We start from the raw sequence: 53,628 nt of genomic DNA on the forward strand, positions 1-53,628 counted from the left end.
AATCCGTTGTTCCTTCGCCGGATGCGGCGTTCTATTTCTGCGGACCGGTGCCTTTCATGAAGACGGTCAACCGGATGCTGCAAGCATGGGGCGTGCGCAAGGAGGATGCGCGTTACGAATTTTTCGGACCGTCAGGTTCACTGGAGGAAGCAGGAGAACCGGCGGCTCCGGCACAACGCTAGAATGCGGTTCGGGTAAACGGAACTATATGCTTAGTGGTCAGCGGTTGCTGGCTTGAGCGCGAAGCAGACGATTGACCGTCTCGCGGCGCAGCCCGATAAACTGGCCGATCTCTTCCTGTGTCAGCAGATCCGTCAAGCGGGCCGGGGCAACGTACGCTTCGAACCAAGCCTGAAGCTTCGTGAGCTTTTCTAACGGCGCAATCTGTGTCAGCTGGTCGATTCGCTGCTGCATCATTCGCAGCTTGCTCTCCAGCAGCATGGCGATCTCAAGACACGTTTGCGGTTCCCGTTGAAGCTTGGCATACCATTCTTGAGCGGGAAGCGTTTCGATCTCGCAGGTCATGAGCGCAATCGCCGTCCCGTAATATTCTTTCGGACTGATTAAGGAATGATGAGGGATCGTCTCTCCCGGAACGATAATATTGACCAGAACGGGATTTCCGTCCTCGTGAATGCGGACAATCTTAAGCAGGCCGCTCTTGATGCGGTACAGCGGTCCGGCTTCTCCTTGGCGAAACAACGTTTCGCCTTTGTGCAGCAGCATGCGTCTTCACCTTAGCTTCCATTTTTAGCGTTCCGTCTCTGCCGAGGCGGTACGCTTTTCTTTTTCCGATTATAGCACGATCCGGGGATATGCTCATAGTGAACTGAAGTAGACACTTTATATAAGCGGAAGAAAGCGAGTTCTTTAGCCTCCTCAGGGGAAATTTCGATCAATGACAACGACCGCTTACGCACCGTTCTTGAGATTGCAAGCGATGAAGGGATTTTTAGACTGAAGGCGCATTCTCCGCCGATTGTGTCTGGGATGGCGCCAATGGCTCGTCTTCCACAAAGCGGGGGAGTACGGCAAAATAGTACAAAGCGGCTAGCACGAAACACCCGCCGATGATCAGAAACAAAGCCTCAATCGAGACGACCGCAGGAAAGCTGATTCCAATCAGCCCGAGAGTAAGCGAGTGGGACAACATCATCAGCGGGCCGATCCATCCCTGTACGCGGCCCATCATTTGCGGAGCGACGATGCGCGGAAGCCATCCCCCTAAGCCGATGTTCACCGCAGGCAAAGCTAAGGCCGTCATAAAGGCGAGAACAAAGAACAGGTACAGATTTGTCATCAGCCCTGCCGTCGCAAGAAAAACTCCGCTTATCAGCAGGCCGGTTGCAATGAGCTGGTACAGCTTCATTTTGGAAGAGAGCACGGAAGCGACGAGACTGCCGGCCAAGAGGGCCACACCGACGATAATGCCAATCCATACGGAATATTGTTCGTAGTCGGTCGGCGCCAGTTTATATTTGAGGATAAAAATCGGAATGACGCTCAGCCCGCCGTTGACTATGCCGAAAATAAAAAATCCCATGACGAGCAAAAGCAGCAGCTTGTTTCTTAGAATGTAGGCGAATCCGTCTTTAAAATCGGTTGCAATCAACTTGAGCTTGAGGTCTTTCCAAGTATGCGGACCATTCGGCAGCAGCGTCTGTTGCTGGATGGAGCAGGCTTGAATCAGAAGGGCGGAGGCAACGAAGGAAAGCGCGTCAATCAGAATGGCTCCCATTATCCCGAAGCTCCAATAAGCCATGGCACCAAGCGCACCGCCGAATAGGAGGAACAAGCTGCCCATAATTTGATTAAGTCCTGCGGCAACGGTATACGTCTCTTTGTCTAAGATCCCTTGAATCAAAGAGCTTTCGGCAGGCAGAAAAAATTTGGAAATCGCGCTCCGTACAAAAAGAAAAACGAAAATAAGCGGAATCCAGTCGATCCAGACAGCGAGCAGCAGTCCGATCGAGAGGAGGGCGCTGATCCAATCGCAGTTGGCCGCAATTTTCTGCCGATTCATCCGGTCAACAACAACACCGACAATAAAAAAAACGACCAGCGTCGGCAGAGAGTACATTAATTCGGCAAGCGTTGCATACGACGGTTGACTGGAGAAACGGTGGAGCAAATAAAACATAAATGCGGTCATGCCGATAACGTTTCCCATTTGGGAAGTGAAGGTGGCAAGGAAAAGCTTAACATAATTGGGGTTTTGAAATACGACCTTCAGTTGCTTCATGATACATCTCCTTATGATCAGGCCAAAGTTCGACTGATGTAATAATATCCTCACACCTGTTCTATATGGTAATATATGAGATAAAATAAGTCTAATCTTAAATTATGAAATTAGATTAAAAATTTATAAATTATCCCAAAAATAGTTCAATAAAACAGCGGCAGTCCAGGACTTATTTTTCACGTCCATCGTTGCCGCTGTTTCGTCAACATCAATAAGATTCATTTGCCGTATGGCTCAATGAGTTGTGCAACGTCTTTTAGATACTTGGTCAAACGCACACTGATCTCTGATCGAACTACATCACGAACGATACCGAATCGTTCTTCGTAACCTCGGCATATGATTTTGTAATAAATAACGAGGTCGATCTGCTCGTCGCTAATCACTTTGATGTTTCGTTTACTTAATTCCCGACGCAGCGAATGCATGTCTTTATGAATTTGATTCATCACGGTTTGCGCGGCGATCACATATAGCCGCTTTAAGATATTGGTTGAGGCTCTTATTTCCTCAATACTCCGCTCAACCATGGTTAGCATATGAGGCAGCAGAATGTAATCCCGAGCCATCGTGTATTCCTCGGGTGTCGGTCGTGAAGCTTTGGATTCATTACGCGCCTCGTATTGCTCCGTGTGTTCCGTGAGTGTCATTTTCGACTGCCAGCGGCCATTCCCGTCTAGTTTACTCATGCCCAATGACCCCCTATTTGAGCCGCTCTTTCAAATGCCTGAGCCGTTTTTAACAAGGACGATGCCCGGATAATAGCCGTTGGTCCAAACCTCTCTTTCAGCGTATCGACTGTTTTTTCACGGTGAATCAATCGCTCTCGATTTTCAAATAAGTCCAGTTGATACACATCATCTCCCGAAAGGTCCGTGAGCGTAATATGCAAATGACTAAGGGGCAAGCCCTTCCAGTGCTCCAAAAAGAGTGAGCGTATAACCGGGCCGATTTCATGCTCCAAATGGGTAGGACGCAGCAATGTTCTTTGCCTTCCGAAGCCTGAAGACCGATGTCCGTCGGTTTCTGCAGCTCCCACTGCAACGACTCTGCCCATATAGCCGTACCGCCTGGCACGGCGGCAAACCTCCACGATAAGTTCGAGCATAAGCGGTTCAATGTCTTCGATCGTTCGATAGGCCTGCCATTTTAATGCCCTGCCGTGGTTGATCACTTTAATTTGACTTCGCATTCCGGTGACAACGGGACTCGGGTCGATCCCATTCGCCGTTTGCCAGTAATATTCCGCTTGAATGTCACTTTGCCGGCCCATCCGGCAGCGCATTCGCCTTTTGAATTCACCGAGATCGAGACGCGCTATATCGCCGATGGTGTGTAAGCCCATTCGAGCAAAATGGGAAGCCATGCGCCCGGCTACCATAAACATTTGACGGACAGGCAGGGGCCAAAGTTCTTTTTCGATATTGTCATGGGTAAGTTCAAATATACCTGCGGGTTTCTTTTTTGCGAAATTATCCGTAGCCATTTTGGCAAGGATTTTGTTGGGGCCGATACCGACACGGGACCATACTCCGGTTGAAAGCTTTACTCGGGTTTGTATTAAACGGGCAATCTCTTCAGCAGAACCGAACAAGGCCAAAGATCCTGTCACATCGAGAAACTGTTCGTCGATGGAGAACGGTTCAACTTGATCTGTAATGGATTCGAAAATTTCCGTAATGAGCAGGGATACCGAGATATATGTTTGCATTCGTGGCCGTATGACGACCAGATCCGGGCATTTGGCCAGCGCTTCACCGACTCTTTCGGCTGAAGTTACACCGCGTGATTTTGCAATCGGACAGGCAGCTAAAATAATTCCATTTCTTCGTGCCGGGTCCCCGACCGCAACGGGCTTATCCCGATATTCCGGGTGCGCTGCTTTTTCGATACTTGCGTAAAAACTTTGCCCATCTGCCATGAGAACAGTTCGTTGCATTTCATCACCTGCGAATATATGTTCGTATATCGTTATTATATAACGAACACACGTTCTTTATGCAAAGGTAAATAATTGAAATTGGCTCGCGCTGCATCGTCAAAAAACCTCCGGAATCAAAATCCGGAGGCTGGTATGGTTGTCAAGCAATCTTAGCTGTCTATGCTATCGGTTTCCTTCGCTTCAAGCAATTCGTCAATCACGAAGTCGTAATCGTCATAGTCGGTTTTCACGACTTTATATTTGGAAGTGAAGCTCTTGGTTTTGCGGCTGCCATCGCCATAGGAGATGTTGTATTTTTCCGATGTCGTAACGATGAAGGCGGAATCGCCCGATTTTTCTACCGACTTGGCTTCGGCAAGGGTCATGGATTCCTTGATCCCTTTGCTTTTCAGATATTGCATGTAATTGGCCTGTTCTTGGTGTTTCTTCGAACTCAAATACGGCGTCACGACATGGATGTTGTCTGAGGCAAGGGCCCACATATTTTTCGTCAGGAAAATCTCGACCATCAGCTTGGCCTTCTCCTCATCGCCGGATGGCTTTGCCGGACTGTCCGGAAGCGGCTTGGGATTGATCTCGCTTTTCGTCAAATCGGCCGATTCGGCTCCCGTCAATTCTACGTATTTGGCCAGCATGTTGGCGGCTTCAGTTGCATGACTTCTTTGCTCGGTCCCCTTTTTTTCTAAATATTTTCGATTGTACTCCGCGTTATCGGCCGCTTTGTAGGCAGCAGTAATAAATCCGTAGGAATACGTATTATTTTGCGCCAGCTGCTTGTTTTTCTTGATGTCGGCGATATTGCTTTCGTAACTGCTTTCGTTATATTTATAACTCTCTGCAGCCTCATGCGCAGCTTGCATTTCGGTCAAATATTTGCCGCGGGAGGTCAAAGCATCGACGAACTTGGATTGAATATCTTTTAATTTCGGCGATAAAACTACGCTCAGCACTTCGTCCTTAAGCTTGTTGTTTTTTTCGATGAGAGAGTCAACTGTGCCATAAATGGCATACATATTGTCGTTGGGCTTCTTTAACTGTCTGATTTCCGCATCGATGTTGTCGCTTCGCTGGATGACACTCTGAAGCTTTTCGATATCCTTCAACCGGTCTTTGTACTCCGCGATTGCAGTTTCCAAGTTAAGACTGGAGTAATCCTTCTTTTCCGCCGAAAGCGAAGCGTACTTGGGATTGCCGTTCAATTCCTTCACTTGGGCTTCAAAATTGATCGTTGATTTGGAGCTTTCATAAAAACCGACGATTTCCTTAAGCGTTTTTTTGTCGACAGGAGGCGTTTCGATCTGATTTTTGAATGTGGAGCCCGCCGCCTGAATCGCCTCAAAATCCTGATTGTACTGCCTGACCAACGAATCGTATTTCATGTTATTCGTAAGCTTGTAGGCAATTCCACCGGTCGCTGCCAATACAACGAGAAGCGAGCTCATGATGATGATCAGCTTCTTATTTGATTTTTTTGCCGCCGTTCCCGCCCCCGGGTTGTTTGTCGCATTGTCCATACTCGTCATTACTCCCATTCCATCTTCCGATTAGTTTCTGTCAGGTTCATAAGTTATGGGAATTTCATGATGTCGGAACCTTCTTTAGAAACAATTTCAATATCAAGTGCAATTTTCCTTCATCATTCGACAAAAAACTTAACGGATGGAGTATGGATAATGAATGGACAACGAATTTGCAACTCAGCCATTCTTTTGCAAAACCATTTTTAAGGCAAAATAAATAAATGCTGCTCCTACGAAACCATTCAAAACTTGAAGTACGAAAGGCGAAATGAATTCACGGGTCAAACTGCCCATGAATGCCACCAGAGTTAAAAAGAATACCGCTGCAAACCATGCTCCAAAACCGAATACATAGATATGTTCCCGCTTCATATTTTCTTCGGCTACCTTGGTTGAAAATACGCCTGCCCAAAAAACGATAGTCAGAGGATTCGATACCGTCAGAAGGATTGCGTAGACAAATGCATGGTTTGTGTCCCCAAAGTCTGCAATACTTAAGCTGGGCAGGAGACGAATGTCAAGCAAGCTCAGCACCAGGTTCAACCCAAACATGAATAAGACGGCGGCCCCGAACAGTCTCAAACCCCATCTCATATTTTGTTTCTCCATCACGGTTGCGATGCCGAGAATGGCGGTCACAATAAAGAACGCGTCAATCAAAGCAACACCGAGTACGCCGGTCTCGGCCGCGAAAAATCCGCGTAAGGAAGCGATTTGAAATATGAAAATACAAATGGGGCCTATGGCCAATTGTAGCATCATTCCCAATTTGAATCCTTTTGCAAAAATGTTCAGCACCTCTTCAAATATTTATATTTTCTTTCAAGGAAGAAAGAGAGATGATGGTATTGCTTTTAAGCACACCCTTAATGTTCTTTAACGTATTGGAAATAAAATGTTCCAACGCTTGGGTATCTTCCACAAGAACTTTTAACAAATAATCATATTCGCCGGCAACATGGTGGCATTCCAGGACAGAACTGCATTGAACAATAGACTTTCTGAACTCCTCGATATGTTCGGTTTGATCAATATTGACGAAAATAAAGGACAATAGCTTGCAGTTCGTCTTCATTCGATTCATTTTTATGGTGTAGGCTTCAATGATTTCCGCTTCCTCCATTTTTCGAATTCGTTCCGATACGGCCGGAATCGACAGATTTACTCTTTTGCTTATTTCGGAAGCGGTCATTCTGCTGTTTTCTTTTAAAGCATCAAGTATCGCCAGATCGATTGTGTCCAAAATTACCACCCTTTCATTAAATTTATAAATATAATTATAATCATAGGTTTTATTTTTTAAATATTTTCGTAAAAAACGTTCAATTTTTAATGAATTCATGATTATGACTTTAATTAATGAAATAAAGAGAGGTGAATTTAACGCATAACTTAAATAAATAAAGCCGCCGGCTCTGGGCCGAACGGCTTTGTTGATAACAAAATTTGTGTTATTGCATGGATTGCAAATGCTCGGCGAGACGATCCCAGGTTTCGGTGATCCCTTGCTCCATCCCCATATCGACAACGGTTTTGAGCGCTTCGGCAGAAGGGTATTGGGCCCGGTTAACAAGCCTCGTCTTGCCTTCGAATTCTGTGAAAGTCATCGTATTGAGAGCCGAGGGCATGCCTTCTGCTTCGTTGCCTTCGGCATCCGAGAAGTAATCCTTGTAGACGATTTTCTCCGCTTCGACGATTTCTTGATAGACGGCTTTGCCCCAAGATTCGAATCCGTAAAAATCGCCTTGGTTCTGATCGATACATTTCATACAGTAATGCCAGATACCGCCTGGACGAAAATCAACGTTGCAAACCGTAAGCGTCCAGCCGCGCGGTCCCCACCAGTGCTTGAGATGCTCGGCCTGTGAGAACGCTTTAAATACAAGCTCGCGCGGCGCATTGAACACACGCTCCAGAATAAGTTCCTGACCTTCTGCCTTGATCGTCATTGGGTTCGACATCCAAATTCCTCCTAATATTCGTTTCGGTACGCGTTAACTCGGTGTCTTATCTCGTTGGCCGGTACCGTATTCTTGTTTAAAAGATACCTCAAAAGGAATATTCCTGTCAAGGAATATTTAAAACGTAATTTTAACGTGCGGGCGAGCCGTAGCAAGATGGAAAGTTTGTCTCCGGGAGTCGGACAAGGCGGGAATATACAAGCCTTCCGAACATAAAATGAAGCATAAAGATTTATTTTATGCGGTTGCTTCCCGGAGGAGTTATGGTTAAAAAATCGGTCTCGATCTTGCAAATTGCAGCGACATACGCTGGAACAGTGGTGGGAGCCGGATTTGCTTCCGGACAGTCGATTATGCAGTTTTTTACGGTTTACGGGACATGGGGAACCGTGGGCATTTTGATCAGTACGTTTCTTTTTATGTGGATTGGAACTAAGATGATGGTTCTGGCGCACAGGATTCAGGCATTTTCTTATCAGGAGCTTAACACCTATCTTTTCGGCAGCGTGTTCGGGAAGGTCGCCAATGCTGCGACGTTCGCGATTTTATTCGGGATGACTTCGGTGATGCTGTCAGGTGCCGGCTCCATTTTTGAGGAACAGCTTGGTTTGCCATATCAGTGGGGCATTGTTATCAGTATCGTCCTTTGTTATCTGGTCATGACCAGAGACATGCAGGGAATTTTGGCGGTAAATTCGGTGGTCGTGCCTTTAATGCTTTGCTTCATGCTTCTCATTGCTTTGCATGTGTTCGGCGACAACGGGACGGCTCCAAGCATCGGTTGGCGAAACACGCCATGGTCCGACCTAACGTGGCTAATTCGTCCGTTTGCCTACGCCGCATTGAATTTTGCCTTTGTCCAAGCGGTGATGGTGCCGCTCGGCAGCGAGGTGCAGGACGAGAGCGCCTTGAAATGGGGCGGCTTCTGGGGTGGCGTAGCTCTTGGATTCATGCTGTTGATCAGCCACTGGGCCATGAATTCCAAGATGCCGGAAATTGCAGCGTTCGATATTCCGATGGCCGAAATTATTCGGGATCTGGGCGGAGCGGTTCATATTTTATTTTTGCTGGTCATCTATGGGGAAATTTTTACGACGATCATCGGCAACGTATTTGGGATCGCGCGTCAAATTCAAAGCCTGTTCGTTCTCCCGACCAAAGGGCTGGTGTTAGCGATTCTGCTTGGAAGCTTTCTAATTAGCCAGATCGGCTATACGCCGCTGCTTTCCTATCTGTATCCTCTGTTCGGCTATCTCGGCATGATCCTGCTTCTTTTCCTGGCGTTTAAAAGGATGCCCGGACCGTAGCCGCTCATTTAAAAAATTCATCGAAGCGCTGAGCCATGGATTGTTCATTGGCGCGGCGCTTTTTCATGCTTATGTAAGCTTATCGGAGCGGTAGGTGTCATGAAAGGACAGGCGTCCGGGAGCGGTAAATATAAACGATATCTATTAGTTGAAAATGCTAGAAATAGGAGAACGCTTAGTACTTGCTATGTCACCTATACATACAATGCAAATATAGAGTTGAGGCTTGTATCGGGGAGGAGAAGCGCGATGGTTCCTAGAGGGTAATGCGGAGGTGCTGGACTTCGGCGCAGCGGATTGCATCTTAGAAAAGAGGGCGAGGTTCTATGCATGATTTGATGATCGTTATTACTATTCTTTCCTTTTTATGCACGATTTTCTTTATCTTTTGGCGTCCTCATGTAAATGAGGCGATACCGGCGACCATCGGCGCCATATTCGTGCTGCTTAGCGGCAGCGTATCGATTGCCGATCTTGGCATGATCACCGAAACGATCGGGGGAGCGGCGGTCACCATTATGGCAACGATCGTTATGGCTATCGTATTGGAAAGCTTCGGCTTTTTTCATTGGGCGGCCGAGCAACTGCTCAAGAAATCGAAAGGATCGGGTATCCGGTTGTTCTGGTATACGAACTTGTTTTGTTTTTTGATGACGCTCTTCGTGAACAACGATGGGAGCATCTTGATTACGACACCGATTCTGTTAATGCTCCTCGGCAGCATGGGGTTTAAAAATCATCAAAAAATTCCGTATTTGCTGTCTGGAGCTTTGATCGCAACGGCTTCCAGTGCGCCTATCGGAGTAAGCAATATCGTAAACCTGATTGCCCTGAAAATTGTCGAGATGGACCTGTACATGCACACGGCCATGATGTTCGTACCGGCTTCGCTCGGGCTTCTTTTGCTGGTGTGCCTGCTGTTCGCCAGCTTCTACCGGGTACTGCCGCGCAAGCTGCCTGCCTCCCAACCCGGCTACTGGGGGTATTACAACGGAAGCCATCCGTTAAAGGAAGGAGCGCCGCCGATAGCGCCGGAACAGCAGACGAAATTCATGCGCAACATTCTCATCTTTGTGTTTGGCGTACGCGTCAGCTTGTTCGTCGCATCGTATATTCATTTTCCCGTATCCGCCACGGCTGTGATCGGCTCGGTTTTATTATTGGCGTGGCGCTGGTTCTATCTGAAGATTTCGCCTGCGGACATGCTGAAAAAAACGCCATGGTTCATCCTCGTATTCGCGTTCAGCATGTATGTGATCATTTACGGTTTGCATAATATCGGTTTAACCGCGATGCTGATCCAATATCTACAGCCGCTCGTCTCGGACAATCTAGTTCATGCGAGCGTGATTATGGGGCTGCTCTTGTCCGTGCTATCGAATATATTCAACAACCATCCGGCTTTGATGGTCGGCACCTTGACTTTAACGAACATGGGGCTGGACCCCTTGAGCTTAAAAATATCCTACTTGGCGAGCGTAATCGGCAGCGATGTCGGCTCTCTGCTGCTGCCGATCGGAACGCTGGCAACGTTGATGTGGATGCACATTCTTCAAAAAGGGAAGGTCAAAATCACCTGGAGCCAGTACTTGAAAGTAACCTCGTTCGTTATTCCGATTACCGTTTTGTTCACCTTAATTGTGTTGGCCTACTGGGTTTATTGGATTTTTTAAGTTCATAGATAAGAGGCATGGGCCTCTTTTTTTTGTTGCTTCGCCGGACCCAAGGTAAATTTTACCTTGACGTACCGTGTCAGAAACCTATAATCGATTTTGGATGCAGCTTCCGGGCCGGGGAGCAAACCGCAAGGGCGGAGGGCGAATCCTTTTTCGCCGTTGTGCGTATATGTTTGGTGAATCTCCGTGAGAAGGGCCCGTTTCCGAGAGAGAGAAAAGGAGTGCTGAAGCATGATGACACGATTGGAATACCGTTTGTATGCCGAGGGTAGCGAGACGTTCCCGCTACTGTATTATTATGACCGGATCGGCCGGGACGAGGTCGCTTTGCGATTTGCGTGCGACTATTTTATTAAGGACGGCAAGGTGTACGAGAAAACCTCGTGCGCTGTGGAGCCGGAATGTTATGTCGTCTATGTGCAGGAAGCGCTTGACGAGCGGACGATGCTGTGGAGCAAGCCGGAAGGTCCCCGCGGTGTTCGCCTGGAGCTGAGGGAATACCGCGAATGGACGTCGGATTACCGGCTGGTGCATACGTTTACATTTCCCGATACGCTGGAGGCGATGTTAAACCTTCAGGCGAATTATTTGTATGCGGAGGGCCGGGAATGGCAGCGCACTTCCGCCGAAATCGACGAAGACCGGGAGACGTATGTATATTACGCCGTGCCGGTGTAGCCGCAATTTCAAACCGGGAAAACAGGAGTGACGAAGAATGGAACAGCAAAAAAGCAGCAGGACACGCAAACTGGTAGCGCTGTTCGTGGCGTCGACACTGGTGCTCGGCGGTACGGCGGGCTGCTCCAATTCCCAGAACTGCACCGATCGAAACGGGGACGGTTACTGCGACAACGGCAGCAGCGGCTCGTCCGGAGGACATTATTACGGCGGCGGGGGCTCGGGCGGAAGCTCCTCTAAAGCTTCTTCTGGCAGCTCTTCCGGGATCAGCAAAGGCGGGATCGGCGGCAGCGGCAGCTCAAGCTCCTAGCGCCAGAGCTGCATGGGCGGTCCGACGACGATAAAAAGCAACGATCAGAGAGGAGGCGTGCGGGCATGAGCAAGGCAAAGACGCTTCGGCCGGACGCTTCTTACGAGGAACGCCGGGAAGCGATCTACGGGCCGCTGCGGCAAGAAGGTATTTTTACATGGGACTGCTTATACGATCAGGAATATGCGCTCGCCGGCTTGTACCGGTTGGAGCGGGCACAGCTGGCGGAAATGCGCAAAGCCGCCGAAGCGTTAGGACGCATCTATGCCAGGACTGTCCGGATCGTCCAGCAGGGCGAACCGGCGCTTTTGGCTGAACTGGGACTGCCTCCCGCGTCGTTCGGCGCCATTCGTCTCCGGTTCGATGAAGACATCCCGACGCTAATCGGGCGGTTCGATTTTGCATTGACGCCGCAGGGGCTCAAGATGCTTGAGTTTAACAGCGATACGCCGACGGGGATCGTCGAAGCTTTTCATGCGAACGGCCGGGTGTGCGCCGCCTATGGCGAAGAGGACCCGAACGAAGGCTGCAGCGGGGATTTCCGGCAGGCGTTCAAACGGATGCTTGACCTATACCGCGAAGCGGGCTATGCGTCCGAGCATGTCGTATTCAGCTCGCTCGATTGGCATGAGGAGGATGCCGGAACGACTCGCTATCTCCTGAAGCAATCCGGGATTGCCGGCGCGGAATTTGCAGCGCTGTCCGATCTCCGTGTGGAGGGAGACCGGATATGGGCGCAGCCTGATGCCGATGACGAAGAAACGGCAGCTGGATGTCCGATTGATGTGTTGTACCGGCTGCATGCGATCGAGAAGCTGGCTGAAGACCGGGATACGGACGGCTATCCGACCGGCGAGCATGTGCTGGAATTAATCGCGGCGCGCAAGCTGGCGATCATTAATCCGCCCTCGGGGTTCGCCGCTCAGACGAAGGCGCTCCAGGCGCTGATCTGGAATTTGCATCAAGCGGGGGAGTTTTACACGGAAGAGGAGCATGAGACGATCGAAGCCTACATGCTGCCGACGTTTATGGAGCCGTGCTTCCCCGAAGGCACGCCTTATGTGGCGAAGCCGATTCTGGGACGCGAAGGCAGCGGGGTCACGATCTATGCGGGAAGCGGGGATATTGCGGAGGCGAGCGGGGAAGACGAATACGGGGATCAGCCGATGGTCTACCAGCAATATGCCGAGCTGCCCCGCATCCGGGTGGAAACGTTAAACGGCCCGTACGACGGTCGGCTGCTCTGGGGCTGCTTTCTGATCGACGGCCGAAGCTCGGCCGTGGTTGCGCGCGTCGGCGGGAGCATCACGAACAATTTGTCCTATTATTTGCCTTCGTCGGTCATAGGCTAGGCCTGCAGATAAGAACAGCCTTATATTACTAACATTTATTGAGGAGTTGGAGTTCGTTGGAACAGTTCGGAAATATTCTTAACTTTTTGATGTATTTGGGCGTGACCGTCCCGCTTATGGGACTCGGCATTTTACTTTTTAACCTGACGACGCCGTACAATGAATTTGCGCTCATCCGGGAGGGCGGCGATTTGTCCGATCCCGGTAAAGCGGCGGCCGCCAAAGCTACGGCTTACGATCTCGGGGGTAAAATGATCGGCCAAGTGCTCGTTCTCGCGTCTGCGGTATATCATTCGGTCGGTCTTGTCGATTTAATTATCTGGGGGCTCATCGGGATCGCGTTCCAGATTATCGTGTTCTACTTGTTCGAACTGCTGACTCCTTTTAAAGTGCTGGCCGAAATTCCGAAGGGCAATGTGTCCGTTGGTATTTTCTCGTTTTGTTTGAGTCTGGCGTCGGGTCTTCTACTGGCTTCGTTAATCAGCTATTGATCGGACGACATCAAGTTTGGTTCCGAAGGAGGCTGTGCATAACATCATGCTAAAGCTGAACAACATTCACCATGCCGCGGTCATTTGCTCGGACTACGAGAAGTCGAAGCATTTTTACGTCGGCGTGCTCGGACTGACGGTTATCCGGGAAACGTATCGGGCGGAACGCCGGTCGTATAAGCTTGATCTGCGGGTCGGGGATAGTCATCAGATTGAACTATTCTCGTTTCCGGACGCGCCGGAGCGTCCAAGCTATCCGGAAGCAAGAGGTCTGAGGCATTTGGCCTTCGAGGTTGACGATATCGAAGCGGCCGTCAAGGCTTTGGAAGCCGAAGAAATCGCGGTGGAGCCGATTCGTGTCGATGAGACCACGGGAAAACGATTTATGTTCTTTTTCGATCCGGACCAACTGCCCTTGGAGCTGTATGAAAAATAGAGTATGCAAGGAAGCAAGACTCGTGCGCTGCGCACGGGTCTTTTTTTTGCAGAAAGGGTTTACTTGCGGATAAAAATGGGTAAAAAGTTGTAGGTTTGTTTCGATATAGTTCAAAAAGCTCATTGAAATTTAACAAGGACCTAAAAGATTCCAAACATAATTTTGCTATGCTTGCCTTATCATCACAGAAGCTCTTGGGCGCAAGGGGACAATGATGGAGGTGCGGCGTATGGAAGGAAGATTTTCGATAGGAGTCATGTTCGGGGTACTGGTGAGCGTCCCGCTGTGGCTGTCGATGATCGGTTGGTACAGACTGGTCATGGCGGGCATCGGGTTGTTTATTTAAATTCTAGCCATCGGCCGGAGGGGCCGATGGTTTTTTGTCGGTATGAAGCTTTGGTCTTGGCGAGATTCGTTATTTTTTCACTTTAAAATGAACGACGGCGCTGTACAGCATTTTCCCGGCATTCGGATCGAACACCACTTGATGGCTGATCGAGAACACGTCCAGCAGCAGCGCTTTGTTATTCTCGATTTGCGCGTCGATTTTGGCTTCGAGCGTTTTCAAATCGTAGGCTTCGAAAAATTCAATTTTGTTCTCGATTCTGTCTAAAGTAAAACTCATCGTTATTCGCTCCCGGCTGCATATTTTGGCTTAAACTAAATCTACCAAGCTCTGTCCTTGATTGCAACTGCGTAAGAGAGCTCCCTTTGCGGAAAGAAGGGCTCGATTGCGCTTTTCGTTTATTAGGCAGCAGGGCATGAGTCTTTTGTCCCTTTTTTGTTGAATTTGTGGAGAAAAGTAATTTCGTGTTAGATCATGGGCTATATTGTAATTTTTTGAGTGATATATTATTATTACTATATATTTACTATTCATATAATTCCAAGTACTATGAGTGGATTACATAGTCCTGCTATGATCCGTTGGCCATACGATCATTTTAACGCAATCGCTTACATCAAGTTCCCCGCATCGCGCCATATATAGACTCTTTACGAGTTTATATAAAACATAGAATAGAAAGGAGGATATGCAATACCTACAAGAGCTTCCACACACGGGATCACAGCTATATTCTTAGATGGAGAGGAGGTTTGATCGAGCCGGCGATAGTGAACGATTGAATGGAAAATGCCTAATCGTAGTTGTCCTTACCGACCCCAAAAATAAGGAGGTAACAATATATGATACAGCTTCGTTTACCCCAACATTCCCTATCCAAATTGCTCGTTGCCAGCGGCATGATGCTGCTGATGGCCGTTATCATGCTGCTATTCTCGGATCGGGCCTTTGCCCATGGTTATGTTGAATCGCCAGGAAGCCGCGCCTCTTTGTGCAAGCTGGGGCAAAATAAGAACTGCGGAGCGATTATTTATGAGCCGCAAAGTCTGGAAGCGCCGAAAGGGTTTCCGCAGGCCGGGCCTGCCGACGGCAAAATCGCCAGCGCAGGCGGAGCTTTTCCGGAGCTTGACCAGCAATCCGCTACACGCTGGAGCAAGGTACCGATGACGGCAGGGACGAAAACGTTTACATGGAAGCTGACTGCCGCTCATGCGACATCCACTTGGAAGTATTACATGACGAAGCAAAACTGGGACCAGAACGCCCCGCTTAGCCGGGCCTCGTTCGACCTCACGCCGTTCTGCTCCGTAAATTACGGCGGAAAGCAGCCTCCTTCCACGTATTCCGATACGTGCAACGTTCCTAGCCGGACCGGATATCAAGTCATTCTGGCTGTTTGGGAAATTGCCGACACGGCCAATGCGTTCTATAATGTCATCGACGTGAACTTCGGAGGAGATCCTTCGGATAATCAGCCTCCTACCGCACCGACTGGTTTAAGCGCTTCCAACCTTACAGCAACGAGCGTATCGCTGGCATGGAACGCATCGAGCGATAACGTCGGAGTGTCCGGCTACAAAATTTATAACGGCTCGACGCAGATTGCCGCCGTCTCCGGCTCGACTTTAAATTACAACGTCACGGGGCTGACCTCGAATACGTCGTATACGTTTACGGTTCGTGCCGAGGATGCCGCAGGCAACGTCTCCGGCGCAAGCAACGCCGTCACGGTGACGACTCCGGCCGTACCTGTAGACAATGAGGCGCCTACGGCTCCGACCGGCTTGCACGTGATGGGCACTCCGACTTCTTCCAGCGTTCACCTGATGTGGAGCGCATCGACGGATAATGTCGGGGTAACGGGCTACCGGGTATATCGTGGAACCACTTTAGTGACCACGGTTTCGGGGACGACGCTCGAATACACAGTTACGGGGCTGACGCCGGATACGTCCTATACGTTTACGGTTCGCGCAATTGACGCCGCCGGCAACGTATCGGCCGACAGCAATGCTGTAAATGCCAAGACGGCTTCCGGTCCGGCGGTTTCCGCATGGGCGCCGAACACAGCTTACACGGTAGGTACGCTTGTCACGTACAACGGCAAAACGTACGAGTGCCGTCAGGCCCACACCTCGCTGGTGGGCTGGGAGCCGTCCAACGCAGCTTCGTTGTGGTTGCTGAAATAATCGGACAAGATGTTTTACCAAGGATAGTTTGTCAGAGTCAACTTCTGACGAGCTATCCTTTTTTCAATTTGGAAGACCTTGCGCATCATTATGCTGTATTATCCAGTATAAACCAAATGGACTATTGCGTGTTCGTATTTTGTTCGTATATAATACAAACAAATGTTCTTATTTGGAGGCGAACGTAATGGAAAGATACATTGGCCATATCATTGAAGTTATTTATTTGGATATCGACAATAAGACCAAGCAGCGGAGAATTGAGGTCTTGATGGTTGAGAATGGTCTCGTCAAAGCATTTTGCCATCAACGGCAAGCGCTGCGGATGATTCGGATCGAAAATATTTTAGCGGTGAAGCAGGTTTCCGTGTCATCGAGGGTATCGTGAGCCGCTGGGAAAAAAGAAATCCGGTCCGGCAGACCGGCGAAATCGGATCATAAAAGTAGAATTAAGACGCAAATGGCAGCTAATAGAGCTCGCAGACGTGACCGAGGTGGAATTTATTGATGACAGATGTTGAAAAGAAAGTGCTTCGAATCTTATGGAATCTATACAAAACAGCTTGGGTAAGGCCTGATGTCAAAAGGATTTCGTGGCTATCCGGCGGCACGGTGGAGCAACTGCGAAAAATTGTATTTTGCCTTGTCAAGGACGGTTACGTAGAAGTTCGCAGGGACGAGCTTCGGGTTATACAAGGCTTAGAGCAAGGGGCATCGCAATAGATTGAAGATGAATTTGAAGAGGAGAGGGAAATCATGATAGGCTTACCGACGTTAAGCAAGAAACACGCTGCGCAACGTCCGACAAGAGACGAATTTGAATTGGAGGAGCTGGGAAACCAATTGTTCGAGGCTCGAGAAGAGGGAGCCGAGATTTTTTTGACCGTATGGGGAATGGACGAGCAGGTGCGGGGACGAATCAGCAACATGGACCCGCGAACCCGGCTGGTACATGTAGAGTGTGACGGCGATACGCTGAAAGTTCCTTATTTGGATATCATGAATGTGGAGAGCCCAAGGGATTGATCCTTGGGCTTTTCGTCTATAAAAAACGGTCTGCTAAGCGATCGATGACTTGCCGGCCTCACGAACCGAAGCTCGCATTTTTTTATCGGAAGGAAGAAAGATCGTCAATAATCCGATCAACGGAAGGTAGGCGCAGCAATAAATCACGAAGTCAATGCTGGTCGAATCGGCAAGATTGCCCAAGATGGCCGAACCAATCCCCCCTAAGCCAAAGGCCAGTCCGAAGAAAATCCCGGAAACCAGTCCAACTTTTCCTGGCAGCAAGTCATTCGCATACACCATGATAACGGAGAAAGAGGAAGCCAGAATCATGCCCGCCATAAAAATCCAGATCACGGAAAAAGTCAGGTTCGAATACGGAAGCAGCAGTGAGAAGGGGGCCGTTCCCAAAATGGAGAACCAAATCAAGCTGAGCTTGCTAAAACGATCGGCCAGCAAACCGCCGAGCATCAGCCCGATCACGTTCGCTGCCAGAAAAACAAACAGAATAATTTGTGCCTCAGCCATGGAAACTCCAAAACGATCGATAGCGAAAAAAGCGTAGTAGCTGCTGATGGCGGCGACATATAAATTTTTGGAAAAGACGAGAATCATAAGAATGGTAATGGCGAGGATGACGTACCCTTTTGAAACGGTTGGAGCCATCGGGCCGGCCTCCCGGGGAGCCTCCGTCTTCTTCGCAGGAGACAGCCGCCTTCCATACCAGCCGGCGACATAAAACTGCGCGATGAATCCGATGCAAACCAGAATGGCCAGCCAGACCACGCCTTGCTGCCCCGTGCGCACAAACAGGAACGCGGTGATGACAGGGGCAATAGCTTGCCCGATAAAGCCGCCGAACTGAAAAATCGACGATGCCATGCCTTTCTTCGGACCGGCGGCGATGAAGGAAACGCGCGCCGACTCTGGATGAAATACGGCCGAGCCAAGGCCGATCAGCATAACGGCCAGTATCACGACCCAGAAGTGGGCGGCATAAGCCAAAGCAACGACTCCAATCAGCGTAAAGAGCATGCCGATGGGCAGCATTTTAGGCTTGGGCCGACTGTCGGTATAGATCCCGATAGCCGGTTGCATGACCGCCGCCGTTAAATTAATCATCAGTGAAATGAGACCGATCTGCGAGAAGTTGAGCGATAGCGAATCTTTGAGAATTGGAAAAAGAGACGGAACGATGAACTGAATCGTATCGTTCAGCAAATGAACCATGCTAATAATCAACAAAATGGGATAGATGGTTTTCATCGCATCGGATGACGGATGAATCGTATTTGTTTTAGTTGCCATGTCGTTTTCTCCCCACGAGTTTCTATATTTCGGATGCATCTCAAGAGCACTTCATTTTATCGTGAAGCCCCGGCGTTCCTCCTTTCGCAAAATCATCAAACGATAATGATTATTATTATCAATACAAATTTGTTAGCCAACCCCTTTCCTGACCAAGTAGGGTAATTTAACCCTCTGGAACAATATACATATGCGATATATCACATATTAATGTCTTGTCTATCATGTGTCAACTCTTTCTTTCCAAGTATTTTTCTTGTAATGTTAGGGGGAAATTCGATTTGCATTGTTCGGGCAAATTGCGATATATTAAATATCGAAATATTGCCTGCCAAGAGGTGAGACTCCTATGCCTATTCCAAAGGACTATTTAACACCCGTCCGTTTATCCGCAAAAGATAAAACTTTGGCTCAACTCCAGAAATGGATCATCGAAGGAACCATGCAGCCGGATGAAAAATTAAACGATGCGGAAATCTCCGCAGCTCTCGGTGTAAGCAGAACGCCTGTAAGAGAGGCTTTGCAGATCCTTGAAATGCAGGGACTCGTTCAAATGTTCCCCGGCAAAGATACGAGGGTAACGACAATCGACAAAACGAATATTTTAAAATTGTACCCGACCCTTGCGGCCCTGCATGCGCTAGCTGCCGAAACCGCCGCCCGACTAATTCAGCCGGAGCAGGTTCGGCAATTGCATGAATTAAACGATTCCTTTGCCAAGCACGTTGAAGACAATGATTTGTATCAGGCGGTCGAGTACGACGAGAAGTTTCATAACATGATCGTTGATATTTCGGACAATCCGTACATCGTTTCTTTCAGTTCTTCCTTACAAATGCATATTCGGCGGTATAAGTATATTTTTCTAAAACGACCGCTTGGAGAATCACAAGCCGCTGCCCAGGAACACCGGGAAATTATCGGCGCATTGGAAGCGCATGATTCCGAAGGGGCCGCGCATTTCATGAAAAAGAATTTGTTAAGACCTCTGGAACAGATCCAGCAAATTCTTTGACAAAAGGTAAAAGAAAAAAGCTCAGGAAACTCTCGACGATACGAGGTTTCTTGAGCTTTTTGGTTGGTCAAAGCTGCGCGCTATTCGCTTATATAGATTTCGATTCGTTCTTTTCCTTTCCCGATATTATTGCGTTTTAGTTTGATTTCTCCCACTTCGCCGGTTTTTTTCAAATGAGTTCCGCCGCAAGGAACCCGTGAAAAACCTTTGACTTCCCAATACCTTCTCCCATTTTCTTCGTCGCTGAAGGCGCTAACGATGTCGAGATTGGCCTCGATGATTTTTCGGGATTCTTTCTCGATGAAAGGGAAAGATTGTGAAATGTTCTCATGCCATAGGAAATCGATTCGGGCTTTATCTTGAGCAATATGAGCGCCTATTTTTTCGATGCCCTCTAAATGCTTATAGGCCAGTTCTAATATAACCTCCGCTGCAAAATGAAGCCGCATCAGCCTGTAACGGCGATTCCAATCAATGGTCATTGCCACTTGATTGCCGACTTTCAAGCCATGCCCTTCTTCCAGGGTATAAATGATTTCTTGTCCGTCTTTCCTTGCTTGTTTTACTGAAAACCCGCCAATCATTCCACTATCGCTTTCCTGGCCGCCAGAGAAAGCATAAAAGATAGTTTGTTCCACGGTAATGTCATCGCCATTTGCGCTGGTGACGCGAGTATTCAGTTCGGTTAGGTATGGATTTGTCCAAAATACTTTTTCAACCATAGCAGCACTTCCTTATCCATCGTGATCACATATCAGTATTATGCTTCCGGATAATGCATAACCACTTGCAGGATAACATTTTCGTCCGTTTCATTCCTATATTTGTGCGAAACGTTTCCAGTAAACCGTATCGCTTCTCCTGCAAGCAGAGTATACGTGTCATCCCTAATGCTGATTTTAAATTCCCCCGAAATAACCGTAATGTACTCCTGGACACCCTCATTGTGCGGCGTAGAAACATAGCTGCCTTTAGGCTTCAATACAATCGTGAACATTTCAATTTGAGTTTGCGGATTGAATGGAAACAATAAATAGACTAGGCAATTGCCGTTATCCTCTGTTATATCGGGCGCATCCTTTCGCTTCACGATCGATATTGCAGATTCGTCTTCTTTGATGAGGGATGAAAATGAAATATTGAGTCCGGTAGCAATTTTCCAAACGGTGGTTACGGTCGGCTGTGTATCCCCGCGTTCGATCTGATGCAGCATACCTTTGCTAACCCCGGTCAAATCCGCAACTTTATCCAAACTCAACTGTCTTTGTTTTCTCACACGCTGCAAGTTGTGACCTATCCTGAGGTGAATAGCATTCATTTTTTTCACGCGCCTCTTTTTGTTTAGTATATTATACAATTATAACAATATAAAAAACAAATTCACGATGGGCCACTTTAGTTTGCCGCATCAAAATAATATAATGAATCCCTCTGGCTAGAGTGAATTTTTTCTTTTCTTGTCGAATTTGTGGAGGCATTATTATTCATGCTATCATGGGGAAAAATGGAAGGGAGATAGATTATGAAAAAGTATCTCGGACTCCTCGCCTTGGTGATCACGATCGTGAATGCAGGTTGTACGCAAGCAGAACCTCCAAAAGTAAATGCGGCTCCTGAGCAGAATACCGCGCCGGCTACAGCACCGCAAGATACACCAAAAGAAACAGCTAAACAGCAAGTAACAACGAATGCAGAGTTTGCTTTTACGAAAGCGGATCAGCATCCTGAAAAGATTCTGATCGATGTCATTAGCTCGGCGAAGGAGACGCTAGATGTTGCGATCCACAGCATCACGCATCCGGATATTGTAGCAGCTATCCGGGACGCTAAGAAACGCGGCGTAGCAGTGCGTGTGATTACGGACAAGACCCAATCCGAAGGGAAGGCGCAGGGAGAGGCATTGAAGATCCTTGGCAGCGCGGGGATTCCGATGAAGATCAACAGCCACACCGGCCTGATGCACCTGAAGGTGACGATCGCAGATAAGAAGGTCGTAACAACCGGTTCTTACAACTACTCCAAAGCAGCAAGCACAACGAACGATGAGGTTCTGGTCGTGATCCGGGAGGAAGGGGCAGCAAAAACATTTACAGATGAATTCGAGAAGATGTGGAACGATACGAAAGGTTTTAAGCCGATCGAGAAAAAGACCGCAAAGAAATAAGCGACCGAGCTAAAATAAGAGAACATCAAAAGAGTCCCGTCCAGTCGATCAACTGGTCAGGGACTCTTCCACTTTGGGGAGGTAAAAATGTTTAATCTAAATCAACTGCATCTGCTAAATTCCATTTGGGTGAATCGTTTGAAGAAGAAAGAGAAGTCTTTTGGTCATCTTTCTTAAGATCGGCCACATGAAGTTTTCCGTCTGCCCGCTGCCAAATAACCTTAGCCTCAGAGTTTTTATTGTTAATAAGAATTCCATATGCAGAATCACCAGGTTTATATGCTTTCTTAGCTTCGAACAGACTCATGTGAAAACTTTGAGCTTCAACTTTAGATAGTTGATCTGTGTAATCTTTTCCAATGTCAAAGCCTGCATATAATTTCCATTCATTCTCGTTTGCAAGAAGCTGCTTTTGTGTTAACTTTTGTTTACCTTTCTCCCATTCAGCATAAACTCGATCAAGAACTTCTTTTGCTTCTGTTTCTTTCCATGGACGGTCATCAGGTTCAAATCTCTTATTAATTGTATTTTCAGGCACATTATCTTGAGCATCAACTGCAAGCGCCGCACCGGCTAATGAAACAACCAAGGTAAGACCTATTCCTACGAGTAATTTTTTCGACATGGTAAAACTCCCCCTGTTTTATTAATTCGTATAAGTGTGTTCTTAGTTAATTGCTTCAACGTGCCGGTTAAAGGACCTTTCAAAAGCAGAAAAGATTATGTATCTCATTTTCGGTTTACAATATATGTATATTTTTGCATAGACACGAATGAATGTAAATGATAATTTGTTTAGTTATAATTGAAAAAATTAATTGGCGAGAAAGGGAAGTGGCTGCCTATCATAAAACGGACGTACCAGGAGCTGAACGTAAGGAGGGCACGGCAGCAGCAGCGAAGATGTCTTACCTGTCGGCAATTCATTATTGCATTGCTGCTGCTGCGAAGGAGGAAGCTGAGAGAAAATTTAAAAGCACGAAAATGAGCTAATTTCTCTTAAACTAATCCCAAAGATCACCCAAAATCTACCGGTCCACCTATAACCTGTAACTGAAAAGCGCCCGACAAAGGTTGGAAAAAACCAAAAGCGGTTCCCATTCGTAAGCCAAACAAAAGTGTTTCGATACAAGCAACGGGAAATGGCTCCGGGGTCAACAGCAAAAGCAGAAATGGGGGGTTCAAAAGGTGGAGGAGGGAGTGTAGGCCCTTGTTGTACAGTCGTTCCAGGCGGTGGTCCAAATGGAGGCATAAACGCCATTCGATGTCACTCCTTTTCTAAAGTGGGCTAATGCAATATATGTAGGAGAGCATTCTTCGGGTTGGACCAATGCCTATATTTATCGCGGTGGTTTCAATTCCTCTTAGATTTGATCGAAACTTGAGCATAAACCAGACGGAGGAAGCACCAGCGAACTGATCCTTTCTTGTTGATTTGAAACTATAAGCCTACTCCCAGAGGTATAACGAAGGAACACGGACAAGGCGCCGTCCATTTCCGATAACGAATGCAGCGGCTCAGGTTACTTACGCACATTGAAATGATAGCTGGCTAAACGGGTTGCCCTGTTGTCTTCGATACGAAATGTAATGAATTGCGAGTTGCGGCTCAGTTTCTTCGCACCGGGATTAGGGGAGATACAGACCCGATGAGCAATCTTATATTTTGAAATTGTCTATACTTATTAGAAGGGAGTTTTATATGAAAAAAATTATATTTTGGCCTTGCTGTCGGCATTAGTTATTAGCTCCATTGTACCAGCTGCATATGGAGAACAAGTAAAAAAACGTGAAGAATGCTTATATGTTGATACCGTAGAAGATGTGTACAAGAACGAAAACGATGTTCCGGAGGAACTTGAATTCTGGTATGGTAAGTGTGGTGGTATTTTGAAAAAATATAAACAACGTTACGAGCCACAATATGGTGGCTGGGTTGGTACGTATCGAGAGGTTGGCTTTATTACCCGGAGATATGATCAGTGAGGGTCTATATCCCGCTGATTGAGTTCCGGGAGACGAGACCCGCCAAAACCTTCTCAGATGAAAATTGCAAATAAATGACTTGGAATCCCGCCAATTAAACTGGTGGGATTTTTCATTTTGTATGATCGTAATAGATAACCGTTCCCTTTAATCTCATCTAAACCTTGTCACTATATTATATAAACGTTTAGACAAAATTCATCGTCCCACAGGATTTTCTAGGCGTTTGGGGTGTTCATGCGGTCGCATTGAATAGATTTGCTATACGATCGATGTCCGTGTCTGACGTGTATTGTGTACCATTTGACTGGTACTTGTGGTTAGACAATGAAGGATATGGGAACATAGGTACCTAAATTTATCAAAAATGTAAGGCGAGATTAGACAAATTATGGTATGATCTGACATATAGGACTATTTGCTTATAGTTTAGGAACAAAGGTGATCTTATTCTAAAAGTTATTGAAACGCTTCTGCTGATTTTTTATATTGGGACATTGTTGTTCTACTTGGATTTGTATTTCCGACTTGTCTTACAAAAACTTGTATTAAAATTAGATTCACAGGATAGATTTCTGCCTGTAGCTTTTTTTCTTAGAGGTGCTTTCCTATACATAGTCAGCCTATCTGTCCCAAAAGATTGGTCGCTTGGTTATTTTGATTCTAATTATTTATTGCTTATATCTGCGATTCTGTTGGGAATAGCTAGTTTTTATCTTTCAAGCAATATGGTATTAAACAGTGATCATAAATTTTTTTTACTCAAAATTTTAAAGGCAATGCTTGTTTTCGTTGTGGTAATGCCATTATTAATAGGAGTACCTCTCACACTGCTATGTATAGATTTGTTACTTAAAACAGGCTATAAACCTAGTCTTCTTTCGATTACATTAATTTATTTGTTTTTCATGCTTGTTCCCCAGATGGCTTTAATGATTTTAGAATTTAGAAAAAAAGACGAGAAACGGTTACGATTCATTAAGATGTCAGTAGAAGGTGTCTCAGCCTTCTTTCTAATCGCTGGCTTCTTTTTGAAATATGCGTTTAACATTGATGCAGACTTGTCAAGGATACTGTCTGAAACAGCCTTCATTAAGGAATTTATTCAGCAAAAACCGTTAGAAAAGATGAGCGACAATATTATTTTATATATGGTGACGCCTCTTTCATTTCTTGGTCTTTGCATCAAATATTTTTGCGAATATCGTTTGTTGATTTTTTCAAATCAAAAGAAATAACTATTTTATTGATATGATGGGTCAAAAATTGGCGCCAGCAGATCTTCCCACCCTAGAAGTATTGCTGGTAAATAACGAGGTGATTTAGAATAGTGCGGCAAGCATATTTGAAAGTAACTTTATTTCCCGGTTGGGAGCAAGTGAAAAATGGTGGAGGAGTTACTTTCGTACCACAGCCTAACGGCGAAGAGAGGCCCTGGAAGTTTCTTACGCTCTGTATCGTAAAGGGAAGCTACCTAGCCCCTAAAAGACTTAGTAGATTTGTGTAAAACCGCAGTTAATCGGGATGAGTTTGAATTAATAGGGGAAACCTCTGGAGAATGCAAATTTGGTTCGTTCGGTAGTGTCGTTTTTCGTTCTCAAGAACTGCCGTGTTACCAGGTATGGCATTTGTCGGATGGGAAAGATTTCATGATTGCTACATATCTATGCAAGGTTCAACCGGAACCTGAGGAAGCTCACGAGGCTCAACTGATTGTGTCGATGTTATGGCTGAACAAAAATAATCATGTTTGACAGTAGTTTTGGACAAACATGTATGCACTACTAACGGAGGTAAATTCCGTGCAAAAGTACTCTTTTCTAAAAATGGAAGAAGTATTCCCTTCCGATAACATTATTGCTAAATGGATTATTGGATTAGGTATTGTACATAATGATCTTTATTTTATTAAGAAAAGGTTAATTGCAAATTATAGAAAAAGGGATGTCAGTATCCAATTAGCCGAACTTCCCTCGCTAGTTAGATTACTTTCTGCCTCCTTAAGAGAAGCAATCTTTTATTTAGAGGAGTCAGAGAAAGAAGAAAAGATTAAAAATTATATCGCAAATTTGCCACAAGATATATTGGATATTTACCAGGAGCTGAAGCCATTATTTCGCAATGGAAACGAAGCTGGAATTTTACAGCGATTGACGAATATCCGAAACGTAACTTTTCATTATTCAAAACCGCATAGAGACGAAATTTCTAGAGCAATCGAGGGAAACAGTGGTTTTTTTATGTACGAATATGAAAGAGAACAGTTTTTGTTTGCAGAGGCCATTAGCAACACAATCATGATTCAGGCATTATTTAAAGAAGACGAGATGGAAGCTCAACAGAAAAGCAACGTTGACGCAATTATTAGACGAATTCATGAGGCTTTCTATCAATATATAAATTTTGCTAACCAAGTAGTAAGGCACTATCTCAAAAATTATTTGTAAAGAACTTATGAAAATAACCTGACAAAGTTTTATAGTAGTAGTGGCGATTGGGTTAAAATTTAGTGAAAATATCACTTCTTGTAAAAATGAAGTAAATAGGGAGAATTATATGGAAGATATCTTGGGTATTGATGTATCAACTGAACTTAATTCCGATACAAAGCTATATAGATACATAAATAGAAAATAAAAAACATACTTAACGAGAGTAATAAGCTGGGAGGATACTTGGGAATCACCATTAAGAAATATACCTGTGAATTTTGATGGAGAAGAGGATGTATACGGAGCTTATTATTCTTTCGAGTGGGTGTTTGGTCAATGCCGGAGCTTAAATGGAGAATCGGATGCTCTTTGGAGGATATATTCGCCTAATAAAGACGGAATTATGATTCAAACAACCGTAGGAAAAATTTAAAAGGAATTGAATGCGGATTTATTTCCCCCGTTTTATATTTTGATGATCTCGGAGAAGCTACCTATAAACTTAGTAACGAAACTCATGTTCAAGAATTTGTTGGTTCATTACTAAACGAAGGGCATTTGAACTTGAAAATGAAGTTAGATTAGTTGCACTTTTTGAAGAAATAAATAATCAAAATCATGTTGAAATTGATGTTAATCCGGGGATCTAATAGACTCAATTACCTTGGATCCTAGATGTGAACAATGGTACTTCGAGACTATAAAAAAAATATTGTTCAAGGTTAAATTTATGTATTCCGCAGAAGTCTACCCTCTATCAAAATAATCTTAACCAAATAAATACGAAGATAAGATTGAGTCGAATCATTGACGTAATAAATGAACCGGGGGTGCAATCTAATTCTTTTTACCAAAATAATGGTATTTCAAATACCAACGTCTGAATGAATAAGTTGAAAAACGCGGTAGTTGTAGATAGTATTATCAAAGGTTTGGAAAACGGGGATGTTAAGCGATCAAATTAACCTCTTGCATTTATTCAGCGGGTAAATGCAAATATTTGTTCGTCTTTAACGAATTAAAATTAAACAATTAATTTACCATTAAGACTTCTTTTCTAAAATTTTTACAAATATCATCAATTTAGTTCGCAACTCCCATAGTAATAATGGTATTATTATACAATAAGGGACAAAGAAATACTTTTATATATTAAATTTATTGAAGGTGATTTTATGTCAATCCAGGCTGAACAATATGAATATAAAAATCCTTTTATAATTCCTAGGGATGTACAGGATGGTTTGAGTAGCGATTCCTTAAGAAGGTTTATAATTGAAAAAAAAATTAATAAACCTTACAGGGGAGGAGACAAAAGAGACAGAGTTAGATTAATTCAAGAAGCTATTAATAACAAAATAATTTCTGAACATGACCTAGAAGTTTTTGTTTCAAAAGAACTAAAACGTGGCAAAAACAGAACCCTGTATATTTGTGAATTAAAATATGAATCCATTAGAAAACTTCAATCATTTTTATACATACAAAGTAAACTTTTTGAGAACGGTATAAAATCAATTTCTACAAGTGAAATATTAAAATCAACAAGACCTGCGAGTCCTAAATTGGCACATTTAAACATAGTAAGGGATCATGACGTTGTTCACTGTGTATCTTTTTGCTATACACATAAAGTTAATCTGAAAAAATTTAGTACAGATGCACCACCACAATTTGATACTGATTTCGTATGGATTGAAATAGATTTAATAAAAGGAATGGTGATTTTTAGACTTCGAGAAAGAAATAACTCTTTTGGTAAAAGTAATGATAAGGCCCTTTTTCTTCATTATTTAAATCAGATGAAATTGATGTTCGATATCCAAACTGAGGGGGCTATTGTTCATAGGAATACTTTGTTCAAGATTTTTAGAGAACTGACAGCAAAAGCCGAGGAACCTTTTAGGAAGAAAACTGCTGTTCTTAATAATGACATCGAAATTTTGACAAGTAACTGTATTGAAAAATTACCATTAAAAGATTACAAAATAATCGAGGATTTCAGAGAACGACTTGAAGGATTAATTCTTCGTTCAATGATCCAAGAGAATTTTCTTGAATATTCCTCATATTCTGAGGGTAAACGTGGACTTATTGATAGATACTATTACACCGATGGAACGGGTGCGTCAGTTAATGCTAAAACCGGCGATGAAAATCGTTCTATTAGTCTGTACCAGATTTATCTTGATACAAAACACTCAATTGATAAGATGCAGTTGATAGACAAATTATGGGTAACATGGTATCGTAAGAAAGATAATCTCTCGCCTTTAGAAAAAATAAGAACAAAACTTGAAGTTTTTAAAGAATGCTACACCATTCATTTTCTGTATGATCATCATAAAGAGGAGGTTGAAAATCATGTTTTTTCCGAGTTTAACGCATTTGAGGAACTACAAGATTGATACCTTCATTATTGAAAAATTAGATAATTGGCTAGCCATCCAAAATAAATTCACATACAATAATCTAAATCCATTACAGTTTGCGCTCGACATAAAAATCAACGAGTCAATTGCTGTAAGTATATTCGCTCTTTGTGTTCAAAAACCCATTAATATTATGAATGTAAAATATAAATTAATCTGTCCAAATTGTTCTGAATTGGATAGATATATATACGACGATTTAAGCGTACTAAATGACGTGACCCTTGACTGCGATAATTGTGGACTTCCATACTACCCTTTAGAATTCAATGAATTTATTGAAGTCTACTTTTCTCTAAATGTTCTCCCTGCACATGATCCGAGCAACCTCATAAAATTAAATGAGAGTACTGAAAAAATTCTGGGAAAGTCTGAAAGCCTTCGGGTGAGTGATATAGATAGATTCTCTCTTCGAGGGCTATTTGATTCTTACGGCAGTACAGCCATCTAAGGGAGAACTTATGAAAAATATTAAAAATCAAGTGATTTTTTTAGCATCATTAGTTGTTTTAATTGTCACCATTTCTATTTCTGTTGGATTAATTATAGCATATCTTCAAGCGGGGAAAGATTGGATAGGATCTTTAATTGGATCATTAGGTAATATTATCGGCGGAATAATTGGAGGCTTCGTAGCATATTTTGTTGCTGCATATCAAATTCAAAAAAATAATGATTTCGAGAAGTTAAAACAAAATGCTCGAAATAAAAATTTATTGACACTAGTAGTAGAAGAACTAACTCACATAAACAAAATTATTTCTATCATGATTAGCCAAGGAAGATTTTCACCAGAAATAGCAAAAAACCAAATTACTATCGGATCTTGGGATGTCTTTAAGGTAGAATCAGCTCTTGTTTTACCAATATATGAGTTTTCTCAGATATCAAGTACATACCGTAGAATCAATATTTTAAAACACTGTTTGGAAGATGATATTGATTTACCAAGATTACAACTAGTAAAAGAAGAAATAGACAGGTGCATTTTGACATTAGAAAGATATCTCGATTCTCTCTAAAAAGAACAAATAAAAGACACTTTGTGCTCATACCCCTTTCAAGTAGACACGAATAAAAAGACACCATTATGCTGCGACCGTACTCGGTATTCCACCGGGGAACGGTCGTTTAGTTTCTTCTGAAAGCGTTCGTGGTTGTAGAACGAGACGTATTCTCGGATAGCCTGTTCCAAGTCAGAGATTGATTGTAGATTGGTAAGATATAAATTTTCGTTTTTCAGATGTGAAAAGAACGATTCGATACAGGATTGTCAAAGCAGTTTCCACGTGGGGAGTGGCTGCCAATTACCCAAGCTTCGTGAGTTTGCGGTAAAACGGCTTTGAAGTGTACTGGAACCCCTAGTCAGAATGTAGGAGAACACTGGTAAGATTTGTTTTCTCAACGAGGATGTCCACTGTTTTCATAACAAGTGAAAGATCGTTTCGTTCGGACAGATGGCCATGCCACAACCTCGTTGTTTTACAGATCCTGGATTGCAGAGAGATATACAAAACGCTCTCCCACTCGAATGTATGTAATATCAGTGACCAATTTACGCAGCGGCGCTTCTACATAGAACTGGCGTTCAAAGCCTATTGGGATGAACAACCGATGCTTGCTTGCCGAAATAGCGTCGCTTTTATCGGATCACGGAACGGAGAGCAAGCTTCTTCATGAGCCGGTAACGCGTTTGTGGTTAACGTGCAGCCCTTCACGTTTCAAAGCCACTGTCATACGCAAGTAGTCAAAGTACGGGTGTAGTGGGTGTATCGCCATAATATGGACTTCCAGCAACTGCTCTTGCAGCACACGGGATTTAGGCTACCCTTTTAACACCATTTGTAATAGCCTGCGCGTGAGACTTCCGCCAGTTTTAGGAGCCATTCCAATGGATACCTTACCCTCATTTCCTCAATGACTTCACACCGACTCGATTTATTCGTCACTCCCCGTGTAGATTTGGATACCGCTTTTTTAAGTACTCGATCTCCCCCCCCTTAAATACGCCATTTCTTCTTCTACGCTTGCGAACTTGGTCTGTCGTCCTTTACGAAAGGCTTCTTGCTCAAATGGTGGCCTTCCCGATAACGCTTCACCCATACTTCTACTGTGTCTTATTGCGAATCCCAAGTTGTCCGGTCATCTCTCTGTACGACATATTCCCCACGGTTACCATTCTAACTGCTTGCATTTTTAACTCTTCAGGATAACTGTTATTCGTACGGCTCCGTTTTCCCATGAAAAAATCCCCTCCGGTCGATAACGTTTAAGTCCTTCTTACCAGATGTCTTTTTTACATTGTCTAGCATGAGGGGATATTACCAATAAACGTGGTGGCGCTTTTTTCATTTTAATAAAAATATTTCAGAAGGAAGATATTGTTATTGTGTGTTCGTTTTTTTGTTCGTATAAAATACAAACAAATGTTCTTTTTGGGGGATGGAAAAATGGATGAAAATAAGGATGCAGGTAAACAGGTATTTTTAAAGTTGACTGAGGAAGATCAACTCGAGCTTTTCGGGTGGCTACGAATGTCTTGCTCAAACACAATTGAGGTGACGATCACCATAGTTGGAGAGCATGAGAATCGGAAAATTGTAGGGGTAGTAACTGGATTAGATACGCGGCAGAGCCTCTTGAACAAAAGAAGGAGGGCTGGGAACTAATTGATCTTACTGTTGTACTCAGCGTAGATTTATAGTGATGAAGATGCTTTAGAATCTTTACAAAACTGTTGGGGGTCTTTCTTGACGTGGCCCCCGAGGTGCAGAGATGGGGTTCAACAAAAACTTAGCCAAATGTATATATGAAATCTATGTTTAAATGAGGGGGGAAAATGGTCTACAAATGGTCTATAGTGTTCGAAAAACGTATCTGTTATAGTGTTTTAATTTTACTGTTACATATAAAATTTCTTTTAAATAAGCCATTATTTTATACTGTAACAATAAATTCGGGGCCCGTCTCGCGACGAGCCCCTTTCATGGGAGAGGAGAAACCGGACGAAGAGCTTATGGGGAACGTAAGTCTTCTCCGCGGTTGTCTACGACATTTTCGGATGTCGATGATATAAGGATGATCCTTTTTGCAGAAAGATATACATCCGCTGGGAAAATTTTTTTGGATTTTTTGTGCAAAAGATTCCGTTTGTGATACGATATCAATATTAAGTTTGGCGGAAAGAAGGCTATACAGCATGAGAGTCATATCGGGAAGTGCCAAAGGGCGGCCGCTAAAGGCGGTACCGGGCATGGGGACCCGGCCCACGACGGACAAAGTGAAAGAAGCGGTATTCAGCATGATCGGCCCTTATTTCGAAGGCGGACAAGTACTGGATTTGTTTGCGGGCACGGGCGGCTTGAGTATCGAAGCGTTGAGCCGGGGGATGGACCGCGCCGTGCTCACGGACGTTGATAAAAAAGCCATCGACACGATACGCCACAATCTTCAGGCGACCGGGTTGACGGAGCGGGCCGAAGTGTACCGCAATGATGCGGTGCGCGCACTCAAAGCGCTTTCCAAGCGGGAAGCGCGTTTTGATCTGGTGTTTTTGGACCCGCCGTACAAGCTGAAAGTGATTGGAGAGCTGCTGGAGGAGCTGCAGCAGGGCGGATTGCTGGCCGACGGAGCGCGGATCGTGGTCGAGCATGACGCGGAGGACCGCCATGAGGGGGACTTCGGAGAGCTCGAATGGCTGCGGCGGGCCGAGTATGGGGATACTGCCATTACGATTTACCGTACCCGCGTTGAGGGTAAAGAGATTTAAACTCGATATTAGAGGGAGCTGACTGTACCAATGAATCCAATTATCGAGATTGGCGATCATCCCGGGATGCGAGTGGCTGTATATCCCGGCAGCTTTGATCCGGTGACGAATGGGCATCTGGATATTATTCATCGCGCGGCTAAGGTGTTCGATAAGCTGATCGTCGCCGTGCTCAACAATACGAGCAAAAATCCGCTGTTCTCGGTGGAGGAGCGGACGGAGCTGCTGTGGCAGGCGACCAGAGATTTGCCGAACGTCGAGATCGACAGCTTCCGGGATTTGCTCATTAATTATATGAAGCAAAAAAACGCGCACCTCATCGTCAGAGGACTGCGCGCGGTTTCCGATTTCGAATATGAGCTGCAGTTGGCTTCCACCAATCGGAAGCTGTGCGAAGACATCGAGACGTTTTTTATGACGTCGACGCCGAAATATTCGTATTTAAGCTCCAGCATTGTGAAAGAAATCGCCCGTTTTCATGGACCCGTGGCCGATCTGGTTCCTCCGGAAGTGGAGCGGGCGCTGCGCGGTAAATACGGCAGCGGAAGTTTGTAGCACGGAAGCAAGATTTACCGCTGATGGCGGCGGCGATGGAAAAGAAAAGCGGCGAATACCGAGAGCACGAGCAGGACAAGCAGCATCGTGCCGAACTGCAGCATCATCGGGCTGATCAAGGGCCACAGATTATCATGCTCGAAGGACCAGCCGCTGCGGACCGCGGCATAGTGCGCAAGCACGGGCTGCTCTCCTCCCAGCGAATCGGTGAGCGGCTTCCAAGCTAAGCAGGTGAGCGCAAAAGCAATTCCGCCATGCTCAAGCCGGGAGCGCAAAAAGCGCAGGTAGCGCAAGTCGGAAACCGCGGTTAGGCTTTTGACTTGGGCGTGAGTGGACAAGCCTCCCCACGAGAGAAGCAGACTGAGCAGCGCATACGGCAAGGCCGACGAAGCGGTTTCTGCATATTGCGATAAGGCGTACGCTCCGAGATGCGGCTCGAAGAAACCGGCGAGCAGCGCTTGGGCGAGCGTCAGAGCGTTGTCATGGTTAAGGCCAAGTGCGGAGGCGAGGGAAGCGGCAGCGGAAACAAGCCCTGAAAGCGAAACGGCGTGAAGCAGCACGGAGAACATCATCATGCACCCGCCGATCAGAAAAAGCTGCTGAACGCTTGACGTCACCGAATCTCCCAGCAGCTTCCCGAACGTCCGGCCGTCGCGCGTCCGGGCGTCTTGAAATGCTTCGAAGCTCCGGCTGATCCACCCTGAGCTTCCCTTGTCCCGCGCTTTCGTTTTCGGCAGTGGATGAGGGACAGGGGCGCTGCGGAAACGGTGGAGCAGGGCCAGGAGCAGCGTGGAGGCATAATGGATGACCGCAAGCGCAAGTCCGGCGGTCGCGCTTTGCAGGAATCCGACGCCGACCACGCTGACGAGGAAGACCGGGTTCAGCAGGTGAGAGATCGAGAGCAAGCGTTCTCCTTCATCGCGGGTCAGTGTGCCGTCTTTACGAAGCTGGCCCACGGCTGCGGCGCCGGCCGGCATGCCTGCCGTGAAGCCGAGCGCCACAATCCAGCCGGCGACTCCAGGGAGCCGGAATAAAAGGCGAAGCAGCGGCTCGAACAGCACGCCAAGTCCGTGCAGCACGCCCATCCCGCGCAGCAGCTCGGTGACGATCAGAAAGGGCAGCAGGGCCGGGAAGACCAGCTTCCACCAGAGCTGGAGCCCCTGGAGCGACGAGCGAAACGCTTCGTCGGGAAATGCGATGATGCTGACGACGAGAGCAAGCGACGCGGCGCCGAGCAGCAGCGTCGTAAAGCGCGGGGAGAAGAGAACCTGTAACCGTTGCATCCGAATCATCACTCCAGCTTGGGTTAGTGGTACATGTTTACGCTTTGTCCGCATGGAATAGACCTGACAGGCGTACGCTACCTATAGAGATACAACATTTGCGAACGGCTGGGGGGAAAGCTGCCGATGGGAGAGGCACGACACATGAAACGCGCGTCACGCGTCGTTTTTTCCGTTTTTATAGCGATAGCGCTTTTGTACGTTGTTTATTTTATGCCTTTGCCGCTCTATATTTTTAAGCCGGGGACGGCCGAGGACATTCACCCAATGGTTCACGTCAAGCAGGCTGCGGAGGAAAAAGGCAAGTTCATGCTGACTACGGTGCAGGTGGCCGATGCAACCGTATTCGGCTATTTGATGTCCTACGTTAGGCCCTACGAAGAGCTGCGTCTGAAGCGGGATCTGCTCCGCAACAACGAGACCGAGGCGGAATATTCACAGCGTCAGGAAGTGGTTATGCTCACCTCGCAGGCGGACGCGATTCAGGCGGTATATAACCGGCTGAAAATTCCTTACCATATCAGCAAGGACGGCGTCGTCATCCAGCAGGTATATCCGAATGTTCCGGCGCATGACGTGCTTCAGGCCGGCGATACCATCGTGAAAATCGACGACAAACCGATCCAAACGATGGATGAGGTGCGAGCCGGCGTCACAGGCAAAAAAGCGGGGGAAAGCGTCTCGATCAGTTACAAGCGCAAAGGCGTGATCCAGACGAAGGATATCGCTTTGGCTACGTTGCCTGCCGATCCAAGCGCACAACCGGCAGAAGCTTCACGGGTCGGGCTTGGAGTCGTATTATCGGAATTGCACAGTGTGAAGGCCGAGTCGGAAGAGCAGCAGGTAGCCATTCAGGCGGGAGACATTGGCGGGCCGTCGGCGGGGCTGATGTTTTCGCTGGAAATTTATAACCAGCTGACGCCAGGCGATATTACGAAAGGCTACAAAGTGGCGGGTACCGGAGAGATTGATCCTGAAGGGCATGTCGGCGTCATCGGGGGTATTCAGCATAAAATCGTTGCGGCCGACCGGGCGGGCGCCGAAATCTTTTTCAGTCCCGCAGACTATAAAGCTCCGACCGGGCAGACGATCCCCAATTATTCGGACGCGAAGAAGCGTGCCGACGAGCTGGGGACCAAGATGACCGTCGTTCCGGTAGCCACGATGGACGAGGCTTTGGACTATTTGGCGAAGCTGCCGGCGAAAACGGGAAGTTAGGGATCAATCCGTCACAACGACCGGCGGTTCGTAGTAATCCGCGAGCCAGTCGCGGGGAGAAGGCGTTTCATATCCGAGCGCATAGACGGATGTAGCGCGAATATCCATCGCGAGCAGCGGCGAAAGTGTGTCCGTTACTTTGGTGACAACGGGCACCTTTGCCGTTGTTTTCATTCGTCGAAGCAGCTCTCTTCCTTTCGGGCGAAAGCCCAGCACGCGCAGGTACGGCACGCCTTGACCGAGCATTTCGGCGGAGAGCTGCTCCTTAGTGTGATTCAGCAAAATACGCAGCAAGGTGCGCTGCAGCTTGGTCCGCGTATAGCGCTTCGTTTTGAGCCGGTCCAGCAGCGAAGCTACGCAGCCTTCTCCAGGGGCTGTCGTTTCGGTCAACGCCTGCCGAATGCGATGCTCCAGCCCTTCCGTTACCTCGTAGAACGTCGCGAGCTGCTCCGGGGTATGATTCATGAGCTGCAGCATCAGGGGCTTCGCAAAGCGTTCCCAATCGACCGGTGCGCGTCCGGCCTGCCATTCCCGCTCCAAAATATCCAGCGTTGCCGCAGGCGCATAAGGGCGGAGGGCGTGCAAGGAGCGCTCCTCAAAGAGCAACTTGCGGAGAGCGGTAGCGCTTGCAATGCGGCCGTCTGTAATGTCGGTTTGATTGTATTTCGCTTTCGTCCTTGTGATCGTTTGCGGCCGGATGCCGCTGCGAAGCCGCCGCAGGGCAATCAAATAATGCAGCCCGAGCGTATTGTTCGGCTTGGCGAGCTCGCTTTCGTCCGCGCCCGGCACGAGCTGTGCTACGGCGCGGCTGTAGGCGGCCGGATACGGGACGCCGGCTTTCAGCTCCTGCTGCAGCAGCTCCCGCAGCGGAGCGGGCTCGTCCTGCAAGACATCGGCCGCGGCTTCGAGCCAGCCAATGTCGCCGCTCTCGCTGCCGAAGCAGAGGCTGTCGACGAGCCCGGTAGCGTCGAGCGCGGAGACGGCGCCGAAAGCGAACCATTCGGCCGGCTGGGCGCTATAGGCGACCGGCAGCTCCAGGACGAGGTCCGCTCCCATGCGAAGCGCCATTTCGGCCCGCGCCCATTTGTTCACGACCGCCGGTTCGCCGCGCTGGAGAAAGTTCCCGCTCATGATGCAAATCGCGCTGTCCGCTCCCGTTACCTTTTTCGATTGTTGGTAATGATAGTAGTGACCGTTATGCAGCGGATTGTATTCGACGACGAGACCGACGGTTGACATGCGTAATATTCCTCCCAACCAGCGTTTCAGGCTTCTTTTGCCATGACCGATTATGTTTAATCACTATAGCATGAACATAGCATGAACTGAAAATGTTGACAAAATGGAACCGAAGTCGATATAATAATCTTTGTTTGTTTGGGGTGATACTCATGTTTATACATTTGAAAGATTTGGCATCCAAAGGCACGATCCGGATCGAAGGTACGGAAGATATGACAGGCATTCTGCCGAAGTCCGGAGGTCTGCTCGGGTATGGCCCGCTGCAGGTGCGTTTGGAAGCTCGGGACAAGGCCGGCACGGCCGAAGTCACGGGCGAACTGGACATCGACGTGGAGCAATCATGCTCGCGCTGCTTGTCCCCGGTCGGACAGCATTTGACGATTCCGTTTCATGAGACGTTTGTGAAGGGCGAAGAGCAAGAGCTGGAAGAGTCCGAGGATGAGGACCAGGACGAGGAAGACGTGCTGTATGTCTCCGAGGACCGGTTCGAGCTGAAGCCCTATTTGGCGGAAAGCGTCCTGATGGCGCTGCCGTTCATCCCGCTGTGCAGTGAAAATTGTCAAGGACTGTGTCCCGTGTGCGGAACGAACCGGAACGAGAAGGCTTGCGAATGCAAGACGGAGAAGGTGGACCCGCGTTTGGCCGGACTTGCGGATTTTTTTAAAGACCGATCGTAACCAGGAACGCAGGCTGAATTCGTTGAAGGAGGTGGGAAATATGGCAGTACCTCAAAGGAGAACATCCAAAACGCGCCGCGACAAGCGTCGTACTCATTTTAAATTGGAAGTACCGGGCATGGTAAAGTGTGACAATTGCGGTGAATTGAAATTGGCTCACCGAGTTTGCAAAGTTTGCGGTCAATACAAAAAAAGAGAGATTATTAGCCAATAATCTTCCTGCAGACAAAAGAGATAGTACTTCACCGTTAGGTGCAGTGCTATTTTTTTTGTTTGCTCGCGCTTCCCTTTTCATGAAGAATCCAGTATACTTTGCTTTGTGACTTGGTCATAAGAGATAGTGACATATCATATGCATCAGGTGGGGACCTCCCTAGTTCAAGCTAAAAAAAGGTGGTGCTCGTTATCGAACGCCTTCCGAAACGACAGCGCCAGCAGCAGTTGGCCAAAGCGATCGAAGAAAATCCGTTTATTACGGATGAAGAGCTGACGAAGCTGTTTCAAGTCAGCATCCAGACGATCCGTCTGGACCGGCTCGAACTTGGCATTCCCGAGCTGCGAGAGCGGATGAAGCTGATGGCGGAGCAATCGTACGATCAGGTGCGCTCGCTTCCGCTGCACGAAGTCATCGGGGATGTCATTGATCTACAGCTCGACAAGAGCGGTATTTCCATGTTCGAAATTCGAGAAGAGCATGTGTTCTCCCGGACGAAAATCGCACGGGGTCATCATATATTTTCTCAGGCCAATTCCTTGGCCGTCGCGCTGATTAACGATAAGGTGGCGCTGACCGCCGCTGCGGACATCCGCTTCGTACGGCCGGTTAAACTGCAGGAGAAGTGCATTGCCAAGGCTTATGTCCGTTCGATCTCCAAAGGCAAGGCGAAGGTCGAAGTTTTTACATACGTCGGAGACGAAGTGGTATTCCAGGGGAATTTCATCATTTATCATGCGAGCAAAGATCGGCATGAAGGAGGAGAGCTTCATGCGGATAGCGATTGACGCGATGGGCGGAGACCATGCACCGCAGGCAGCGGTGGATGGTGCGATCGCGGCGGCCGAAGAATGGCCGGATACGACGATTGTGCTGGTTGGAGATACAAGCGTGCTGGAGCCATTGCTTCAAGGCAAGAAGCTTGCGAATCTGGAGTTGAGGCACGCAAGCGAGATGATCGAAGCGGATGACGAGCCGGTGAAAGCGGTGCGGCGCAAAAAGGACGCTTCGATGGTCGTCGCCGGACGCATGGTGAAGGAGCAGGAAGTAGGCGCCATGATATCGGCGGGCAATACGGGAGCATTGATGACGACGGGCCTCCTGGTTGTCGGCCGAATCAAAGGAATCGAGCGCCCTGCGCTTGCACCGATGCTGCCGACGGTTGACGGCGAAGGCATTCTTGCGCTCGACCTCGGAGCGAATATGGACGCGACGGCGGAGCATCTTGTGCAGTACGCCATCATGGGCAGCTTGTATCGAAGCAAAGTGCACGGAGTGGCCGAGCCGCGCGTCGGTCTCCTTAACGTGGGCACGGAAGCGATGAAAGGCAACGAGCTGACGAAGGCGGCTTTTCCGCTGCTGGAGCAGGCGCCGATTCGCTTCATAGGCAACGTGGAGTCGCGCGACGTGCTCCGGAAGCCTTGCGACGTCATCGTATGCGACGGCTTTGCGGGGAATATTATGCTTAAATCGATGGAAGGGGCGGCTTCAGTCATCTTTTCCGTCTTAAAAGATCAATTTATGCGTACGTGGTACACGAAGCTGGCGGCGGCGGCGGTGAAGAAGGGCCTCGGCCAATTCCGCAAGAAAATGGATTACACCGAGCACGGCGCAGCGCCTTTGCTGGGCATTAACGGTCTGGTGCTCAAAAGCCACGGCTCGTCCAACGGGGTAGCTTTTAAAAATGCGGTGCGTCAGGCCAGGGTCGCTTTGAAAAACGATTTGGTCCGCAGCATTTCTGCAGAAATCAGTAACGGGAGCGAGTAGTTATGAATAGCAGCTTAAAGCCTGTAGGCATTCTCGGAACGGGCAAATATGTGCCTGAAAAGGTACTGACCAATTTCGAGCTGGAACAAATGGTGGACACAAACGACGAATGGATCGTCACCCGCACCGGCATCCGCGAACGCCGCATCGCTTCTGCGGAGCAAGCGTCGTCGGACTTGGCCTATGAAGCATCGAAAATCGCCCTGAAGAACGCGGGCATCACGTCGGAAGAGATTGATTTAATTATTGTGGCGACGGTTACCCCGGATATGGCGTTCCCGTCGACGGCATGTATTTTGCAGGACAAGCTTGGGGCCAAAAAAGCGGCCGCCTTCGACCTGTCTGCGGCTTGTTCCGGATTTATCTACAGCTTGGCCAACGCCGCCAATTTCATCGCTACCGGAACGTATAAATATGCGCTTGTGGTAGGGGCGGAATGCTTATCTAAAATTACGGATTACACCGATCGGAACACATGTATTTTGTTCGGGGACGGTGCAGGCGCGGTCGTGCTCGGCAACGTACCGGAAGGCCGCGGATTTAAATCGTTCGAGCTTGGCGCGGACGGCACGGGCGGCCCGCTACTGAATGTTGCCGCCGGCGGCTCCCGCTGTCCGGCATCGCCGCAGAGTCTGGAAGGCAAGCAGCATTTCATCTTCATGGCTGGCAGCGAGGTGTTCAAATTCGCGGTCCGCATTATGGGAAGCGCTGCGGAAGAGGCGCTGCGGAAGGCGGGAATCGACAAGTCCGAGGTCGATTTGCTCGTACCGCATCAGGCGAATATCCGCATCATTCAGTCCGCGCTGCAGAAGCTGAATTTGAGCGAGGACAAATGCATGATCAACCTCGACAAATACGGCAATGTGTCGGCAGGATCGATCCCGATCGCTCTTGCGGAGGCAGTGGAGTCCGGACGCGTCAAAGAGGGCGACTGCTTGGTGCTTGTCGGCTTTGGCGGTGGCTTGACCTGGGGCGCTTCCGTCCTGGTATGGTAAATGAATGATCCGGAATTATGGCGTTAAAACTTAATATCTTTGCGCAGGAATGGCCGTTTCGGTCCGACCGAATGGCTTGCAGTCGGTAATAAAGGAGAATTCGGATATGGGGAAAATCGCATTTGTATTCCCGGGCCAAGGGGCTCAGGCGGTAGGGATGGGGAAAGACGTTTATGAAGCGGATGCCGCCGCGCGGGGCATTTTCGAATCGGCCGACAAGGCGCTCGGCCTCCCTCTCAGCCGCATCATTTTCGACGGTCCGGAGGAAGAGCTGAAGCTTACTGTGAATACGCAGCCTGCGCTGCTTGCAACCAGCATAGCTTACCTGGAGCTGTTTCGCACGCGTCACGGCGTTCAGCCGGATTATGCCGCCGGTCACAGCCTCGGCGAGTATAGCGCGCTTGTAGCTGCAGGCGTGCTGAGCTTCGAAGACGCGGTCCGTACGGTACGTGCACGTGGCGAGTTCATGGAGCAGGCGGTGCCGAGCGGACAAGGCGCTATGGCAGCCGTGCTTGGCGCTGAGCGCGAAGCGCTGCGTCAGTTGTGCTCGGAAGTCAGCGGACAAGGAACCGTCGTCGAGCTTGCGAACCTGAACTGTCCGGGACAGATCGTTGTTTCCGGCAGCAAAGAAGGGGTGCAGGCCCTCGCCGAACGCGGCAAAGAAGCCGGCGCGAAACGCGTGATTCCGCTTGAGGTCAGCGGGCCGTTTCATTCCTCGTTGATGAAGCCCGCTTCCGATCGTCTCGGCGGCGTGCTGGAGTCCGTTGAAATGAAAGCGGCGGCCGTTCCGGTCGTTGCTAACGTGACGGCACTGCCGGTGCAGGAGCCGGCGGAAATCAAGCAGCTGTTGATCGATCAAGTGCATTCCTCCGTGCTGTGGGAAGACAGCGTTGCATGGCTGTTAGAACAGGGTGTGGACACGTTTGTCGAAATCGGCAGCGGCACCGTTCTGGCAGGTCTGATCAAGAAGATCGACCGCAGCGTGAAAGTGTATTCCATCAACAGTCTGGAAGCCATTGAGAAATTTCAACTGGAAACGACGGAATAAACGATTATTCATGGGAGGGATTAGCGCATGCTAACGGGTAAGGTAGCACTGGTTACCGGCGCCTCTCGCGGCATCGGCCGGGCCATCGCCATCGGTCTCGCGGAAGCGGGGGCCGATGTAGTCGTCAACTACGCGGGCAGCGAAGCGGCAGCGGCGGAAGTTGTGCAGGCCATCGAAGCGCTGGGACGCAAGTCGTTTAAGGTAAAGGCGAACGTCGGTTCCGTCCAGGAAGTCGAAGAGATGTTCAAGCTCGTCCTGGAAGCATTCGGCCGGATCGATATTTTGGTCAACAACGCGGGAATTACGCGGGACAACCTGATTATGCGCATGAAGGAAGAGGAGTTCGATCAAGTGATCGAGACGAATCTGAAAGGCGTATTCAACTGCGTAAAAGCGGCAACGCGTCCGATGATGAAGCAGCGTTCAGGACGGATCATCAACATCTCGTCCGTCGTCGGAGCGATGGGGAATGCCGGTCAGATGAACTATGTAGCTGCCAAAGCCGGTGTTATCGGCATGACCAAATCGGCGGCGAAAGAGCTTGCTTCGAGAGGCATTAACGTCAACTGTGTGGCTCCCGGCTTTATCGAGACCGATATGACGGACAAGTTAGCTGAAGACTTGCGCTCGCAGCTTACATCGCAAATTCCGCTCGCCCGTTTAGGCCAACCGGAAGACATTGCCAAAGCGGTGATATTTTTGGCGTCCGACCATTCGTCTTATATGACGGGGCAGACGCTTCATGTCGACGGTGGCATGTATATGTAGCGCGGCTTGCGGCAACAATGGGCGGAGGTGCGGGCTATGGCGTCGCACTGCCAGAGTTGCCGCAAAAAATGAATTTTTTGGCGAAAATAGCTTTTTTTCGCACTGATCGAGGCTTTACTATGGCATTTTGTCCATAAGTTAAGTATAATACCAAAGAGGAGGTGAACCGGATGTCCGACGTTTTGGATCGCGTAAAACGCATCGTTGTGGACCGTCTCGGCGTTGACGAAGCGGAAGTGACCCTTGAGGCTTCTTTTAAAGATGATTTAGGTGCCGATTCTCTCGATGTCGTGGAATTGGTTATGGAATTGGAAGATGAGTTTGATATGGAAATCTCTGATGAAGACGCAGAGAAGATCACTACTGTAGGTCAGGTAGTTGAGTACATAAAATCTCATACCTAAAACGCATAAGTCCCGTTTTTCTTGGATAAACGGGACTTATCTCCATTCCGTGCTTAACTGCACGCACCAGCGGGCTTGCCCCCTTACGAATGAAATACATAACGAAGGTTATTTACGATAGAGGTGAATGGCAGCATGAAACAAAGAGTCGTTATTACGGGTCTCGGCGTGATGTCCGCGCTTGGACGTGATCTTGAAACCTTTTGGGGCAATCTGCTGTCCGGAAAGTCTGGCGTCAGTGCGATTGAGTCGTTTGACGTCAGCGAATATCCGACACGGATCGCCGCCGAAATTAAAGATTTTAATCCGGAAGATTATATGGACAAAAAAGAAGCCCGCCGCATGGACCGCTTCGTGCAATTTGCCGTAGCCGCCACCTTGACAGCGTTGAAGGATGCTGGGCTGAATGTCAAAGAAGATACCGATCCGGAACGGGTCGGCGTTTATGTCGGCTCGGGGATCGGCGGCTTGTCGACTTGGGAAGAGCAGCATAAAATTTTGCTTGAAAAGGGACCGAAGCGGGTCAGCCCGTTCTTTATTCCGATGATGATCGCCAATATGGCGTCGGGGCAAATCTCGATGATCACGGGAGCCAAAGGACCGAACAGCACGGCCGTTACCGCCTGTGCGACAGGTACGCACTCCATTGGAGACGCCTTCAAGACGATCCTTCACGGCGATGCGGACGTCATGATCTGCGGCGGCGCGGAAGCGACGATCAGTCCGACGGGCGTTGCAGGCTTTTGCGCGCTGCGCGCCATGTCGACCCGCAACGACGAGCCGGAAAAAGCGAGCCGTCCGTTCGATACGGATCGCGACGGGTTTGTCATGGGCGAAGGCGCCGGTATCCTCATTCTCGAATCGCTGGAGCATGCGCAGAAGCGCGGAGCCCGCATTTACGGTGAAGTGATCGGCTACGGCATGAGCGGAGACGCGCATCATATGACCGATCCGGACCCGGACGGCGCTGCACGCTGCATGGTCAAAGCTGTGAAAGACGCAGGCATTCCGTTTGAAGCGATCGATTATATTAACGCGCACGGCACTTCGACGCCGATCGGCGACAAATCGGAGACGACCGCGATTAAACAGGCGTTCGGCGAGCATGCTTACAAGCTGGCTGTCAGCTCGACCAAGTCGATGACCGGTCACTTGCTTGGCGCAGCGGGGGGCGTGGAAGCGCTCATCTGCGCACTGGCCTTGAAACATGGCATGATCCCGGCGACAATCAATCTCGACAATCAGGACCCCGAATGCGATCTGGATTACGTGCCGAATACACCGCGCCCGTTCGATCTGCGCATCGTCATGTCGAACTCGTTCGGCTTCGGCGGCCACAACGCAACGGTCATTCTGAAAAAGTACGAGGCTTAAGAGCATAGACTTCACGGGGCTGGCCAAACTATAACATTGTTTCGTGGGGGTGGTTGTATGTTTTCAATCTCCACGAAACAAATTGCTTAAACGAAGGTGATTAGATATGCATCGCAACTTGAAACAGCTGCAAGCGGACCTGGGGATTTCGTTCCGGCGTCCCGACCTTCTACGGCAGGCATTTACACATTCTTCCTACGTGAACGAACATCGCATCGGCCAATGCAAGGATAACGAGCGGCTGGAGTTTCTCGGTGACGCTGTCCTGGAGCTGACCGTATCGGAATATTTGTTCGACAAATATCCGGATCGCACGGAAGGCGAATTGACCAAATTGCGGGCCTCCATTGTCTGTGAGCCCTCGCTCGTCGGCTTCGCCGAGCAGCTCGATTTCGGATCTTATGTGCTGCTCGGCAAAGGAGAAGAGCTGACCGGCGGTCGAACCCGTCCGGCACTGCTCGCAGATGTGTTCGAATCGTTCATCGGTGCGCTTTACTTGGACCAAGGCTTGGAGCCGGTTCGCGCTTTTCTTAGCCGCTATATGTTTCCGGGCCTGCCTCAGCAAGGGCGCCTGTTAACGGCGGATTACAAAACGATTCTGCAAGAGCATACCCAGCAGCATAATATGGGCCCCTTGGAATACAAAATCGTAGACGAACGCGGACCTGCGCACGAGCGGGAGTTCGCGGCGGAAGTATATCTTCATGAGGAAATGCTCGGTCGGGGACTCGGCCGCTCCAAGAAGGAAGCGGAGCAGCATGCAGCCGCCGAAGCGCTAACGAAGCTGGAAGTCAAGGTGGAGCAGTCATAAAGCAAGTTCGCAGAAGGTGACGGCCGTATAGCGGGCCGTCGCTCTTTTTTTTGCAGGAGAACGGGGCGGTTCGTCGAAAACCGGTACCGTTCCGGCCAAACGACAGCAAGTCAATCGCAGCCTGCATGTAGATCGCCGGATTGCTGTAGCGGACGGTATCTACTATAGGTCCGGAATATGGTACAATAGCCGTAAGAGGTGAGCCAAGTTGTTTTTGAAACGTATCGAGCTCTCGGGCTTCAAATCGTTTGCGGATCGGACCGAGCTGGAATTCGTACAAGGAATTACGGCGGTGGTCGGGCCGAACGGCAGCGGAAAAAGCAACATCTCCGACGGTATCCGCTGGGTACTTGGCGAACAAAGCGCCAAGTCGCTGCGCGGAGGCAAGATGGAAGATATTATTTTTGCCGGAAGCGATGCCCGAAAAGCCGTCAATTACGGCGAAGTTTCGCTGACGCTCGATAATGCGAGCCATTCGCTGCCGTTGGATTACAGCGAAGTGACGGTCACCCGGCGCGTGCATCGCAGCGGGGAAAGCGAATATATGATCAACAAGCAGCCCTGCCGGCTCAAAGATATTACCGAGCTTTTTATGGACACGGGAATCGGGAAGGAAGCTTACTCGATTATCGGGCAGGGGCGTATCGAAGAAATTTTGAGCACGAAATCGGAAGACCGCCGAGGTATTTTTGAAGAAGCTTCGGGGATCGTCAAATATAAATCGCGCAAGCGTGAAACGGAAAAGAAACTGCAGGAAACGGAACAAAATTTGCTGCGTATCCACGATCTGGTGTCGGAGCTGGAAGACCAGCTGGAGCCGCTGCGCGTACAGTCGGAGAAGGCAGTGCGCTTCAAGGAGCTGAAAGAAGAGCTCAAATCCAGCGAGATTGCGATGTACGTCCATCAGATCGAGCAGATTTACGCAAGCTGGACAGATACGAACGCTCAGCTTGAGAAGCTTCGCGAATCGCAGCGCGAATTGTCCGGCGTGATCAGCAAGCAGGACGCCGAGCTGGAGAAGGAGCGCTGGGAAACGCGCCGCCTGGAGGAAGAGATTGAAGGGCTGCAACAGCACCTGCTTCAGCTCAGCGAGGATTTTGAGAAATGCGAAGGCCAGGGCGAGGTACTGAAGGAGCGGAAAAAAAATTACGCTTCCAATAAAAACCAGATCCGGCTTGCCGTCGCTCAGCAGGAGCAGCGGGTGCTTGACAAAGAGGCTGAAATTGCCCAGCTGCGCGAAAAAATCGCCGCCATCGGAGCGGAGCTTGCGGAGACGCAGGCCAAGCTGAAGGCCGAGGAAGACCGGCTGCTCGGTGTGACGGGAGGCATCAGCAGCGCGGAGGAAGATCGGCTGAAGGGCGAACTGCTCGAAGTGCTGAACGATTCGGCTAATGCCCGCAACGAAGCGCGATATGCCGAGCAGCAGCTTGAAGCGCTTGGCCGCCGGCTGGACCGGCTCGACGACGAGCACCGCAAGTGGCAGGAGCAGCAAGAGAGCATTGCTGAGCGCAAAGCGGCTCTGGAGAAGAAGCTTGAAGAAGCCGTGGCCGCGATCGCGGAGGTGCGGAATCAGTATCTGGAGCTCAGCCAAGGATTGAAATCGAAGCAGACGCTTTCGGAGGAGGCGCAGGCCGCCGTCCGCAAGTGGGAGCAGAAGATTGATTCGATGGTGTCGCGGCGCGATACGATGCGCGAGATGGCGAACGACTATGACGGCTTTATGCACGGCGTCAAGGAAGTGCTGAAAGCAAAGGACCGCGGCGATCTGCGCGGCATTCGCGGTGCGGTAGCCGAGCTCGTCAAGGTGCCTGCTCATGTCGAGGTCGCTATGGAGACGGCGCTGGGCGGCGCGCTTCAGCACATCGTTGTGGATAACGAGGCGAACGGCAGGGACGCGATTGCTTTTCTGAAGCGTCGTCAGCTTGGCCGGGCCACGTTTCTGCCGCTGGACGTCATTCGCAGCCGGTCCATTCCGGAAGGCGAACAGCGCCAGATTCAAGGGATGGAAGGCTTTGTCGGCATCGCCGTCGATTTGGTGCAATTTGAAGATACGTACCGGCAAATTGCCGGCAGCTTGCTCGGCAATGTCATTATTGCGAATACGCTGGAGGTTGCCAACCGGATCGCGGCCCGGGTGCAGTACCGGTACCGCGTCGTCACGCTGGAGGGCGATGTTGTGAACCCCGGCGGTTCGATGAGCGGGGGCAGCCAGCAGAAGAAAACAACCAGTCTTCTGAGCCGTCAGCGGCAAATCGAAGACATGGATAAGGACATCTCGCTGTCCGAAACCGAGTTGAAAAGCTTCCGGGCCAAAGCGGAGGAGCTTCGCCGCGAAATCGGCGAAACGACGCGCAAGCTGGACGAGCTGCGGGCGGAAGGCGAGAATCGGCGGATCGAGGAGCAACAGATTCGCGCTTCGCTTGAGCCGTTGGAGCATGAAGCGAAGCAGGTGGCTCAGCAGCTTGCGCTGTACGGCGCCGACGGCGAAACGCTGGCGGCCGAGCGCAGCGATCTGGAGCGCCGGCGGACGGAAGCTCTCGAGGCGCAGGAGCGGCTTCAGCGACAGGAGGCCGAGCTGCAGCAAGCGATCCGCGACGCGGAAATCCGCCGCAAGGCGAGCGAATCGGAGAAAGAGGAGCTGCAAACGCAGCTCACCGACCTGAAGGTAAAGGTCGCGGCGCAATCGCAGGAGAAGCAGTCGCTGCATGAGCAGGAGCGCCGTTCCCGCAATGAGCTGGAGACGATCAAGCACGAGCTGGAAACGAACAGCGAGCAGGAGCGGCAGCTTGACTCCGATATGGCGAACCACGAACAGGAATCCGTGCAGCAGATCGAGCAGCTTAACGATTTGAAGCTGAAGAAACAGCAGTGTGCGGAGCAACTGGATATGAAGCGCGCGGAGCGGGCGCAGTGGGTGGCGAAGCTCGAAGCTGAGGAAAGCAAAACCAAGGAGCAGCGCACCCAGCTCAGGCAGATCGAAGAGCAGCTCCATCAGACGGAGGTTCGCGTGAACCGCTTGGACGTGGAGCTGGAGAACTTACTCAAGAAGCTCTCCGAAGATTACGAGCTTAGCTATGAGCTGGCGAAAGAGCGCTATCCCGTACCGGAGGATGTCCTGGGCACCCAAAATAAAGTTCGCGAGCTGAAGCGCGAAATCGCCATTCTCGGGGAAGTTAACCTTGGGGCGATTGAAGAGTACCAGCGTGTTAATGAGCGATACTTGTTTTTGGCGGAGCAGAAGAACGACTTGGTGGAGGCCAAAACGGCGCTTTATCTCGTAATCCGTGAGATGGACGAGGAAATGGGAAAACGATTCCGCTCCACGTTCGATGCGATCCGTTCGCATTTTGTCGTCGTCTTCGGCAAGCTGTTCGGCGGCGGCCGGGCCGACCTCATTTTGTCGGAGCCGGACAATCTGCTTGACACGGGCATTGAGATCGTAGCGCAGCCTCCGGGCAAAAAGCTGCAAAATTTGCAGCTGCTCTCCGGCGGCGAACGGGCGCTGACCGCCATTGCGCTGTTATTCTCGATCATCCGCGTCAAGCCCGTGCCGTTCTGCGTGCTCGATGAGGTCGAAGCGGCGTTGGACGAGGCGAACGTAACGCGTTTTGCCGAATATTTGCGCGAATTTTCGATGTCGACGCAATTTATCGTCGTAACGCACCGCAAAGGCACGATGGAGGAAGCCGACGTGCTGTACGGTGTGACGATGGAAGAGGGCGGCGTATCGAAGCTCGTATCCGTCCGTCTGGAAGATGACGAAGCCATTATGGAAGCCGGCTGATGCCGATATATTGAGATTGAGGTAGGTGCCCCGTGAGCTTTTTTAAACGATTGAAAGAAGCGATTTCGACCAAAGCCGAAACGGTGACGAATAAGTTCAAGGAAGGCTTGGCCAAAACGAGAGACGTGTTTGTCGAGCGCGTCGAGGATCTGTTTTCCCGCCGCAAAAAAATCGACGAAGATTTTTACGAGGAGCTGGAAGAAATCCTGATCGGCGCCGATGTGGGCGTGAACACGGTGCTGAAGCTGATCGAGGATCTGCGGGCTGAAGTCCGCAAACGCAAAATCGAGAACCCGAGCGAGCTGCAGCCCATTTTGTCCGAGATGCTGATCGCGCTGCTCAAAGGGCAGGAGCAAACCGGGCTGCACATGGCTGAATCCGGCCTTACGGTCATTTTGTTCGTAGGCGTCAACGGCGTCGGCAAAACGACGACGATCGGCAAAATGGCCCATATGCTGAAATCCCAAGGCAAAAAAGTACTGCTTGCCGCCGGAGACACGTTCCGTGCCGGAGCGATCGAGCAGTTGGAAGAATGGGGACGCCGCGTAGGCGTCGACGTGATCAAGCAGCAGGCGGGCTCGGACCCGGCGGCGGTCATGTATGACGCGCTGCATGCGGCCAAATCGCGCGGCGTGGACGTGCTGCTCTGCGATACGGCGGGCCGTCTGCAGAACAAAGTCAACCTGATGGAAGAGCTGAACAAAATTTACCGCGTCATCCGCCGCGAGGTGCCGGAAGCGCCTCACGAGGTGCTGCTGGTGCTCGATGCGACAACCGGGCAGAACGCTTTGCAGCAGGCAAAGCTGTTCGACGAGAAATCCGGTCTGAGCGGCTTGGTGCTGACCAAGCTGGACGGAACGGCGAAAGGCGGCATTGTCGTCGCGATCCGTCAAGAGCTGAAGCTGCCGGTCAAATTCGTCGGCCTCGGCGAGAAGATGGACGATCTGCAAGCGTTCGACTCCGATCAGTTCGTGCATGCGCTGTTCAGCAAATGGATCGCCGAGTCGGAAAAGGAAGAGGAGAAAGCCGGTCAATAAGCCGGCTTTTTGCCGCTCGTTTTTAGGTTCGAAATTCTCCGTTTTCGCTGCTGTAACAATGCTTTTGACCTGACAAGGAGAAAAGCTTGACATCCCTCTTCAATTTCAGTATGATAAGTGAGGTTGATTTGCTGTAAAGTGTTTTACCTTAACGGGGGTGAGGCACGAATGACGGAGGAAAACGTCCTTCAAAAGACGAATCGGATTAATCTGCTGTTCGATTTCTATGAACGGCTGCTGACGGAAAAGCAGCAAATGTTTTTGAAGCATTATTTTCACGATGATTATTCGCTTGGCGAGATCGCATCGGAATTCAGCATCAGCCGTCAAGCGGTTTACGAACATATTAAACGGGCCGAATCCGTGCTTGAGGAGTACGAAGGCAAGCTGCGGCTTTTGGAGAAACATGAAGAGCGGCAGCGGCTTCTGCGGCAGCTTGAGGCGCTTAGCGGCGGTCTGCCGGAGCCTCAACGTATGGAGATTCAGGCCGTCATGGAAAAGCTTAACGAATTGGATTAACATATTCCCTCCGGAAGGTGGTGACGACCTGTGGCATTCGAAGGACTATCCAGCCGGCTGCAAAGTGTATTCAGTAAGCTTAGAGGAAAAGGCAAGCTGACCGAGGACGATGTAAACGAAGCGCTGCGGGAAGTACGGCTTGCGCTCCTTGAGGCGGATGTCAACTTTAAGGTCGTCAAGGAATTCATCGCCAAGGTGAAGGAACAGGCGATCGGACAAGAAGTGCTGCAAAGCTTTACCCCGGCGATGGTTGTCGTCGATATTGTAAATAAAGAGCTGACGGCCTTAATGGGCGGGACGCAGAGCAAGCTGGCGCGTGCGAACAAGCCGCCGACGGTCATTATGATGGTCGGTCTGCAAGGCGCAGGGAAAACGACGACGACCGGCAAGCTCGCGAAGCTGCTGCTCCAGCAAAATCACCGGCCGCTGCTGGCGGCAGGCGACATCTACCGTCCGGCTGCGATCAAACAGCTTCAAGTGCTGGGCGAGCAGTTGAAGGTTCCGGTGTTCTCGCTGGGCGACAAAGTAAGCCCGGTCGAGATTGCGAAGCAGGCGCTGCAGCATGCGAAGGATCATAACAACGACTATTTGATCGTCGATACCGCGGGCCGTCTTCACATCGACGAAAGCTTGATGGATGAATTGAAGCAAATCGTCGAAGCGGTTAGCCCCGACGAGATTTTGCTGGTAGTCGACGCGATGACGGGGCAAGATGCCGTCAACGTGGCCGAAAGCTTCCATAAGCAGCTCGAGCTGACGGGCGTCGTGCTGACGAAGCTCGACGGCGATACGCGCGGGGGCGCGGCGATTTCGGTCAAAGCCGTCACCGGCTGTCCGATCAAGTTTGCTGCCATGGGCGAGAAGCTGGATGCGCTCGAACCGTTTCATCCGGAACGGATGGCTTCGCGGATTCTCGGCATGGGCGATATGCTCACGCTGATCGAGAAAGCGCAAGCGAGCATCGACGCCGACAAGGCGAAGGAAATGGAACGCAAGCTGCGTACCGCGGAATTCACGTTTGACGACTTCCTGGAGCAGATGGAGCAGGTCAAGAAGCTGGGTCCGCTGGATCAATTGCTCGACATGCTGCCGGGCGCAGGCAAGATCAAGGGCATGAAGGACGTCAAGGTCGATGATAAGCAAATGGCTCGCGTCGCAGCGATCGTCAAATCGATGACCAAGGAAGAGCGGCAAAATCCGGATCTGCTCAGTCCGAGCCGGCGCAAGCGTCTGGCTGCGGGAAGCGGCAATTCCGTGCAGGATGTCAACCGGTTCATCAAGCAGTTCGAAGATATGCGCAAAATGATGAAGCAGTTCTCCGGCATGATGGGGCCCAAAGGGGCCAAGCAGCTGAAGAACCTCAAGAAGCTCGGACGCGGGATGAAATTCCCGTTTTGAGATAAATGATGTTTAACTCTATTGGGGAGGTGAATATACATGGCAACTCGCATTCGTCTGAAGCGTATGGGCGCTCACAAAGCTCCTTTCTACCGCGTGGTGGTTTCGGATTCCCGTTCCCCGCGTGATGGTCGTTTCATTGAAGAGATTGGCACATACAACCCGGTTGCTCAACCAGCCGTTGTGAATATCGACGAGGAAAAAGCACTGAAATGGCTCCAAAATGGTGCACAAGCTTCCGATACCGTTCGCAGCCTGTTCAGCAAAGCTGGCATTTTGACAAAATTTCACGAGTCTAAACTGCAGAAGTAATCTGTAAGATTCGGAGGGTACGATGAAGGATCTTATTACCGTTATCGCCAAGGCGTTGGTGGATCATCCTGAAGAAGTACGCGTGAATACGGTCGAGGACGATCGCAGCATTACGTTTGAGCTGTCGGTACACCCCGACGATGTCGGCAAAGTGATCGGCAAGCAAGGACGTATTGCCAAGGCGCTTCGCACCGTAGTCACATCCGCTGCAGTGAAAGAACCGAAACGCGTTTCGGTTGAAATCGTGTCATAAGGGAAACATGAGAGTTAGGAGCTGCTCCTAACTCTTTTCTCTTCCTATAAGCTCCTATTCCAAACCCGGGAGGGTCCTATGAGCGAAAAGTTGTATACGGTTGGGAAAATTGTAAATACGCATGGCATCCGCGGTGAGCTTAAGATCGTCCCGGAAACGCATTTTCCGGACGAGCGCTTTGCCAAAGGCAGCAAGCTGATATTTGTGCATCCCGAGCAAGGGACGCAGCTTCCTGTTACAGTAGAAGCGGCCCGTGAACAAAAAAACATGTTCATCATCAAATTCCAAGGCTTCACGAACATCAACGAAGTGGAAAAATATAAAGGCTGGCTCTTAAAAGTCGAAGAGCAATACTTATCCGAGCTTCCCGAAGACGAGTACTACTACCACGAAATTATCGGCTGTACGGTCTTTACGGAAGAAGGCGAAGAGCTGGGTACGATCTCGGAAATTTTGTCTCCTGGGGCGAATGACGTCTGGACCGTCAAGCGTCCGGCCGGCAAACCGCTGCTGCTCCCTTATATCGATGATGTTGTGCTGAATGTCGACGTAAACGAGAAGAAGGTTACGGTTCGTCTGATGGAAGGCTTGCTGGACCTATGAGAATCGATGTGCTGACGCTTTTTCCAGCGATGTTCGATGGGGTCTTTACTTCGAGTATTTTGGGGAAGGCACGGGAAAAAGGTTTAGTCGAGCTGAATACGGTCAATTTTCGCGATTATGCGAACAACAAGCACAATACGGTGGACGACTATCCGTATGGGGGCGGCGGCGGTATGGTGCTGAAACCGGAGCCGTTGTTCGCTGCGGTTGAAGATGTAACCTCCGGACTGGAGTCGAAGCCTCGCGTGATCCTGATGTGTCCTCAGGGCGAGTCGTTCTCACAAAAAAAAGCCGAGGAGCTTTCGGCGGAGCGGCATTTGATCTTCATCTGCGGGCACTACGAAGGCTATGACGAGCGAATCCGCGAGCACTTGGTGACGGACGAGCTGTCCATCGGCGATTATGTGCTGACCGGAGGAGAGCTGCCGGCGATGGTCGTGATCGACAGCGTCGTACGTTTGCTTCCCGGCGTGCTCGGCAACGAAACGTCGGCGGTGACGGATTCGTTCAGCACCGGCCTGCTGGAATACCCTCATTATACCCGTCCTGCGAATTTCCGCGGCTGGGAGGTCCCCGAAGTGCTGATCTCCGGCCACCATGGGAATATCGAGGAGTGGCGCAGAAAGCAGTCGCTGGAGCGCACATGGAGGAAACGCCGGGATTTGCTGGCGGGGATCGAGCTCACGCCTAAAGAACGCCGCTGGCTTGACGAATGGGAAGCGCAGGAGCGTTCCGGGCAAGAAGCCCCGGGTAAGCCGGAATGACGGGCCTCTGCAAAAGCCGTTTTGCGTCATGCGCAGGA

Annotated in this window: 55 protein-coding genes and 1 pseudogene (1 of these 56 running past the window's edge); 40 read left to right on the forward strand and 16 right to left on the reverse strand. The window is 49.2% G+C overall.

The features are described 5' to 3' along the window. On the forward strand, positions 1 to 182 hold the final stretch of the coding sequence (gene hmpA / locus PEL01S_RS11820) for an NO-inducible flavohemoprotein (RefSeq protein ID WP_127460433.1). Its footprint begins 1,069 nt before the window's first position; only the last 182 of its 1,251 coding nucleotides appear in the window; its start codon lies beyond the left edge, outside the window; it ends in the stop codon at positions 180 to 182. 37 nt (positions 183 to 219) lie between these two features. On the opposite strand, the gene PEL01S_RS11825 is transcribed toward hmpA, so the two are convergent. From PEL01S_RS11825 to PEL01S_RS11860, 8 genes are all read right to left on the reverse strand, one after another. Next, positions 220 to 726 (reverse strand): Crp/Fnr family transcriptional regulator, encoded by a 507-nt coding sequence (locus PEL01S_RS11825; RefSeq protein WP_127460434.1) that lies wholly within the window; start codon positions 724 to 726, stop codon positions 220 to 222. Between the two features lie 226 nt (positions 727 to 952). Continuing rightward, positions 953 to 2,242: an MFS transporter gene (locus PEL01S_RS11830; RefSeq protein WP_127460435.1), complete on the reverse strand. Its 1,290-nt coding sequence runs from the start codon at positions 2,240 to 2,242 to the stop codon at positions 953 to 955. 221 nt (positions 2,243 to 2,463) lie between these two features. Then, entirely contained in the window at positions 2,464 to 2,934 is a 471-nt protein-coding gene (locus PEL01S_RS11835; RefSeq protein ID WP_063177788.1) for a YhjD family protein, read from the reverse strand. Continuing rightward, positions 2,931 to 4,184, reverse strand: a complete 1,254-nt coding sequence (locus PEL01S_RS11840) for a DNA polymerase IV (protein WP_127460436.1) — start codon at positions 4,182 to 4,184, stop codon at positions 2,931 to 2,933. The genes PEL01S_RS11835 and PEL01S_RS11840 overlap by 4 nt, the downstream gene beginning before the upstream one ends. A gap of 152 nt (positions 4,185 to 4,336) precedes the next feature. Continuing rightward, positions 4,337 to 5,701 (reverse strand): TcaA NTF2-like domain-containing protein, encoded by a 1,365-nt coding sequence (locus tag PEL01S_RS11845; RefSeq protein WP_127460437.1) that lies wholly within the window; start codon positions 5,699 to 5,701, stop codon positions 4,337 to 4,339. 183 nt (positions 5,702 to 5,884) lie between these two features. Further along, positions 5,885 to 6,469, reverse strand: coding sequence for a LysE family transporter (locus PEL01S_RS11850; protein ID WP_127460438.1), 585 nt, complete (start codon positions 6,467 to 6,469; stop codon positions 5,885 to 5,887). Between the two features lie 40 nt (positions 6,470 to 6,509). After that, a complete protein-coding gene (locus PEL01S_RS11855) occupies positions 6,510 to 6,950 on the reverse strand; it encodes an Lrp/AsnC family transcriptional regulator (RefSeq protein ID WP_127460439.1) in 441 nt (146 codons plus the stop codon). 208 nt (positions 6,951 to 7,158) lie between these two features. After that, positions 7,159 to 7,668 (reverse strand): SRPBCC domain-containing protein, encoded by a 510-nt coding sequence (locus PEL01S_RS11860; RefSeq protein ID WP_063177797.1) that lies wholly within the window; start codon positions 7,666 to 7,668, stop codon positions 7,159 to 7,161. Between the two features lie 263 nt (positions 7,669 to 7,931). Here PEL01S_RS11860 and PEL01S_RS11865 point away from each other — a divergent pair, with 263 nt between their 5' ends. The 7 genes from PEL01S_RS11865 to gloA2 all read left to right on the forward strand — a co-directional run bounded on the left by PEL01S_RS11865 (position 7,932) and on the right by gloA2 (position 13,918). After that, positions 7,932 to 8,975, forward strand: a complete 1,044-nt coding sequence (locus tag PEL01S_RS11865; protein ID WP_127460440.1) for a YkvI family membrane protein — start codon at positions 7,932 to 7,934, stop codon at positions 8,973 to 8,975. 326 nt (positions 8,976 to 9,301) lie between these two features. Beyond that, positions 9,302 to 10,648, forward strand: coding sequence for an arsenic transporter (locus PEL01S_RS11870; protein ID WP_127460441.1), 1,347 nt, complete (start codon positions 9,302 to 9,304; stop codon positions 10,646 to 10,648). 237 nt (positions 10,649 to 10,885) lie between these two features. After that, positions 10,886 to 11,329, forward strand: a complete 444-nt coding sequence (locus tag PEL01S_RS11875) for a hypothetical protein (RefSeq protein WP_127460471.1) — start codon at positions 10,886 to 10,888, stop codon at positions 11,327 to 11,329. A gap of 37 nt (positions 11,330 to 11,366) precedes the next feature. Then, positions 11,367 to 11,639 (forward strand): hypothetical protein, encoded by a 273-nt coding sequence (locus tag PEL01S_RS11880; RefSeq protein WP_127460442.1) that lies wholly within the window; start codon positions 11,367 to 11,369, stop codon positions 11,637 to 11,639. A gap of 65 nt (positions 11,640 to 11,704) precedes the next feature. Then, complete coding sequence (locus tag PEL01S_RS11885) at positions 11,705 to 12,991, forward strand: glutathionylspermidine synthase family protein (protein ID WP_127460443.1); 1,287 nt, start codon at positions 11,705 to 11,707, stop codon at positions 12,989 to 12,991. Between the two features lie 56 nt (positions 12,992 to 13,047). After that, positions 13,048 to 13,482 carry a DUF350 domain-containing protein gene (locus PEL01S_RS11890; RefSeq protein WP_063177805.1) on the forward strand — a complete coding sequence of 145 codons (435 nt, stop codon included), beginning with the start codon at positions 13,048 to 13,050 and terminating at the stop codon, positions 13,480 to 13,482. Positions 13,483 to 13,528: 46 nt separating this feature from the next. After that, positions 13,529 to 13,918 (forward strand): SMU1112c/YaeR family gloxylase I-like metalloprotein, encoded by a 390-nt coding sequence (gene gloA2, locus PEL01S_RS11895; RefSeq protein ID WP_127460444.1) that lies wholly within the window; start codon positions 13,529 to 13,531, stop codon positions 13,916 to 13,918. Positions 13,919 to 14,333: 415 nt separating this feature from the next. Here the strand turns inward: gloA2 and PEL01S_RS11900 are convergent, their stop codons facing one another. Next, positions 14,334 to 14,543 carry a YrzA family protein gene (locus PEL01S_RS11900; protein WP_063177809.1) on the reverse strand — a complete coding sequence of 70 codons (210 nt, stop codon included), beginning with the start codon at positions 14,541 to 14,543 and terminating at the stop codon, positions 14,334 to 14,336. Between the two features lie 563 nt (positions 14,544 to 15,106). Here PEL01S_RS11900 and PEL01S_RS11905 point away from each other — a divergent pair. The 3 genes from PEL01S_RS11905 to PEL01S_RS11915 all read left to right on the forward strand — a co-directional run bounded on the left by PEL01S_RS11905 (position 15,107) and on the right by PEL01S_RS11915 (position 17,479). Beyond that, positions 15,107 to 16,453 (forward strand): lytic polysaccharide monooxygenase, encoded by a 1,347-nt coding sequence (locus PEL01S_RS11905; protein WP_127460445.1) that lies wholly within the window; start codon positions 15,107 to 15,109, stop codon positions 16,451 to 16,453. A gap of 187 nt (positions 16,454 to 16,640) precedes the next feature. Continuing rightward, positions 16,641 to 16,841, forward strand: coding sequence for a hypothetical protein (locus PEL01S_RS11910; RefSeq protein ID WP_036688970.1), 201 nt, complete (start codon positions 16,641 to 16,643; stop codon positions 16,839 to 16,841). A 368-nt stretch (positions 16,842 to 17,209) separates the two neighbouring features. Beyond that, positions 17,210 to 17,479, forward strand: coding sequence for a YolD-like family protein (locus PEL01S_RS11915; protein ID WP_063187496.1), 270 nt, complete (start codon positions 17,210 to 17,212; stop codon positions 17,477 to 17,479). 33 nt (positions 17,480 to 17,512) lie between these two features. Here the strand turns inward: PEL01S_RS11915 and PEL01S_RS11920 are convergent, their stop codons facing one another. Then, positions 17,513 to 18,766 carry an MFS transporter gene (locus PEL01S_RS11920; RefSeq protein WP_063187498.1) on the reverse strand — a complete coding sequence of 418 codons (1,254 nt, stop codon included), beginning with the start codon at positions 18,764 to 18,766 and terminating at the stop codon, positions 17,513 to 17,515. 349 nt (positions 18,767 to 19,115) lie between these two features. On the opposite strand from PEL01S_RS11920, the gene PEL01S_RS11925 reads away from it, so the two are divergent. Continuing rightward, on the forward strand, positions 19,116 to 19,781 hold the full coding sequence (locus PEL01S_RS11925) for a GntR family transcriptional regulator (protein WP_127460446.1): 666 nt from the start codon (positions 19,116 to 19,118) through the stop codon (positions 19,779 to 19,781). Positions 19,782 to 19,861: 80 nt separating this feature from the next. Here the strand turns inward: PEL01S_RS11925 and PEL01S_RS11930 are convergent, their stop codons facing one another. Both PEL01S_RS11930 and PEL01S_RS11935 read right to left on the reverse strand, forming a co-directional pair. Then, the gene (locus tag PEL01S_RS11930; RefSeq protein WP_127460447.1) at positions 19,862 to 20,503 is read right to left on the reverse strand and encodes an alanine--tRNA ligase-related protein; all 642 of its coding nucleotides are present in this window, start codon (positions 20,501 to 20,503) and stop codon (positions 19,862 to 19,864) included. 38 nt (positions 20,504 to 20,541) lie between these two features. Further along, the gene (locus PEL01S_RS11935; protein WP_127460472.1) at positions 20,542 to 21,099 is read right to left on the reverse strand and encodes a helix-turn-helix domain-containing protein; all 558 of its coding nucleotides are present in this window, start codon (positions 21,097 to 21,099) and stop codon (positions 20,542 to 20,544) included. 204 nt (positions 21,100 to 21,303) lie between these two features. Here PEL01S_RS11935 and PEL01S_RS11940 point away from each other — a divergent pair, with 204 nt between their 5' ends. Beyond that, complete coding sequence (locus tag PEL01S_RS11940) at positions 21,304 to 21,945, forward strand: phospholipase D-like domain-containing protein (RefSeq protein WP_127460448.1); 642 nt, start codon at positions 21,304 to 21,306, stop codon at positions 21,943 to 21,945. Positions 21,946 to 22,036: 91 nt separating this feature from the next. Here the strand turns inward: PEL01S_RS11940 and PEL01S_RS11945 are convergent, their stop codons facing one another. Further along, positions 22,037 to 22,570 (reverse strand): hypothetical protein, encoded by a 534-nt coding sequence (locus PEL01S_RS11945; protein WP_127460449.1) that lies wholly within the window; start codon positions 22,568 to 22,570, stop codon positions 22,037 to 22,039. Between the two features lie 1,094 nt (positions 22,571 to 23,664). Here PEL01S_RS11945 and PEL01S_RS11955 point away from each other — a divergent pair. The 6 genes from PEL01S_RS11955 to PEL01S_RS11980 all read left to right on the forward strand — a co-directional run bounded on the left by PEL01S_RS11955 (position 23,665) and on the right by PEL01S_RS11980 (position 29,817). Beyond that, the gene (locus PEL01S_RS11955) at positions 23,665 to 23,931 is read left to right on the forward strand and encodes a hypothetical protein (protein WP_127460450.1); all 267 of its coding nucleotides are present in this window, start codon (positions 23,665 to 23,667) and stop codon (positions 23,929 to 23,931) included. A gap of 509 nt (positions 23,932 to 24,440) precedes the next feature. Further along, complete coding sequence (locus tag PEL01S_RS11960) at positions 24,441 to 25,169, forward strand: hypothetical protein (RefSeq protein ID WP_127460451.1); 729 nt, start codon at positions 24,441 to 24,443, stop codon at positions 25,167 to 25,169. Positions 25,170 to 25,733: 564 nt separating this feature from the next. Continuing rightward, positions 25,734 to 26,378: a hypothetical protein gene (locus PEL01S_RS11965; protein WP_127460452.1), complete on the forward strand. Its 645-nt coding sequence runs from the start codon at positions 25,734 to 25,736 to the stop codon at positions 26,376 to 26,378. Between the two features lie 1,160 nt (positions 26,379 to 27,538). Beyond that, positions 27,539 to 28,771: a hypothetical protein gene (locus tag PEL01S_RS11970; RefSeq protein WP_127460453.1), complete on the forward strand. Its 1,233-nt coding sequence runs from the start codon at positions 27,539 to 27,541 to the stop codon at positions 28,769 to 28,771. Then, positions 28,728 to 29,246, forward strand: coding sequence for a DUF5939 domain-containing protein (locus PEL01S_RS11975; RefSeq protein WP_127460454.1), 519 nt, complete (start codon positions 28,728 to 28,730; stop codon positions 29,244 to 29,246). Before PEL01S_RS11970 ends, PEL01S_RS11975 begins: the two co-directional genes overlap by 44 nt. Positions 29,247 to 29,256: 10 nt before the next feature. Beyond that, positions 29,257 to 29,817, forward strand: coding sequence for a hypothetical protein (locus PEL01S_RS11980; RefSeq protein WP_127460455.1), 561 nt, complete (start codon positions 29,257 to 29,259; stop codon positions 29,815 to 29,817). A 38-nt stretch (positions 29,818 to 29,855) separates the two neighbouring features. On the opposite strand, the pseudogene PEL01S_RS35690 reads toward PEL01S_RS11980, so the two are convergent. Beyond that, positions 29,856 to 31,037 (reverse strand): annotated as a pseudogene (locus PEL01S_RS35690) (IS3 family transposase). 957 nt (positions 31,038 to 31,994) lie between these two features. Between PEL01S_RS35690 and rsmD the strand changes: the two are divergent. Together rsmD and coaD are read left to right on the forward strand one after the other, a co-directional pair. Then, positions 31,995 to 32,564, forward strand: coding sequence for a 16S rRNA (guanine(966)-N(2))-methyltransferase RsmD (gene rsmD / locus PEL01S_RS12005; RefSeq protein WP_108530416.1), 570 nt, complete (start codon positions 31,995 to 31,997; stop codon positions 32,562 to 32,564). 30 nt (positions 32,565 to 32,594) lie between these two features. Then, a complete protein-coding gene (gene coaD / locus PEL01S_RS12010) occupies positions 32,595 to 33,119 on the forward strand; it encodes a pantetheine-phosphate adenylyltransferase (RefSeq protein ID WP_063187513.1) in 525 nt (174 codons plus the stop codon). Between the two features lie 14 nt (positions 33,120 to 33,133). Here the strand turns inward: coaD and PEL01S_RS12015 are convergent, their stop codons facing one another. Then, positions 33,134 to 34,402, reverse strand: a complete 1,269-nt coding sequence (locus PEL01S_RS12015; protein WP_127460457.1) for a nucleoside recognition domain-containing protein — start codon at positions 34,400 to 34,402, stop codon at positions 33,134 to 33,136. Between the two features lie 144 nt (positions 34,403 to 34,546). Between PEL01S_RS12015 and PEL01S_RS12020 the strand changes: the two genes are divergently transcribed. Beyond that, entirely contained in the window at positions 34,547 to 35,620 is a 1,074-nt protein-coding gene (locus tag PEL01S_RS12020) for a SepM family pheromone-processing serine protease (RefSeq protein WP_231885150.1), read from the forward strand. Positions 35,621 to 35,623: 3 nt separating this feature from the next. On the opposite strand, the gene PEL01S_RS12025 is transcribed toward PEL01S_RS12020, so the two are convergent. Next, a complete protein-coding gene (locus PEL01S_RS12025) occupies positions 35,624 to 36,859 on the reverse strand; it encodes a nucleotidyltransferase (protein ID WP_127460458.1) in 1,236 nt (411 codons plus the stop codon). Positions 36,860 to 37,011: 152 nt separating this feature from the next. Between PEL01S_RS12025 and PEL01S_RS12030 the strand changes: the two genes are divergently transcribed. From PEL01S_RS12030 to trmD, 18 genes are all read left to right on the forward strand, one after another. After that, entirely contained in the window at positions 37,012 to 37,539 is a 528-nt protein-coding gene (locus PEL01S_RS12030) for a YceD family protein (protein WP_127460459.1), read from the forward strand. A 40-nt stretch (positions 37,540 to 37,579) separates the two neighbouring features. Continuing rightward, the gene (gene rpmF / locus PEL01S_RS12035; RefSeq protein WP_010501119.1) at positions 37,580 to 37,753 is read left to right on the forward strand and encodes a 50S ribosomal protein L32; all 174 of its coding nucleotides are present in this window, start codon (positions 37,580 to 37,582) and stop codon (positions 37,751 to 37,753) included. Positions 37,754 to 37,932: 179 nt separating this feature from the next. Further along, positions 37,933 to 38,541, forward strand: coding sequence for a transcription factor FapR (gene fapR, locus PEL01S_RS12040; RefSeq protein ID WP_010501116.1), 609 nt, complete (start codon positions 37,933 to 37,935; stop codon positions 38,539 to 38,541). Continuing rightward, positions 38,525 to 39,520, forward strand: coding sequence for a phosphate acyltransferase PlsX (gene plsX, locus PEL01S_RS12045; protein ID WP_063187522.1), 996 nt, complete (start codon positions 38,525 to 38,527; stop codon positions 39,518 to 39,520). Before fapR ends, plsX begins: the two co-directional genes overlap by 17 nt. Positions 39,521 to 39,522: 2 nt before the next feature. Continuing rightward, positions 39,523 to 40,515 carry a beta-ketoacyl-ACP synthase III gene (locus tag PEL01S_RS12050; RefSeq protein WP_127460460.1) on the forward strand — a complete coding sequence of 331 codons (993 nt, stop codon included), beginning with the start codon at positions 39,523 to 39,525 and terminating at the stop codon, positions 40,513 to 40,515. Between the two features lie 106 nt (positions 40,516 to 40,621). Continuing rightward, positions 40,622 to 41,563, forward strand: a complete 942-nt coding sequence (fabD, locus tag PEL01S_RS12055) for an ACP S-malonyltransferase (RefSeq protein WP_127460461.1) — start codon at positions 40,622 to 40,624, stop codon at positions 41,561 to 41,563. 27 nt (positions 41,564 to 41,590) lie between these two features. Beyond that, entirely contained in the window at positions 41,591 to 42,331 is a 741-nt protein-coding gene (fabG, locus tag PEL01S_RS12060; protein WP_127460462.1) for a 3-oxoacyl-[acyl-carrier-protein] reductase, read from the forward strand. 170 nt (positions 42,332 to 42,501) lie between these two features. After that, positions 42,502 to 42,735: an acyl carrier protein gene (acpP, locus tag PEL01S_RS12065; protein ID WP_010501107.1), complete on the forward strand. Its 234-nt coding sequence runs from the start codon at positions 42,502 to 42,504 to the stop codon at positions 42,733 to 42,735. Positions 42,736 to 42,870: 135 nt separating this feature from the next. Further along, positions 42,871 to 44,109 carry a beta-ketoacyl-ACP synthase II gene (gene fabF / locus PEL01S_RS12070; RefSeq protein ID WP_063187528.1) on the forward strand — a complete coding sequence of 413 codons (1,239 nt, stop codon included), beginning with the start codon at positions 42,871 to 42,873 and terminating at the stop codon, positions 44,107 to 44,109. Positions 44,110 to 44,215: 106 nt separating this feature from the next. Further along, entirely contained in the window at positions 44,216 to 44,920 is a 705-nt protein-coding gene (gene rnc, locus PEL01S_RS12075; protein ID WP_127460463.1) for a ribonuclease III, read from the forward strand. Between the two features lie 208 nt (positions 44,921 to 45,128). Further along, the gene (gene smc / locus PEL01S_RS12080; protein ID WP_127460464.1) at positions 45,129 to 48,704 is read left to right on the forward strand and encodes a chromosome segregation protein SMC; all 3,576 of its coding nucleotides are present in this window, start codon (positions 45,129 to 45,131) and stop codon (positions 48,702 to 48,704) included. Between the two features lie 32 nt (positions 48,705 to 48,736). Beyond that, positions 48,737 to 49,741: a signal recognition particle-docking protein FtsY gene (gene ftsY, locus PEL01S_RS12085; RefSeq protein ID WP_108530406.1), complete on the forward strand. Its 1,005-nt coding sequence runs from the start codon at positions 48,737 to 48,739 to the stop codon at positions 49,739 to 49,741. A 168-nt stretch (positions 49,742 to 49,909) separates the two neighbouring features. Then, complete coding sequence (locus PEL01S_RS12090; protein ID WP_108530405.1) at positions 49,910 to 50,260, forward strand: putative DNA-binding protein; 351 nt, start codon at positions 49,910 to 49,912, stop codon at positions 50,258 to 50,260. Between the two features lie 30 nt (positions 50,261 to 50,290). Further along, on the forward strand, positions 50,291 to 51,658 hold the full coding sequence (gene ffh / locus PEL01S_RS12095) for a signal recognition particle protein (protein ID WP_054974209.1): 1,368 nt from the start codon (positions 50,291 to 50,293) through the stop codon (positions 51,656 to 51,658). Between the two features lie 39 nt (positions 51,659 to 51,697). Then, the gene (gene rpsP / locus PEL01S_RS12100; protein ID WP_010501096.1) at positions 51,698 to 51,970 is read left to right on the forward strand and encodes a 30S ribosomal protein S16; all 273 of its coding nucleotides are present in this window, start codon (positions 51,698 to 51,700) and stop codon (positions 51,968 to 51,970) included. A gap of 22 nt (positions 51,971 to 51,992) precedes the next feature. After that, entirely contained in the window at positions 51,993 to 52,223 is a 231-nt protein-coding gene (locus PEL01S_RS12105) for a KH domain-containing protein (protein WP_010501094.1), read from the forward strand. Positions 52,224 to 52,301: 78 nt separating this feature from the next. Next, entirely contained in the window at positions 52,302 to 52,826 is a 525-nt protein-coding gene (gene rimM, locus PEL01S_RS12110) for a ribosome maturation factor RimM (RefSeq protein ID WP_127460465.1), read from the forward strand. Next, positions 52,823 to 53,590, forward strand: a complete 768-nt coding sequence (gene trmD, locus PEL01S_RS12115; RefSeq protein ID WP_127460466.1) for a tRNA (guanosine(37)-N1)-methyltransferase TrmD — start codon at positions 52,823 to 52,825, stop codon at positions 53,588 to 53,590. The genes rimM and trmD overlap by 4 nt, the downstream gene beginning before the upstream one ends. Positions 53,591 to 53,628 lie beyond the last annotated feature (38 nt).

The sequence above is a fragment of the Paenibacillus elgii NBRC 100335 genome, from assembly GCF_004000865.1.
Lineage (GTDB): Bacteria > Bacillota > Bacilli > Paenibacillales > NBRC-103111 > Paenibacillus_G > Paenibacillus_G elgii.

Excerpts from the sequence above, each read along its gene's own strand:
- PEL01S_RS11825 (WP_127460434.1), bottom strand. The coding sequence starts at position 726 with ATGCTGCTGCACAAAGGCGAAACGTTGTTTCGCCAAGGAGAAGCCGGA.
- PEL01S_RS11830 (WP_127460435.1), bottom strand. The coding sequence starts at position 2,242 with ATGAAGCAACTGAAGGTCGTATTTCAAAACCCCAATTATGTTAAGCTT.
- PEL01S_RS11835 (WP_063177788.1), bottom strand. The coding sequence starts at position 2,934 with ATGAGTAAACTAGACGGGAATGGCCGCTGGCAGTCGAAAATGACACTC.
- PEL01S_RS11840 (WP_127460436.1), bottom strand. The coding sequence starts at position 4,184 with ATGCAACGAACTGTTCTCATGGCAGATGGGCAAAGTTTTTACGCAAGT.
- PEL01S_RS11845 (WP_127460437.1), bottom strand. The coding sequence starts at position 5,701 with ATGGACAATGCGACAAACAACCCGGGGGCGGGAACGGCGGCAAAAAAA.
- PEL01S_RS11850 (WP_127460438.1), bottom strand. The coding sequence starts at position 6,469 with ATGATGCTACAATTGGCCATAGGCCCCATTTGTATTTTCATATTTCAA.
- PEL01S_RS11860 (WP_063177797.1), bottom strand. The coding sequence starts at position 7,668 with ATGTCGAACCCAATGACGATCAAGGCAGAAGGTCAGGAACTTATTCTG.
- PEL01S_RS11865 (WP_127460440.1), top strand. The coding sequence starts at position 7,932 with ATGGTTAAAAAATCGGTCTCGATCTTGCAAATTGCAGCGACATACGCT.
- PEL01S_RS11870 (WP_127460441.1), top strand. The coding sequence starts at position 9,302 with ATGCATGATTTGATGATCGTTATTACTATTCTTTCCTTTTTATGCACG.
- PEL01S_RS11875 (WP_127460471.1), top strand. The coding sequence starts at position 10,886 with ATGACACGATTGGAATACCGTTTGTATGCCGAGGGTAGCGAGACGTTC.
- PEL01S_RS11880 (WP_127460442.1), top strand. The coding sequence starts at position 11,367 with ATGGAACAGCAAAAAAGCAGCAGGACACGCAAACTGGTAGCGCTGTTC.
- PEL01S_RS11885 (WP_127460443.1), top strand. The coding sequence starts at position 11,705 with ATGAGCAAGGCAAAGACGCTTCGGCCGGACGCTTCTTACGAGGAACGC.
- gloA2 (WP_127460444.1), top strand. The coding sequence starts at position 13,529 with ATGCTAAAGCTGAACAACATTCACCATGCCGCGGTCATTTGCTCGGAC.
- PEL01S_RS11900 (WP_063177809.1), bottom strand. The coding sequence starts at position 14,543 with ATGAGTTTTACTTTAGACAGAATCGAGAACAAAATTGAATTTTTCGAA.
- PEL01S_RS11905 (WP_127460445.1), top strand. The coding sequence starts at position 15,107 with ATGATACAGCTTCGTTTACCCCAACATTCCCTATCCAAATTGCTCGTT.
- PEL01S_RS11910 (WP_036688970.1), top strand. The coding sequence starts at position 16,641 with ATGGAAAGATACATTGGCCATATCATTGAAGTTATTTATTTGGATATC.
- PEL01S_RS11915 (WP_063187496.1), top strand. The coding sequence starts at position 17,210 with ATGATAGGCTTACCGACGTTAAGCAAGAAACACGCTGCGCAACGTCCG.
- PEL01S_RS11920 (WP_063187498.1), bottom strand. The coding sequence starts at position 18,766 with ATGGCAACTAAAACAAATACGATTCATCCGTCATCCGATGCGATGAAA.
- PEL01S_RS11925 (WP_127460446.1), top strand. The coding sequence starts at position 19,116 with ATGCCTATTCCAAAGGACTATTTAACACCCGTCCGTTTATCCGCAAAA.
- PEL01S_RS11930 (WP_127460447.1), bottom strand. The coding sequence starts at position 20,503 with ATGGTTGAAAAAGTATTTTGGACAAATCCATACCTAACCGAACTGAAT.
- PEL01S_RS11935 (WP_127460472.1), bottom strand. The coding sequence starts at position 21,099 with ATGAATGCTATTCACCTCAGGATAGGTCACAACTTGCAGCGTGTGAGA.
- PEL01S_RS11940 (WP_127460448.1), top strand. The coding sequence starts at position 21,304 with ATGAAAAAGTATCTCGGACTCCTCGCCTTGGTGATCACGATCGTGAAT.
- PEL01S_RS11945 (WP_127460449.1), bottom strand. The coding sequence starts at position 22,570 with ATGTCGAAAAAATTACTCGTAGGAATAGGTCTTACCTTGGTTGTTTCA.
- PEL01S_RS11970 (WP_127460453.1), top strand. The coding sequence starts at position 27,539 with ATGTCAATCCAGGCTGAACAATATGAATATAAAAATCCTTTTATAATT.
- PEL01S_RS11975 (WP_127460454.1), top strand. The coding sequence starts at position 28,728 with ATGTTTTTTCCGAGTTTAACGCATTTGAGGAACTACAAGATTGATACC.
- PEL01S_RS11980 (WP_127460455.1), top strand. The coding sequence starts at position 29,257 with ATGAAAAATATTAAAAATCAAGTGATTTTTTTAGCATCATTAGTTGTT.
- rsmD (WP_108530416.1), top strand. The coding sequence starts at position 31,995 with ATGAGAGTCATATCGGGAAGTGCCAAAGGGCGGCCGCTAAAGGCGGTA.
- coaD (WP_063187513.1), top strand. The coding sequence starts at position 32,595 with ATGAATCCAATTATCGAGATTGGCGATCATCCCGGGATGCGAGTGGCT.
- PEL01S_RS12015 (WP_127460457.1), bottom strand. The coding sequence starts at position 34,402 with ATGCAACGGTTACAGGTTCTCTTCTCCCCGCGCTTTACGACGCTGCTG.
- PEL01S_RS12020 (WP_231885150.1), top strand. The coding sequence starts at position 34,547 with ATGAAACGCGCGTCACGCGTCGTTTTTTCCGTTTTTATAGCGATAGCG.
- PEL01S_RS12025 (WP_127460458.1), bottom strand. The coding sequence starts at position 36,859 with ATGTCAACCGTCGGTCTCGTCGTCGAATACAATCCGCTGCATAACGGT.
- PEL01S_RS12030 (WP_127460459.1), top strand. The coding sequence starts at position 37,012 with ATGTTTATACATTTGAAAGATTTGGCATCCAAAGGCACGATCCGGATC.
- rpmF (WP_010501119.1), top strand. The coding sequence starts at position 37,580 with ATGGCAGTACCTCAAAGGAGAACATCCAAAACGCGCCGCGACAAGCGT.
- plsX (WP_063187522.1), top strand. The coding sequence starts at position 38,525 with ATGCGGATAGCGATTGACGCGATGGGCGGAGACCATGCACCGCAGGCA.
- PEL01S_RS12050 (WP_127460460.1), top strand. The coding sequence starts at position 39,523 with ATGAATAGCAGCTTAAAGCCTGTAGGCATTCTCGGAACGGGCAAATAT.
- fabD (WP_127460461.1), top strand. The coding sequence starts at position 40,622 with ATGGGGAAAATCGCATTTGTATTCCCGGGCCAAGGGGCTCAGGCGGTA.
- fabG (WP_127460462.1), top strand. The coding sequence starts at position 41,591 with ATGCTAACGGGTAAGGTAGCACTGGTTACCGGCGCCTCTCGCGGCATC.
- acpP (WP_010501107.1), top strand. The coding sequence starts at position 42,502 with ATGTCCGACGTTTTGGATCGCGTAAAACGCATCGTTGTGGACCGTCTC.
- fabF (WP_063187528.1), top strand. The coding sequence starts at position 42,871 with ATGAAACAAAGAGTCGTTATTACGGGTCTCGGCGTGATGTCCGCGCTT.
- rnc (WP_127460463.1), top strand. The coding sequence starts at position 44,216 with ATGCATCGCAACTTGAAACAGCTGCAAGCGGACCTGGGGATTTCGTTC.
- PEL01S_RS12090 (WP_108530405.1), top strand. The coding sequence starts at position 49,910 with ATGACGGAGGAAAACGTCCTTCAAAAGACGAATCGGATTAATCTGCTG.
- rpsP (WP_010501096.1), top strand. The coding sequence starts at position 51,698 with ATGGCAACTCGCATTCGTCTGAAGCGTATGGGCGCTCACAAAGCTCCT.
- PEL01S_RS12105 (WP_010501094.1), top strand. The coding sequence starts at position 51,993 with ATGAAGGATCTTATTACCGTTATCGCCAAGGCGTTGGTGGATCATCCT.
- rimM (WP_127460465.1), top strand. The coding sequence starts at position 52,302 with ATGAGCGAAAAGTTGTATACGGTTGGGAAAATTGTAAATACGCATGGC.
- trmD (WP_127460466.1), top strand. The coding sequence starts at position 52,823 with ATGAGAATCGATGTGCTGACGCTTTTTCCAGCGATGTTCGATGGGGTC.